The sequence below is a fragment of the Paracoccus sp. J55 genome, assembly GCF_000513975.1.
Taxonomy (GTDB): domain Bacteria; phylum Pseudomonadota; class Alphaproteobacteria; order Rhodobacterales; family Rhodobacteraceae; genus Paracoccus.
This window is the reverse complement of record NZ_AZVA01000032.1, coordinates 1-54,007: the sequence shown is the minus strand read 5'-3', so window position 1 is coordinate 54,007 and position 54,007 is coordinate 1. Positions and strand designations below refer to the sequence as shown.

The window sequence follows — 54,007 nt, the reverse complement described above, 5'->3', positions numbered from 1 at the left end:
CCGCCGCAGAAAGGGAATAGGTGGACGACTTTTACGCCGCCCGCAGCAGCACCAAGCCACCGCTACCGTGGACGAATTTCTCACCGCCGTTCTCACGCCTTCGATGCGCATATGGCGGGATTTCGCCAGAATGGCCGCATCAACCGCCTGCGCGCCGAGATCCTGATCCATGTCCGGCAGGCTGCGGCGATGGCGCCGGGGCTTTTCACGCTGACCGTGCCCACCGGCGGCGGCAAGACGCTGGCTTCACTGGGCTTTGCGTTGGACCACGCGGCACGTCATGGGCACCGCAGGATTATCTTCGCGATCCCCTACGCGGGGGCGGGGATCGAAACGTTGCCCTTGCGCGCCTGCTCGGCGTTAATGGTCCGTCGCCCCCCTTCGCGGGGCGGGGATCGAAACGACCTGGAAAAGCGCGTTGCCAGCCTGAATTCCGGTCGCCCCCTTCAGTCGAAAGGGGGCGCAAAGTGAACGAAACTGTAAACGCCGGAATGAGGGGAAAGACCGGAACGGCACAAGCTCTTGAAAAGACTTGGAGGCGGGTACCGGAATCGAACCGGTCTTCACGGATTTGCAATCCGCTGCGTAACCTCTCCGCCAACCCGCCGGAGCCTTGCGTTTGCTAGGGTTTTCGCGGCGCGGGGTCAAGAGGGTTGTTGCGGGCCCGGCGCTTTCCGGCAGACGGCCGGACCGCCGCCATCCCGGCCGTTGGCTCAGCGATAGATATGGTCCCGCCGGAACGGATAGGCGGATTGCGCGCCGGGCAGGTCCGGGGTTGCCAGGGTGGGATCGGGGCGGATCAGCAGGATCTGGTAAAGCGCCACCCAGCCCTGCTCGAAGGCCAGCGCGCAGCCCGCCAGATACAGCCGATAGGCCTGCAGCACCTCGGAGGCGCGGTTCGGCGGCATCGAGCGCGCCAGAACCCGCTCGGCCTCGGGCAGCTGCGCTTCCAGCGCGTCGGACCAGGCCCAAAGCGTGCGCGCGTAATGCGGCCGCAGGTTTTCGGTATCGACCATTTCCAGCCCGGCCTGGGACATGCTGCGGATGGCCTGGCTGACATGGATCAGCTCGCCGCCCGGGAAGATGTATTTCTCGATGAAATCGCCCAGGCCGCCGCCGACCATGGCATCGTCCAGCCCCGAGGCGGCGATGCCGTGGTTCAGCGCCAGCCCGCCGGGGCGCAGCAGGCGGCGCAGGGTCTCGCAATAGGTGCCCATCCTGGCGCGGCCCACATGCTCGAACATCCCCACCGAGGCGAGCTTGTCGAAAGGCCGCCCCGGCTCGAGATCGCGATAGTCGCACAGCAGGATGCGAACCCGGTCGCCCAAGCCCTCCTCGGCGATGATGCGGCTGACATGGTCGAACTGGTTCTGCGACAGGGTGATGCCGGTGGCATCGACGCCGTAATGGCGCGCGGCATGCAGCAAAAGCCCGCCCCAGCCGGCGCCGATATCGACGAAACGCTCGCCCGGGCGCAGGTCCAGCTTGCGGCAGATCAGGTCCAGCTTGGCCTCTTGCGCCTGCGCCAGCGTCATCTGCGGCTCGGCGAAATAGGCGCAGGAATAGACCCGGCGCGGATCGAGCCAGAGCGCGTAGAACTCGTCCGAGACGTCGTAATGCGCGCGGATCTGCCTTGCGTCGCGGCCGCGGCTGTGGCGCAGCACCGAAAGCAGGTGATTGGACAGCCGCTGCCAGGGCTTCGGTGTGACCGGCTGGCCGTCCTGGGGCACCAGCGCCGCGACGATCCGCATCAGGTCGCGCATCGAGCCCTCGATCCGGGCGTGGCCGCGGACGATCTCGTCGCCCAGCCGCCCCAGCCGGGCCGAGGCCAGCGGTGCCAGCGCGGCCATGTCCTTGAAGGTGATGGTGACCCGCGCGTCGGGCGGGCCCAGCCGCCGCCCCGAGGGCAGGCGCACCGCCAAGGGGACCGAGAGCTGTTGCAGTTTCCGTTCGATCAGAGCTTCCAGAGCCGGCATGATCACCTCACGCTTGACTGGCCGCGATTCGGGGGTTTGTGGTTGCGAGGCGCGGCAGCTTGTTCCTGACGGCTGTCCCGGATGTGGCAGCCGGGGCAACTCCGGTGCCATACTAGCGCCGATTCGCCGAAAATGGCCAGAGCCCGGGTGAGAGGTCTGCCGCAGGTTGATCCTGCTGCGCGGAAACGGGTGCCGGAAGAACAAAAAGCGGCCCGAAAGGCCGCCTCTTCGCCGATCCCGAAGGAAGAATTTGGAGCGGGCGATGAGATTCGAACTCACGACCCTTACCTTGGCAAGGTAATGCTCTACCCCTGAGCTACGCCCGCGCTCCGTTCCGATGGCGCTTCGCCTTCGGTGAGGCGTCATTTATGGGAGCGCGCCGGGGGGTGCAAGGGGAAAAATCGCGCGGCCGGGAAAATTTTCGCGCCATGCTCCGGGCCTGCGCGAAAGCCCCCCGCAACGGGCGCGGCGGGCTTGACCGGAGGCCCGGCTTGCCGAAACCTGCCGGCCAGAGGGGACGCCGATGAAACCATCCGACCAGCTTTCCGAATTCGTCCGCCGGGCCATGGCGCAAGGCGGCGACCGCGACGGCATCGCCCGGGCGCTGGCCCATGCCGGCTGGTCCGCGCCCGAGATCGACGAGGCGCTGGAGGGCTGGGAAACCGCCCCCGGCCTGCCGCCGGTGCCGCGCCCGCGCCCCTATGCCTCGGCGCAGGAGGCGCTGCTTTACGGGCTCCTGTTCCTGTCGCTGGGCATGATCGGCTGGCATGTCTGCGAGCTGGGCATGGCGCTGATCGACCGGCTGATTCCCGATCCGGCCGACCGGCCCTATTACGGCCCCGGCAGCTCGGTGCGCTGGTCCATCGCCTCGCTGATCGCCTTCGTGCCGCTGTTCCTGGCGCTCAACCGCCGGGTGGCGCGGATCAGCCGGGGCGATGCCGGGCGGCGGCGGTCGCTGGTGCGCAAATGGTTCGCCTCGCTGACGCTGCTGGTCGCCTCGCTGGTGTTCCTGGCGGACGGGATCTCGGTGATCTATGCCCTGCTGAACGGCGACCTGACCGCGCGTTTCGCCGCCAAGGCCGCGCTGGTGGCCGGAGTCGCGGGGCTGGTCTTCGCCTATTACCGGGACGAGCTGAATGATTAAGGGCTGGGCCGCCTTTGCCATCGCGCTGCTGGCCGCCGTCGCGGTCATCGCCGGGCTGGCGCTGACCGGCGGCCCCGGCCAGGCCCGCAAGGAGCGCCGCGACCGCGAGCGGGAAAGCGACCTTTCGGCGCTGGCCCGGCTGGTGGTCTGCCTGGCGCGCGAGAACGGCGACCGCCTGCCCGCGGCGCTGGCGATCACGCCGCAATGCGACTGGCAGGTGCGGCTGGCCGATCCCTTTACCGGCGACGCCTATCGCTACGAGGTGACGGGGCCGCGCAGCTATCGGCTTTGCGCCGGGTTCGAGCTGCCGCCGCGCCGCCCCTCCGGACCGGCGGCGCGCGACGCGGTGGGCTGCAGCGCCCGCAGCTTCATTCCCGCCGGGCCGCAGCGGCCGGGGGCGGCGGCGACGATTCCCTATCGCGACTAGGCCAGGGGCTTTTCCATATAGATGCGGTGCAGCCCAGCCTCGGTCACGCGGCGGGTTTCGGCATAGCCGAGCCGGGCATAGAGCGCCTGATTCTCGACCATGGCGACATGGGTATAAAGCCGCAGCCGGGGCAGGCCCGCCGCGCGGGCGCGCTTTTCCGCGAAATCCATCAGCCGCCGGCCAAGCCCCAGCCCCTGCGCCCGGGGTGAGACCGCCACGTTCTCGACCAGCAGCGCATCGGGCTGCGGGATCAGCACGATCAGGCCCAGCACCGCGCCGTCCCGTTCCAGCAGATGCGTCCGGCCGGCGGCGATGCGCGCGGCATGGTCGTCCAGCATCGGCCCCGGCTTGCGGCCGATGCGGGGCACGTAATGCGCATAGGCGCTGTTCACCAGCGCCTCGATTCCGGCCAGATCGCCGGCCGTGGCAAGGCGCATGTCGTCGTTGTCCATCCCGTGCCCTCCTGCCTGGGCAGTCTGCGCCGGGGCGGGCGGGCCGGCAAGGGCGCGTCAGCCGGGCAGTTCGTCCAGCGGCCGCGCCAGGTTTTCCGGCGCCAGCGCCGCGGAAAGGAAGCGCGGCAGGCCCCCGGCCAGCCGGGCGAAATCCCCGGGCGGGGTCAGGGTCGGATCGGCCTCGACCAGCAGCTCCAGCCCCCACGCCTCGCCATCGCCGCGGATGGTGATGTTGAAACCGTCGCCCGGCCCGTTCGACAGCACGTGCCGCGTGGTCTCGCAGCCGGCGAAGCGCGCCTCGTCAAAGGGCAGCACGTTGATCAGCGGCGAGAAGAAGAAGCGGCTGCGCGGTTCCATGCCGTAATCCTCGGCGATCTGCTCGATGCGATAGCGGCCATGGCGGCGCAGCTTGCGCAGCCGCGCGCCCAGCCGGGCCAGCGCCTCGGCCAGCGGTTCGCCCGGATGAAGCGTCACGTCCAGCGGCAGGATGTTCACCACCAGCGCCGGGACCGAGACGGCGACGCTGCCCATGCGGCTCATATAGGGCAGCCAGACCGGCATGGCGATGCGGCCCTGCGCATCGCGCTTGTGCGCGGCCGAGCCGTCGCGCAGGCGCAGCGCCGCCCAGGCCGAGCAGAGCACCGTCAAGAGGTCCGGCCAGCCCATGCGGACCGCCTGCGCCTGCCGCATCAGCGCCTCGCGCAGGGCCGAGAGGTCATGCGCGGCCGACAGCGCCTCGGCGGGATAGTCCTCGGAGCCCTTGCGCAGCACCCGCGGGCGCGGCTCGGCTTCCAGCACCGCGGCCCAGTGCCGGCCGTCGGCGGCGTGGCGCGGGCTGGCGCGATAGTCGGTTTCCTCGTTCAGATAGTCGGCCAGCGGGCGCAGCGGCTGGCCGGGATCGGCGCCCTGGACCAGCGCGGCGTAAAGCTGGGCGCAGCGGCGCTCGATCAGGCCCATGGCATAGCCGTCCAGCGCGATGTGATGGCCGCGGTTGAACCACAGGTAATGCCCGTCGGCCAGCCGGATCAGCCATTGCGCCGCGATGGGTTGCGCCAGCAGGTCCAGCGCCGCATCGACATCGGCCTGCATCAGCGCGAAGGCGTGGTCGCGCGCATCGGCGCGGTCCGACAGGTCGATGCGGCGCAGCGCGGGCCGCAGCGCCGGATCGACCCGCTGCACCGGCTGGCCGTCGGCGTTGGTGCGGAAGCGCAACGCCATGATGTCGGTCTCGGCGATGGTGGCCTCGATGGCGCGGGCCAGCGCCTCGGGCTCGGCGACCCCGCGCAGTTCCATGGCATGGGCGACGGTCGAGACCGCCTCGCCGGGGTGAAAGCGGAACTCTTCCCAGAAATCCAGCTGGGCCAGCGTCAGGGGCATCCACAACCCCGCGGCCTGATGATGCGTCATGAAATCCCGTCCCTGTCCCAAGGCTTGACAATGCGAAGCGAGAGAGGGCTGGCTGGGAAACGCCGGGAAGGCGCGGCTGGCTTGCTTCGAGAGAGAAAGCGAGATAAAAATACTCAACTATTAACGCCCGTCAAGGTGCCGCAGGTGCCCTGAGCGGGGCTTTGCCGTCGATAAGGTATTCGCATGATTGAATTCAGCCCCTGGCCGCAGGATCTCGCGCAACGCTATCGCGAGGCCGGCTATTGGATCGACCAGCCGCTGACCCATATCCTCGACGCCCAGCTTGCCGCCGCGCCCGCAGCCGAGGCACTGGTCTGCGGCGACCGGCGCTTCAGCTATGCCGACCTGGACCGGCTGTCGCGCAACCTGGCGGCGCGGCTGGCGCAGCAGGGGCTTGGCCATGGCGACACGGCGGTGGTGCAGCTGCCCAATGTGGGCGAGTTCTACATCGCCTTCTTCGCGCTTTTGCGCATCGGCGTGGCGCCGGTGAATGCGCTGTTCAGCCATCGCCGGCTGGAGCTGACCGAATATGTGCGCCAGATCGCGCCGCGCCTGGTCATCGCCTCGCGCCAGCACGAGCTGTTCCGCGACGACGCCCTTGCCGATGAGCTGCGCGTCGGCGGGGTGGGCCATGTCCTGCTGCTGGGCGAGGACGCGCCCGAACGCAGCCTGACCCATTGGCTGGCCGATGGCCCCGAGCTGCCGGCGGGGGCTGGGCCGACGCCCGCCGATCAGGTTGCCTTCTTCCAGCTGTCGGGCGGCAGCACCGGCACGCCCAAGCTGATTCCGCGCACCCATAACGATTACGACTACAGCATCCGCGCCAGCGTCGAGATCTGCGGCGTCACCTCGGCCACGCGCTTCCTCTGCGCGCTGCCGGCGGGGCACAACTTCACCATGAGCTCGCCCGGCGCGCTGGGGGTGTTCCATGCCGGCGGCACGGTGGTCATGGCCCCCAGCCCCGAGCCGCTGACCTGTTTCGACATCATCGCGCGCGAACGCGTCACCATGGTCCCGCTGGTCCCGCCCGCCGTGGCGCTGTGGCTGCGCGCGGTCGAGGAAGAGCCCGCGCGCCGGGCGCAGATCGGCAGCCTCGACCTGATGCTGGTCGGCGGCGCCAGCTTCGCCGAGGCCACGGCGCGGCGCGTGCCGGAACTGCTGGGCTGCCGCTTGCAGCAGGTCTTCGGCATGGCCGAAGGGCTGGTGAACTACACCCGCCTGACCGACCCCGAGGAGGTGATCTTCACCACCCAGGGCCGCCCGATCAGCCCCGACGACGAGGTCCGCATCCTGGACGAGGACGGCCAGCCGGTCCCCGACGGCACGCCGGGCGCGCTGGCCACCCGCGGCCCCTATACCTTCCGCGGCTATTACCGCAGCCCCGAGCACAATGCGAAGGCCTTCGATGCCGAGGGCTTCTATCACTCGGGCGACGTGGTGGTGCGGCAGGGCGGCAACCTGTGCGTCGTCGGCCGCATCAAGGACCAGATCAACCGCGGCGGCGAGAAGATCGCCGCCGAGGAGATCGAGAACCTGCTGGTCCGCCATCCCGACATCACCCATGCCGCGCTGGTCGCGGCCCCCGATGCGCATCTGGGCGAGAAAAGCTGCGCCTTCCTGGTGCTGCGCGACGGGGCGGGCAAGCTTTCCCCGCCGGCGCTGCGCCGGCACCTGCTGGAACTGGGCGTGGCCGAATACAAGCTGCCCGACCGTTTCCGCTTCCTGCCCGAACTGCCGCTGACGGCGGTGGGCAAGATCGACAAGCGCCGCCTGCGCGACAGCCTGGTGGCCGAAACCGCCTGAAAGGACGAATGATGGATATTGCCGAAAAGACCGATCTCAGCCCCGAATGGCTGGCCGCCCGCGTGGCCGCGATGATCGAGGACGATTGCGAGATCGAGCCGGGCGAGAACCTCGTCCTTTACGGGCTCGATTCGATCGCGGTGATGACCTTTTCGTCCGAGCTGAAGCAGATGGGCATCGAGGCCAGCTTCGAGGAGCTGGCCCGCGAGCCGTCGCTGGACAACTGGTGGGCGCTGATCGCGTCGCGGCTGTAACGGGCTTCAGGCGCGCAGCGTCGCGCCGCCGTCGACATACAGGTCGGCCATGGTGACATGGCCCGCCTGGTCGGACAGCATGAACATCACCGCGCCGGCGATGTCCTCGGGCGTCGCCAGCTTCTTCAGCGGGATGCCGGTGCGATAGGCTTCCAGGCTGCCCTCGATCACCGCGCGCTCGCCGGCGCCGCCGTCCTCGGTCCACATGCCGGTCTGCATCGGCGTCAGGGTCGAGCCCGGCGCGACGATGTTGCAGCGCACGCCCTGCGCCGCCAGTTCCAGCCCCAGGCAGCGGACCAGCATGGTCGCCGCCGCCTTCGAGGCGGCATAGGCGCCCATGTTCAGGCGCGGAATCCCCGCCGCGTTCGAGCTGACCGCGACAATGGCGCCGCCGCCGTTGCGCACCATGGCGCGGCCGAAGGCGCGGGTGACGTTGAAGGTGCCTCGGGCATTGACGCCCATCACCCGCTCCCATTCCTCGGGCGCGATATCCAGCAGCGGCCCGATGCCCAGCACGCCGGCCGCATGGACGCCCAGCCCCAGCGGGCCATGCGCGGCCTCGACCTCGGCCACCACCGTCTCGACGGCATCGCCGTCGCGCACGTCCAGCGCCCGGTTCTCGGCCCCCGCGACCGGGTTCGCGGCCAGCGCCGATTCGGTATCGCTGGCGACGACCGTCGCGCCGGCGTCCAGCAGCGCGGCGACCACGGCCCGGCCGATGCCGCCGGCCGCGCCGGTGACGATGGCGGTCCGGCCCTGAAATCCGGTCAGGCGCATGACTTCACCTCTTGCGCTTCCAGTGCGGCCAGCGCCTGCCGGGTGGACAGGGCCACGCCGCAGGTGGCGGCGATCCAGCCCATGGCCATGTCCTGTTTCTCGCGCGAGAAATCGGCCTGGGCATCGGCCACGGCAAAGACCTCGATGTCGCGCTGGAACGCCTCGACGGCGGTGGCGAGGCAGCCGATATGGGCATAGACGCCGCAGATCATCAGCTGGTCGCGGCCGCGCGCCCGCATCAGATGCTCCAGGTTGGAACGCTGGAAGGCACTGTAGCGATGCTTGACCAGCACGATGTCGCCCGCGGCCGGGGCCAGTTCGGGCAGGATCTCCTCGTGCTCGGGGACGGCGCTCATGCCCGGCCCCCACAGGTCGGCCTGCAGGCCGCGATCCGGGCGGAACTGGTCGCCCTTCTGCGCGGTGTAGAACACCGGCACGCCCGTCGCCCGCGCCGCATGGATCAGCCGCGCGATATTGCCGACCACCGGCGCCAGCGGCGCGCCCTCGGGATAGGGGCGGCAGAAATAGCGCTGCATGTCATGGACCAGCAGCGCCAGCCGGTCGCGGTCGGGCTGCCAGGGCCCGCGGGCCTTGGGCAGCTCGGCCTCGGTCGGGGGGGCATAGGGGGCGATGCCGGGCAGGGCCATCAGTTCTCTCCGTCCTTGCGCGCCACCCCGGCCAGGCCCGCATCCTGCGGCAGGCCCAAGGCGGCCAGGAAGGCGCCGAATTTCGCGCCGGTTTCGGCGGCCTCGGCCATCGGGTCCGAGCCGGGAACGATCCCCGCCCCGGCATAAAGCCGCGCCTGCCGGCCGCTGATCTCGGCGCAGCGGATGGCGACATACCAGGCGCCGTCGCCGCCCGCCTCGCACCAGCCGACCGCGCCGGCATAGAAATCCCGCGCCACGGGTTCAAGGGCCTTGATGAAGCCCGCCGCCCGCGCCATCGGCACGCCGCAGACCGCCGGCGTCGGATGCAGTGCCGAGGCCAGCACGACCGAGGGCGTGCCCTCGTCCTTCAGCCGCCCCTCGATCCGGGTGCCCAGGTGCCACATGCTGCGGGTCGAGGTGACGCGCGTGCCCTCGGGGCAGCCCAGCTCGCGGCACCAGGGCGCCAGCGTGTCGAGGATGGATTCCACCACCAGCGCATGTTCGCGGTGATCCTTGCCCGAGCCGGCCAGCGCCTCGGCGGCAGCGCGGTCGGCGACCGGATCGGCCAGCCGGCGCGCCGAACCTGCCAGCGGATGCGAGGCGATGCTGCGGCCCCGCTTCTCGACCAGCAACTCGGGCGTGGCGCCGCAAAGCGTCCGGCCCTGCGGATGGTCGGGCCCGGCGGGCAGCGCCACGCGGAAGGCCGTGACGCTGCGGTCGGCGCGCAGCCGGGCCATCAGCGCCTCGACTGGGATCGGGACGGCGGATTCGACCAGCAGCGTGCGGGCCAGCACGATCTTTTCCAGCGCGTGGCGGCTGCCGGCCTCTTCGGCCATGATGCCAAGCGCGCGGGCCACGGCGCCGGCATAGTCCCCTGCCGCAGGCTCGGCGGCCAAGTGCCAGTCCGGCAGCGGCAGGCCCTGCGGCGCGATGCCCGTCGGCGCGGGTGCCTCGCCGCGCCGGCATTGCCACAGACAGTCCGCCGCCTCGCGGTCGAAAGGCAGGGCGCCGCCGATCATCTCGCCCGGCGCGGCTGCGGCAAGGGCCGCCGCGACCCGCGCCTCCAGCGTCGCCGCATTGCCGGGGGCGACCCGCCGCGCCGCGCCCCGGCCAAGGATGCGCCCCGAAGGGCCGTCGAAACCGAAAAGGACTGGATCAGGCACAGGCGACGCCGCTTTCTCAGGCGCCTCGGACAGGCGGATGTTCATGATGCATCTCTTTTCAAAGGAATTTCGCCCCGGGCCCGGGTGCCGCCCGCTGCGGGGAAAATGGCGTGGGCTGCGCAGACATGGACGATGCTGCGATCAGATATCCGGGGCAGAACTCTCCTGCGCAGGGTTGGTGACTGACGTCTCGGGTGGCGAACCGCCGCAACCCCCAAGGGGCCGGGCCGGTCGGGTGGATGTCCCGCCCCTCAGCTTCCCGGGCGCAATCTGTCAAAGCACCTCCGGAAAGGCAAGTAAAAAGATCAGGATTATTCCCGGCAGGCGAAATGTCGCAGATTTACCCTGGGGCAGGGCCGGAACCCGGCGCCGGGCAAGGGGGTTGCGGGGCGTGGCAACGGGGAAAGACGACCAGATGACCAGCCAATGCGACCCTGCGGAAGGCCCCGGATTCGAACTGGGCAATGCACGGGTCTGTGCCATCGTGAACATGGGCTCGGGCCGCGAGGCGGGCGAGGACATCGCCGGCAAGTTGCGCGGCGCGCTGCACGGGCGGGTGGCCGCGTTCGAGGTCCGCGGCACCGGCAAGGGCGCCGACCTGCCCGCCATGGCCCGGGCCGCGGTGGCCGAGGGCTTCGACCTGATCGTCGCGGCGGGGGGCGACGGCACCCAGGCCGCCGTGGCCGGAGCGGTCGCGGGCACGCGGGCGGCGATGGCGGTGATCCCCGGCGGCACCTTCAACTATTTCGCCCGCGACCTCGGCTCGGGCGAGACGGTCGAGGCGGCTCTGGCGATCTTCGACGCCCCCCGCATCCGCCGGGTCCATGTCGGCGAAATGAACGGCATGATCTTCCTGAACAACGCCAGCTTCGGGGCCTATCCCGAGATCCTGCGGCGCCGCGAAAGCATCTATCGCCGCTGGGGCCGCTCGCGGCTTGCGGCCTATTGGTCGGCGGTGGTGGCACTGTGGACCCTGCGCCGGCCGCTGCACCTGACGGTGCGCGCGAATGGCGAAGAGCGGCATTTCACCACCGCGCTGGCCTTCGTGGCGAAAAGCGCCTACCAGCTGGACAGTTTCGGGCTGGAGGGGGCCGATTGCGTGCGCCGGGGCCAGCTGGCGCTTCTGGTGGCGCGGGCCAGGCGGCCGGGGCCGCTGGTGCGCTCGGCCCTGCGGCTGGCCATCGGCAAGACGGCGCGCTATGCCGATTTCGACCTGATCTGCGCCGATGAATTCGAGCTCGAGACCGTGCCGCGCCATGAATACGTCGCCCATGACGGCGAGAAGACCTGGATGGATTCACCCTTTCGCGTCCGCGTGCGGCACGGCGCGCTGAAGGTGCTGGTCCCGGCCGGAAGCGGCGGGCGGGATGCCGGATGACCCGCATCCTGCATCTCTCGGACCTGCATTTCGGGCTGGAGCGCAAGCCGCTGGTCGAGCCGCTGATCGAGCGGATCAACGCCGCCCGCGCCGATCTGGTGGTGGTGACGGGCGACTTGACCCATCGCGGTCGCTCGGCGCAGTTCGCCCAGGCCGCCGCCTTCCTGCGGCGGATCGAATCGCCGCTGCTGGCGGTGCCCGGCAATCACGACATCCCGCTTTATCGGCTGGCGGACCGGATGATGCGCCCCTATCGCCGCTGGCGCCGCGCCATCGCCGAGAATCTCGAGCCGGTCGGCCATGTCGGCCACCTGCGGGTGCAGGGCGTGAACAGCGTCGATCCGATGGCCTGGCAGCGCGGGATCATCACGCCGGCGCAGGTGGCGCGGGTGATCGCCGGGCTGGACCCCGACTGCATCAACATCGTCGCGCTGCACCACCCGATGCAGCAGCGCCCGCAGGTGGACAAGGCGCTGATGCAGGGCGCCCCCGCCGCCCTGGCCCGCTTCGAGGCCGAGGGCGTGCAACTGGTCCTGTCCGGCCATCTGCATCTGTGGTCGATCGGCGCCTTCCTCGGCGACGAGGGGCGGGCGATCCTGCAGGTCCAGGCCGGCACCGCGCTTTGCGACCGCCCCGGCGACCGGCAGAACGAATTCGCCGTGCTGGACTTCGCCGGCCCGGACCTGCTGGTCGAACGCCATGTCGCACCCATGACCGAACCCGGCTTCCGCCCGCCCGAACATCTGCGTTTCACGCGCCGCAGCGGGCTTTGGCGCCCGGCCTGAGATCTTTCTTGGACAAATATCCCGGGGGAGCGCCTTCCCGGCCCCGTCGAGGGGCCGGGAAGGCGCGGGGGCAGAGCCCCCGGCCTGCGTCACCGCCTGGGCTCGACGCGGATCCGGGTGCCCCAGGGATCGCGGAACTCGGTCGCCCCCAGCGCCTGCAGCCGGTCGGGATCGGCGGCCAGCACCACCTCGGCCAGCCCGGCCGCATCCGGGCTGCGCAAGCCCGCGCCGCGGCTGTTCCAGACATTGCCCGCCACATGGTGATGATACCCGCCGGTGGCGAAGAAGCTGGCGCCGAAGCGATGCGCCATGCGCGCCATGCCCAGACGGTTCATCCAGAAATCCTCGGCCGCGGCCAGATCGCCGACCTGCAGGTGCACATGCCCGACCACGCTGCCCCCGGGCGCGCCGCGCCAGGGCCCGTCCGCCGCCGCCAGCAGGGCGCGCAGGTCCAGCGCGCCGGTGTCCATCCGCACCTCGGCGCCGTCATGCTGCCAGGCCGAGCGCGGCCGGTCGGCATAGATCTCGATGCCGTTGCCCTCGGGGTCGCGCAGATAGACCGCCTCGCTGACCAGATGGTCCGAGGCGCCGTCAAGGCCGATCCCCCGGTCGGCGGCATGGCGCAGCCAACGCCCCAGCGCCCGACGGTCGGGCAGCAGGAAGGCGGTGTGGAACAGCCCCGCCTCTTGCGGGCGCGGCCGGGCGGCCTTGTCGCGATGCAGCTCCAGCAGCGGCAGGCTGCCGGCGCCCAGCACCAGCTCCTCGCCGCCGCCCGAAAGCCGTTCCAGCCCGATGGCGGACTGGTAGAAATCCGCGACCCTGTCGAGGTCGTTGACGATCAGCGCCACCCGGCCGATCTGGATCGGGGCATCGCTCGTGGCCATGTCGGTCTCCTTCATTCCCGTTATGCCCCAGATAGGCGCGGGCGGAATGGCAGGAAATGGCGCCAATCGGGAAAAACTGACGCCAATAAGGCGACAATCGGCGCGGATTGCCTTCCCTGACGCAGCGGCGCATGATGCGGGGCCCTTTCGCCTGCCGGAACCCGATGAAGCCCCGCGCCCCCAAGACCCGATCCGCCAAGACCCTGTCCCGCCATGCCGCGCCCAAGCCCCCGCCCGGACCGCAACCCGAGCCGGCGCCGCTGGCCGCCGATCCGGCGCGGATGGAGATCTTCCTGGTCGCCACCCCCGGGCTGGAGGAACCGCTGGCTGAGGAAGCCCGCGCGCTTGGCTGGGACGCGCAGGTCCAGCCCGGCGGCGTCAGCTTCATCGGCGGCTGGCCAGATGTCTGGCGGGCGAACCTGGACATCCGCGGCGCGACCCGCGTCCTCGCGCGCATCGGCGCCTTTCGCGCCATGCATCCGGCGCAGCTCGACAAGCGCGCCCGCCGTTTTCCCTGGGCGGACTGGCTGCGCCCGGACGTGCCCATCCGCATCGAGGCCAGCAGCCGCAAGTCCCGCATCTATCACGCCGGCGCCATCACCCAGCGCGTCGAGGCCGCCCTCCGCGACAGCCTCGGCGTTCCCGTTGCCGAGGATGCGCCGGTCACGCTGAAGATCCGCATCGAGGACGACCTTTGCACCCTCAGCCTGGACACATCGGGCGAATCGCTGCACCGGCGCGGCCACAAGCAGGCGGTGGGCAAGGCGCCGATGCGCGAGACCATGGCGGCGATGTTCCTGCGCCAATGCGGCTTCGACGGGCACGAGCCGGTGCTGGACCCGATGTGCGGCTCGGGCACCTTCGTCATCGAGGCGGCCGAGATCGCGGCGGGCCTGCGTCCCGGCCGGATGCGGCATTTCGCCTTCGAGCGGCTGCCCGGCTTCGACCCGCAGGCATGGCAGGCGATGCGCGCCGCCGCTGTCCCCTCTGCCCCCGCGCAGCCCCGCTGTCACGGCAGCGACCGCGACCCGGGCGCCATCCGCATGAGCCGCGAGAATGCCGAACGCGCCGGCGTCGCGGCCCTGACCCGGTTCGAAACCTGCGCCTTTGCCGACCTGCAACGGCCCGAAGGCCCGCCCGGCCTGGTCATCATCAACCCGCCCTATGGCGCCCGCATCGGCAACAAGGGGCCGCTCTTCGGCCTGCACGCGGCGTTGGGCGAGGTGCTGCGCGAGCGGTTCCGGGGCTGGCGCGTCGGGCTGGTGACCAGCGAGGCGCCGCTGGCCCGCGCCACCGGCCTGCCCTTCCGCGAGCCGGGGCCCTATGTCGCGCATGGCGGGTTGAAGGTCCGGCTGTGGCAGACGGGCCCGCTGTGAGGGGCCGCGCCGCAAGCCGGGGCATCGCCGCCCTGATCCTGGCGCTGGCCGCCGGCCCGACGCTGGCCGATTGCGCGCCGCCGGGCGAGTTGCTCTTTGCCTGCGAATTCCCCGAGCGCAAGGCGCGGGTCGAGATCTGCGGGCTGCCCGGCGGCGCGCTGGACTACGCCTATATCTCGCCCAAGGGCCGCGAGCTGAGCTTCCGGGCCGACAGCGGCATCGGCGGCGTCAAGGACCATGTGCAGGGCATCCATGGCCCGGCCTATGCCACCGCGCTGTCGAACGGCGGCACGGTCTATGCGGTCTTCGTGGACGGCGCGTTGATGAACCTGGACGGCGAGGGGCAAGAGCTGAGCTCGCCCAACCCGGCGGTATTGCAGGTCTATGGCTCGGAACAGGATTTCAACGATTACAAGCAGGACAAGCCGATCCAGCGCCGGGTCTGCTATCCTCCCTCGATCAGGATCGATCATGAAAATTTCGGGCCGGGCTAAGCGATGACGGGAAAAAGGCAGTTTCTTGCCGGATTGGGCCTGGCCGGGCAGGCGGTGGCGAATTGCGGGCCGGGCATGATGCCGGTGCTGACCTGCGACATCCTGACCGCCGACCAGCGGGTCGAGTTCTGCGCCGAACGGCCGGACGCCGAGGGGCAGTCGAACCGCTACAGCTACAATTTCGCCGAGGCCCTCGGCGCACCCGAACTCTATTTCGAGGACACGGGCTATTATTTCTCGACCAAATATTACCAGCCCAGCCAGGATGCCGAAAATACCCAGGGCTTCGGCCTGGCGCATGGCCAGCACGTCTATGCCTTCTTCGTGACCGGGGTGGACGGCGGCCATGTCCGCATGGCGCAGCTGCATGTCTACGACAGCGTCGACGCCTTCCAGAGCGACCGGGGCGAGACCGAGAGCCTGCGGCTTTATTGCGAACCGCGCTCGATCCGGGTGAACTGGGACTTCATTCGCCCCTAGCGGCCTAGTCCTTGCCGATCCTTGCCATGCGGCGGCGGGCCGGCCAGCGCGGCAGGTCCGGCACCTCCAGCAACTCGCCCGGCCGCACCACCGAGGCGAGCCAGGTCAGATCCCGCCGGGCCATGGCGATGCAGCCGGCGGTGGGAAAGCCCGGCCGGCGCCATTGATGCAGGAAGATCGCCGAGCCGGCGCCGGGCCGCGCCTGCGGAAAGTTCCAGTCGGTGACCAGCACGATGTCGTAAAGCGGATCGGCCCGCCGCATCGCCTCGTGGCTGGGGGCGAAGGGCGCGCGCACCGGCTGGTTATAGGCCGGATCGCCCGAGGCATCGCACCACAGGTCGCCGGGCAGGATCGGCCGCGCCCAGCCCGAGGGCCGCGCCACCCGGTCGGGACGATAGAGCAGCCCGACGATGCGGTGCCGGCCGACGGGGGTCGCGCCGTCGCCTTCGCGCTTGGCGCGCGTCAGCCCGCCGCGGCCGACCGAACAGGGCAGTAGCCGGCCGCGCGCCCACAGCCCCAGCGGCGTCAGCCGGATCACAGCAGGTGCCCCGATTTCGCGGCCTTCACGTCCAGATAGCCGGTATTGTGGCGGTTGCGGGGGGTGATCAGCGGCACGCGCTCGGCCACGCGGATGCCGTGGCCCTCCAGCATCGCCACCTTCCTGGGATTGTTGGTCATCAGCCGCACCGAACCGAAGCCCATCTTCTTCAGGATGCCGGCGCCGATGCGGAAATCGCGCTCGTCGTCCTCGAAGCCTAGGCGGTGGTTGGCCTCGACCGTGTCGAAGCCCTGGTTCTGCAGCGCATAGGCGCGCATCTTGTTGGCCAGGCCGATACCGCGCCCCTCCTGGTTCAGGTAAAGCAGCACGCCCTCGCCCGCCTGGCCCATGGCGGCCAGCGCGGCATGCAGCTGCGGGCCGCAATCGCATTTCAGGCTGCCCAGCACGTCGCCGGTGAAGCAGGCCGAATGCAGCCGCGCCAGCACCGGCGCCGCGCGCGAGGGGGCGCCGATCTCGACCGCGTAATGCTCGGCCTCGCCGGTGTCGGGGCGGAAGATGTGCAGCTTGGCGTTCTCGGCGGCCAGCAGCGGCAGGCGCGCGGCGGCGACGGGGGCCATCGCGGCCTCGGTCGCCATCTGCGCCAGCGCCGGGCCGGGGGAAAGCCGCGTCAGCCCCTCGGGCGGATCGGCCAGGGGCACCACCAGCACCGCGGGCAGCAGCTGCGCCGATTTCGCCAGGGCGATGCCGGCGCGATGCGGATCGACATCGCCGCCGCGCGGGCTGCGGAATGGCCCCTTCATCGGCGTCATCAGGTCGCCGGCCGGATCGGCCACGGCGCGCAGCCAGGCCAGATCGGCATCGTCCGGCACCGCGACCCGCGCCAGGTCGCGGTCATAGACCCGGACCTTCAGCGTCTCGGCCCGCGGCTCGGTGATCGCCAGCACGGCGGGGCCGAGGGCGCGCATCGTCTTCAGCCGGTCGGCCCGCAGCGTCTCGACCGCCGCGACCAGCTGGCCGCCGATCACCACGGGCAGGCCGATGCGCAGATCGGCGCGGGCGCGCGACAGGGTCTCGGTCAGGGTCGGGATCAGGGTCATCGGGCCAGCATGGTTGAAACAATCTGAAACATAGGGCGGATTTCCGACAACTCCATGTGAGAATTGCTGCAAACCGCTGGACGCCTGCCGCGCCGCGCCACAGTTTTCCGCCATAACGCCAAAGGAGGCAAGAATGGCCGGACTGAAAAAGATCCTGCTGGTCGACGACGAGGAAGACCTGCGCGAGGCCCTGGCCGAGCAATTGGTCGCCACCGAGGATTTCGAGGTGTTCGAGGCCGGCACGGGCCACGAGGCGGTGGAAAAGAGCAAGGGCGCCATCTTCGACCTGGTGGTGCTGGACGTGGGCCTGCCCGACACAGACGGGCGCGAGCTGTGCAAGCGGCTGCGCAAGCAGGGCGTCAAGTGCCCCATCGTCATGCTGACCGGCCACGATACCGATGCCGATACCATCCTGGGGCTGGATTCGGGCGCGAACGACTACATCACCAAGCCGTTCAAGTTCCCGGTGCTGCTGGCCCGGCTGCGCGCCCAGCTGCGCACGCATGAGCAGTCCGAGGACGCGATCTTCCAGCTTGGCCCCTATACGTTCAAGCCGGCGATGAAGATGCTGATCGACCAGAAGGACCGCAAGATCCGGCTGACGGAAAAGGAAACCAACATCCTGAAATTCCTGTATCGCGCCCAGGACGGGGTGGTGCCGCGCGACGTGCTTCTGCACGAGGTCTGGGGCTACAATGCCGGCGTGACCACGCATACGCTGGAGACCCATATCTATCGCCTGCGCCAGAAGATCGAGCCCGACCCCTCGAACGCGCGGCTGCTGGTCACCGAATCCGGCGGCTATCGCCTGGTCGCTTGATCTATGTTCATCGGCGGAACCCGCGCATGGCTGGCGGGTTCTGCCTGCGAAGCCCGGTGGTCGGAGGATGCGGCCACATGATGACCCGGCCCCGGCCCGTCCGGCGGCCGGGTTTTCCGTCGGCGCGGCCCTGCGGGGGCGCTTCGCCCCCCGCACCCCCCGAGGATATTTGAGCAAGAAAGAAGCCCGAAGGCTCGGCCCCCCGATGCGGGGGTGTCCTTCTTTCTTGTGCAAGTATCCTCGGGGGTCCGGGGGCAGACAGCCCCCGGCCGCAGCCGTGATGGACAAGCCGGCCATGGCCCCTTAGGGTCCGTCCCCGAAAAGGAGCTGCCATGTTCACCATCGCCACCTGGAACATCAATTCGGTCCGTCTGCGCGAGGCGCTGGTCGCCCGCTTCCTGACCGAGGAAGCGCCGGACATCCTGTGCCTGCAGGAGACCAAGAGCCCGGTCGAGAAGATCCCGCTGGAGGCGTTCCGGGCGCTGGGCTACCGGCATTTCGTGGCGCGCGGGCAGAAGGGCTATAACGGCGTCGCCATCCTGTCGAAGCTGCCGATCGAGGATGCGGGCGACCGCGACTATGCCGGGCTTGGCCATGCCCGCCATGTCGCCGCCCGGCTGGAGAACGGGGTCACTATCCACAACTTCTACGTGCCGGCGGGCGGCGACATTCCCGACCGCGAGCAGAATGTGAAGTTCGGCCAGAAGCTGGATTTCCTGACCGAGATGCGCGACGCCTTCCACGCCGACAGGCCGGCGCGCTCGATCATGGTGGGCGACCTGAACATCGCCCCGCGCGAGGACGACGTCTGGTCGCACAAGCAATTGCTGAAGATCGTCAGCCACACGCCGGTCGAGGTCGAGCATCTGGGCGCCGCGCAGGATGCCGGGAAATGGGTGGACATCACCCGCCAGGACATTCCGCAGGGCCTGCTTTACAGCTGGTGGAGCTATCGCGCCCGCGACTGGGACGCCGCCGACAAGGGCCGGCGCCTGGACCATATCTGGGCCACGCCGGACATCGCCAATGCGGGCCACGGCAGCCGCATCCTGCGGCCGCTGCGCGGCTGGCAGCAGCCCAGCGACCATGTGCCGGTGCTGGCCAGCTTCGATCTCTGACCCCGCCCGAAGGCCGCGCCGCCAGGCGAAACTTGCATCGCGCCGGCCGCTGCGCCATCTAGGGGGCAACCCTTTCGCATGAGGAATTCCGATGCTCGAGCTTGGCTCCGCCCCCAAAGATGCCGCCCCCGCCGATATCATCAAGGACGTGACCGAGGCGACCTTCATGGCCGATGTGGTCGATGCCTCGATGACGGTGCCGGTCATCGTCGATTTCTGGGCGCCCTGGTGCGGCCCCTGCAAGACGCTGGGCCCGCAGCTGGAGGCCGAGGTCGCCCGCCACAAGGGCCGCGTCCGCATGGCCAAGGTCAATGTAGACGAGAACCAGATGATCGCCGGCCAGTTGCGGGTGCAGTCGATCCCGACCGTCTATGCCTTCTTCCAGGGCCAGCCGGTCGACGCCTTCCAGGGCGCGATCCCGCAAAGCCAGATCAAGCAGTTCGTCGAGAAGCTGGCGGCCATGGCCGGCGATGACGGCGGCCTGGCCGAGGCGCTGGAGGCGGCCGAGGCGATGATCGCCGAGGGCGCGCCCGAGGATGCGGCCGAGACCTTTGCCGCGATCCTGGAGGAGGAGCCCGAGAACGCCGCCGCCTGGGGCGGTCTGGTCCGCGCCCATCTGGCCGCCGGCCATGCCGACCGCGCCCAGGAGGCTTTGGCGCAGGTGCCCGCTGCCATCGCCAATGCCGCGCCGGTCGAGGCGGCACGCGCCCAGCTGCAGCTGGCGCGGCAGGCCGCCGAGGCCGGGCCGCTGGACGAGCTGCGCCAGAAGGTCGAGGCCGACCCGGCCGACCAGCAGGCGCGTTTCGACTATGCCACCGCGCTGCATGCCGCGGGCGAGGTCGAGGAGGCCATCGACCAGCTTCTGGAAGCCTTCCGCCGCGACCGCGACTGGAACGAGGGCGCCGCCAAGGCGCAGCTTCTGACCATCTTCGACGCGATGAAGCCCACCGATCCGCTGGCGCAGAAGGGGCGCCGCCGGCTGTCCTCGCTGATCTTCGCCTGACATGTCGCGCGGCATCGACCTGCCCGAGACCGTCCCGCTGTTCCCGCTGCCGGGCGCGGTGCTGATGCCCCGCACCCGCCTGCCGCTGCAGATCTTCGAGCCGCGCTATCTGCAGATGGTCGAGGACGTGCTGAAGACCCCCTCGCGGCTGATCGGCATGATCCAGCCGGCCGAGGGCGGGCTGGACGCGCTGGCCCAGGTCGGCTGCGCGGGCCGGATCGTCGCCTTTTCCGAACTGGACGACGGGCGGCTGATGATCTCGCTCAAGGCGCGCTCGCGCTTCCGGCTGAACGAGGTGCGGCCCGGCTTCACCCCCTATCTGCGCGGCCAGGTGGACTGGTCTGGCTATGAGACGGACCTGGCCGTCCAGCCCGAGGAAGACCCGCGGTTCGAGCGCAAGGGCTTCATGGCGCGGCTGGGCCGCTATATGGAGCAGCGCGGCCTGTCCACCGACTGGGACGCCGCCGAGGCCTCCGAGGAGGAGACGCTGGTCAATTCCCTGTCCATGCTGCTGCCCTTCGCCCCCGAGGAAAAGCAGGCGCTGCTGGAGGCGCCGACGCTGTTCAAGCGCCGCATCCTGCTGGAGGGGCTGCTGGAATACGCCCTGCACGGCGGCGACAACGAGGAGACGATCCAGTGACCGATGCGACCGAACGCGGCTATGACCGCCACATGCTCGAGGCGCTGGTCTGCCCGGTGACCCATGCGACGCTGCGCTACGACGCCCGGGCGCAGGAGCTCGTCTCGGAGGCCGCGGGGCTGGCCTTTCCGATCCGCGACGGCATTCCGATCATGCTGCTGAACGAGGCGCGGCAGATCCGCGCCTGAGAAAGGGCGGGCGCACGGACGGCTTGGGGGGAGGTCGTGCGCCCGCGCCGCGGTCAGAGCCGGCAGATCTCGGACCGCACCAGGAAGCGCCGCTCGCGCCCGTTGTCCAGGCTGAACATGCCACCGCGGCCGGGCACCACGTCGATGACCAGGCGGGTATGCTTCCAGGCTTCGTATTGGCTGGCCGAGATATAGAAGGGCATGCCGCCGATCTCGCCCAGCTTCACGTCATGCGCGCCGATGCGGAATTCGCCCTGCGGGTAGCACATGGGCGAGGACCCGTCGCAGCAGCCCCCGGACTGGTGGAACAGCACCGGCCCGTGATCGGCGACGATCTCGGCCAGCAGCGCCAGCGCCGCCGGGGTGGCCTCGACCTGGTCCGGCCCATCGGGATTGGCGACGGGTTCCATGCTCAGCCCGCCATGTCCAGCACCATGCGGCCCTCGATCTGGCCCTGGTGCATCTTGCCGAAGATGTCGTTGATGTCCTCGAGCTTCGCCTTGTGCACGGTCGCCCTGACCTTGCCCTCGCCGGCGAAGTCCAGCGATTCCTGCAGGTCCAGCCGCGTGCCGACGATCGAGCCGCGCACGGTGATGCCGTTCAGCACCATGCCGAAGATGTCCAGCGGGAAGTCGCCCGGGGGCAGGCCGTTCAGCGCCACCGTGCCGCCGCGCGCGACCATGCCGATGGCCTGCTCGAAGGCCTTGCGGCCGACCGCCGTGACCAGCACGCCCTGCGCGCCGCCATCGGTCTGGCGCTTGATCGCCGCCGCCGGGTCGGGTTCGGTCGCGGCGTTTACCGTCACGCTGGCGCCCAGCTTGCGGGCCAGCGCCAGCTTGTCGTCGTCGATATCGACGGCGGCGACGTTCAGCCCCATGGCCTTGGCATATTGCACCGCCATGTGCCCCAGCCCGCCGATGCCCGAGATCACCACCCAGTCGCCGGGCTTGGTGTCGGTGACCTTCAACCCCTTGTAGACCGTGACGCCCGCGCAGAGCACCGGGGCGATGTCCAGGAAGTCGACGTTCTTCGGCAGGTGGCCGACATAGTTCGGATCGGCCACCACATATTCGGCAAAGCCGCCGTTCACGGAATAGCCGGTGTTGAGCTGGCTTTCGCACAAGGTCTCCCATCCGCCCAGGCAATGCCGGCAATGGCCGCAGGCGGTATAGAGCCAGGGCACGCCAACCCGGTCGCCTTCCTTGACATGCTTCACCCCGGCGCCCACGGCCGAGACGAAGCCCACGCCCTCGTGCCCCGGAATGAAGGGCGGGTTGGGCTTGACCGGCCAGTCGCCCTCGGCGGCGTGCAGGTCGGTATGGCAGACGCCGGACGCCTGGATCCTGACCTGGATCATGCCGGGACCGGGTTCGGGGACCGGCACCTCGTCGATGGTCAGCGGCTTGCCGAATGCGCGCACGACGGCGGCCTTCATGGTCTTGGCCATGAGAGGGGACTCCTTGCAGTTGTCATCGGGGGAGGGGAGGAACGGGCCGGGCGCAGGGTGACGCGCGCCCGGCCATTCCCTTAGAAGAAGCCCAGCTTCTTCGGGGAATAGCTGACCAGCATGTTTTTGGTCTGCTGATAGTGGTCCAGCATCATCTTGTGCGTCTCGCGCCCGATGCCGGACTGCTTGTAGCCGCCGAAGGCCGCATGGGCCGGATAGGCGTGATAGCAATTGGTCCAGACCCGGCCGGCCTTGATGCCGCGGCCCATGCGGTAGCAGGTATTGGCATCGCGCGACCACACACCGGCGCCAAGCCCGTAAAGCGTGTCATTGGCGATCTCCAGCGCCTCGGCCTGGTCCTTGAAGGTGGTGACCGAGACCACCGGGCCGAAGATTTCCTCCTGGAAGATCCGCATCTTGTTGTTGCCGCGGAAGATCGTCGGCTCGATGTAATAGCCGCCCGACAGCTCGCCGCCCAGATCGGCCGCCTTGCCGCCGGTCAGCACCTCGGCGCCCTCCTTCTTGCCGATGTCGAGATAGCTGAGGATCTTTTCCTTCTGCTCGCTCGACGCCTGCGCGCCGATCATGGTGTCGCTTTCGCGCGGGTCGCCCTGCTTGATCGCCTGCACGCGCTGGACCGCGCGCTCCATGAACTTGTCATAGATCGATTCCTGGATCAGCACGCGCGACGGGCAGGTGCAGACCTCGCCCTGGTTCAGCGCGAACATCGTGAAGCCTTCCAGCGCCTTGTCGAAGAAATCGTCGTCCTCGCGCGCCACGTCGGCAAAGAAGATGTTCGGGGACTTGCCGCCCAGTTCCAGCGTCACCGGGATCAGGTTCTCGGATGCGTATTGCATGATCAGCCGCCCGGTCGTCGTCTCGCCGGTAAAGGCGATCTTGGCGATCCGGTTGCTGGACGCCAGCGGCTTGCCGGCCTCTAGCCCGAAGCCGTTGACGATGTTCAGCACGCCCGGCGGCAGCAGGTCGCCGATCAGGTTGGCCCAGACCATGATGCCGGCGGGGGTCTGCTCGGCCGGTTTCAGCACCACGCAATTGCCGGCGGCAATCGCCGGGGCCAGCTTCCAGCAGGCCATCAGCAGCGGGAAGTTCCACGGGATGATCTGCCCCACCACGCCCAGCGGCTCGTGGAAGTGATAGGCGACGGTGTCGTCGTCGATCTGGCTGATCGAGCCTTCCTGCGCCCGCAGCACGCCGGCGAAATAGCGGAAATGGTCGATGGCCAGCGGCAGGTCGGCGGCCATGGTCTCGCGGATCGGCTTGCCGTTGTCCCAGGTCTCGGCGGTAGCGAGCAGCTCCAGGTTCTGCTCCATCCGGTCGGCGATCTTCAGCATGATGTTGGCGCGCTCGGCCGGGCTGGTCGCGCCCCATTTGTCCTTGGCGGCATGGGCGGCATCCAGCGCCAGCTCGATATCGCCGGCCTCGGAGCGCGCGATCTCGCCGATCTCGGCGCCGGTGATCGGGGTCGTGTTGGTGAAATACCGGCCCGAGACGGGCGCCACCCATTTGCCGCCGATGAAATTGTCGTAGCGCGCCTCGAAGGGCAGCGCGTTCACGCCCCGGAAAGGATGCGTCTGGTCGTTCGGCATGATCTTCCTCCTGTCAGCCCGGCTCCTCCAGCCGGTTGCACAAGAGCCTGTGCCCGGACGCCTTCCGGGTCAACGCGGGGCTTCGCGCCGCGGGGCGGATGTGTTTCAGGGGCGAGACAGTTTGCCGGGATTTTCGTCGATGCCCAGCCGCGCCATGCGGCGATAGAGCGTCGCCCGCCCCACGCCCAGGGCCCGGGCGGCGGCCGAGACATTGCCCTCGGCCCTGGCCAGCGCGCGAATCACGGCGGCGCGTTCGGCGCGCTCGAACCCGGTCGCCTCGTCCTGCCGGCCCAGCAGGTCCGAGGCCGGGCGCGGGCGCAATTGCCCCTCTTTCTCAAGGCCGAAGGCGCGGCGGGCGGCGCGGTTGGCGCCGATGGCCAGATCGTCCTTGTCCACCGCGATCAGCAGCGTGCCGTCCTCGACCCCCTCGGCAGGCGGCGCGACAATGCGCGCGCCGGGAAAGGAGACGCGGAAGAAGGCCGCCTCGATGGCGCGGGCGCTATGCGCGACCTGCGCCGCGATCAGCGCGTTCAGCCGTTCGGTATGGTCGGCGCGGGCCGAACTGACGTCCAGCGCCGCGATCAGCCGGCCGTCCGGTCCCCAGATCGGCGCGTCCATGCAGGACAGCCCGGTATTGCTGGCATAGAAATGCTCGTCGCGGTGGATCGTGACCTGCCGTCCCTCGGCCAGGCAGGTGCCGATGCCGTTGGTGCCCTGCACTTCCTCGGACCAATCCATGCCGCGCCACAGCCCCCAGCCGCGAAAGGTGGCGGCGTCGCCCTGGCTGACGCGGTGCTCCAGCACGATGCCCTGCGCGTCGGTCAGCAGCAGGTTGCAGCCGGTCGGGCAGACCAGCTGGAACAGCTGGTCCAGCTGCGGCCGGGCGACGGCGATGAAGCGGTCCATGCGCTCGACGCGCTCGGACAGCTCGCGCTCGGTCAGGCGGCGCGGCTCGGGCGGCCGGGTCGGGTCCAGCCCATGCTTGAGAATCGAGCGCCGCCAGCTTGCCGCCAGCCGGCTGACGGCGCCGGGCGATTGCGAGGCCTGGACCACGCGATCCTCGTGGCGGATTGTGCTGGGCGTTGCCGGGCGGGTCTCGGGCAAGGCGTCCTCCCCTTCCTTACGCGATGGCGGGATTATGGCCCGGCGGGATGCGATCGGGCAAGCAATGCTTTCGTGACCCGCCTGCGGCGAAACACCCCGGCCGTCTCGCGGCCGGGGTGCCTGCGGTTTTCAGGGCGTGACGGTGACGGTGCCGCTGTCCGACCAGGCGCGGAATTCGGGACGATACATGTCCTCGACGCTGGCGGCCGGGTGGCGGAATTCGCCCGGCGTCACGGCGCGGACGATATAGGCCAGCCGGAACCGCTCGGCCGAGGTCCAGGTCAGCGCCGCTGCGAAACGGTCGGCGCGGAACTCGGTCATCTCGGCCGAGGTCTCGCCTTCCAGCCAGTCCAGCGCCGAGACGTCGCCGGCGCGCAAGAGGTTCGGGTTGTCGATCTCCCACCCCGCCGGCAGCGGATCGGCGATGACCAGCCGCCCGCCGCCCTCGGCCTGCGGCGAGATCTCCAGCTCGACCACCATGCGCGTGCCTTGCGGCAGGCTGGCGGGGTCCAGCGCCTCGCCCTGCATGCTGTAATAGCGGCGCGCGATGGCATAGCCCTTGCCGCCGGCCGCGACCGGGCCCGCGGGCTTGCCGGTCGCGGTCAGCGTCACTTCCAGCGCGCTTTCGCCGGTATTGGCGATGCTCGCATCCGCCGGCAGGCTTGCGACCGGCTGGGTCAGCGCCACGCCGTTCAGCGTCGCGGGCGGGGTCGCGCCGAACAGCGACTGCGCCGCCAGCACGGTCCAGACCGATTCCTGGGTGGACAGGCTGCGCCCGTCCTCCTCGGCCCGGGCGATGCGCTCGGCGATCTGGCTGGTCAGGTCGGTGGCGTCGACCGCCTGCGTCCTTGCCTCGGCCGCCAGTGCCAGAAGCGCCGTGGCGTCGCGCAGCCGGGTGCCGTAATCGGCGCGGAAGGCATAGGGCTCGGGCGCGCCCAGGTTCAGCAGGTTCCGCGCTTGCGTGAACAGGCGATCCGCCCGCTGCTGGTCGCCGTAAGAGGCCAGCGCCGCCCCCAGGTTGGCAGCCGCCATCGGGGTCGAGAACGACCCGGCGGCGGTATCGGCGTAATAGCGCAGATCGCCCACCGTCGCCGCCCGTTCCCGCGCCAGCACCGCCAGCGCATAGGCCAGCGCCGCGTTCTCCTCGGCCGAGGCGGCGGCGGGTTCGGTGGCGTAATTGGCGCGGTTGCGCAGGTTGTCGATGGCCATGCGGAAGCCGGTCTCGGGCACCTGATGGCCCGCCGCCCGCGCCCGCGACAGGAAGTCGGTGACATAGGCCTCAAGCCACAGATCGCCCGAATCGGCATACCACAGGCCGAAGCCGCCATTGCTGCCCTGCCGGGTCAGGATCTGGGTGATCGCCTTCTGCACCTGCTCGGCCGTATCCTCGCCCCGGACTCCCTCGGCGGCGGCCAGGCCGGGCAGGTAGAGCAGCGGCATGGCGCCCGAGGTCAGCTGTTCGGTGCAGCCATAGGGATAGCGCGCCAGCCGCATCAGCGCGCCCGCCACGTCCAGCCGGGCATAGGGGCCGATGGCGGCGGTGATCTCGGCGCCCGGCAGCAGGCCCTGGATCAGCCCGGCGGGGATGGTGACGCTTTGCCCCGGCTCGACCACCAGCCGGTCGCGGCGCTGGATGTCGGATTCGTTCAGCGCGATGGGGATGGCGATGTCCTTGGTCAGCTCCTCGCCCTCGGGCGTGGTCAGCACCAGCCGCAGGTTGGCGGTGCCAAGCGCCTCGGTCGCGGTCACGGGGATCTGCAGCTGCGCCTCGGCCTGTTCGCCAAGCTGCACCTGCGGCTCCACCGAATAGGTCAGCCCGCCCTCGCCGCCGACCTGCGACAGCGCCAGCCGCATCTCTCCGGCGGGGCCCGAGGTATGGGTCAGCCGCAGGCCCAGCCGGGCGCTGTCGTTCGGCGCCAGGAAGGCCGGCGCGGTCACGGTCATCACCACCGGATCGCGCACCAGCACCGAGGCATCGGCCTCGCCCAGGCCCTTGGCGGACCAGACCACGGCCATCACCCGCACCTCGCCGTTGAAATCGCCCACCGGCACCTCGACGGTGGCGGTGCCGTCCGCGCCCACGGTCAGCGGACCCGAGAACCAGCTCATCAGCTTTTCGGTCGGCGGCGGCGCCTCGGCATTGCCGGCAAGGCTGGCGTCGCCCCCCTCGCGCAGCGCGCCGTCCGGGGCGCCGGTCGGCAGGATCAGCCGCCCGTAAAGATCGCGCAGCGCCACGCCCAGCCGGCGCTGGCCGAAATAATGCTGCGAGGGGTTCGGCGGCTGGAAGCGGGTCAGGTTCAGGATGCCCTGATCGACGGCGGCGATGGTGGCGTGCACCGTCTCGCCCGCCGCGCCCTCGACCTTCAGCGTGACGGGGATCGTGCCGCGCGGGCGGGTCTCGGCCGGGGCCTCGATGCTGGCGGCAAGCCTGCGGTCGCCGGGATCGACGGCGGCATGGGCCAGACCCAGCGCCCGCACCGGCTGGCGGTCGCCGGGCCGCGCCTCGCCCAGCGGGCGGATGGCGCTGACGGTGACATAGACCCCGGCGCCCCAGTCGTCGGTCACCGGCAGGTCGATCTGGTTCTCGCCCGCCTTGAGCGCCACGGTCTGCATGGACACCAGACGGTTCGACAGCACCGAGACGAGGCCCAGCCCCTCGCTGGCGGCCTCGACCCGGACGCGGGCGACATCGCCGCTGCGATAGGCGGGCTTGTCCAGCACCACCTGCAAGCGGTCGGGCGTCTCGGTCCCCGAATTGGCGACCGCACCCCAGCCGGCATAGAACCGCACCGAGCTTTGCCCGCCTTGGCCCGCAGCCGGCTCGGCCACCAGCTCATACTGGCCCCATTCGACGGAGGCGGCGATCTCGGCCGGGGCCTGGCCCGGCTCGGCCACGCCCTCGGTGATGCGGGTGCGGGTGGTGATCGCCTCCCAGTTCCATTGCCCGCCCAGCGAATACCATTGGTAGTCGGTGTCGATACGGTTCAGCACCCAGCGCAGCGGCTCGGCCGCCGGTTTCAGGTCCGGGCCGACCGCGACCAGCGCAAAGCGCGCGTCCGAGCCTTCGGACACGGTGTCGCCCTCGAACAGCGGGCGGATACCGGCAACCGGCGCCTCGGGCATGACCACGCGCGTTTCGCTGCGCTCGACCGGGCGGCCGGCGCCTTCGCGGATGTCCAGCACCACCTCGGCCGCGACCGGGCGGGGGCCGAGCCGGCCGGCCGGCGGCAGTTCGATCTGCGTCTGGTAATGGCCCTGCGCATCGGTGGTGCCCGGCGGCAGGCTGTCCGTCACGGGCGCGCTGTCGTCATCCTCGCGTCCGAAGACATAGCCGTCGAAGCCGGTCAGGCTGCGGGTCGGGGACAGGCGCAGCTGCCCCTCGACCGGCAGGTTCGCGGCCGGCGCGCCGAACAGCCAATGCGCCGAAAGCGACAGTTCCAGCGTGCCGCCGGCGCGGGCCGGGCCTTCGGGCAGGCGCGGGGTGAAGTCGATGCGCTCGGGCAGGAAATCCTCGACCAGCAGGCGCGCCGTGGCCAGCGCCGGGCCGTCCGCCTCGGTGCGCAGTTCCATCCGCCAGGTGCCGCGCGGGGCGTTGCCGGGGATCTGCCAGTTGACGACGCTGCCGCCGGCGCCGGCATCCTGCGCGGGCAGGCGCGTCGCCTCGACCCCGTCGGGGCGCAGGATCACCGCGGTCAGCGGCAGGTTCTCCAGCGCCCGGGCCTCGGCATTGCGGGCCAGCACCGTCGCGTTCACCGTCTCGCCGACGCGATAGGCGCCCCGGTCGGTGGTCAGGAACAGGTCGATGGGCGGGGCGGGCGGCTGGCCCTCGACCCCGCGGTCGGAAAGGTCGAATTCGGGGTCCGAGAGCGATAGAAAGGCCATGTCGCGCGGCGCGCGCTCGGCGCCCTCGCCCTGCCAGTCGGTCACCGTGACCAGCGCCGGCGCGGCGCCGTCCTTGCCCATGGCGAGGCCCGGCGCGAAATGCGCGATGCCCTCGGCATCGGTCGCGGCCTTGGCCAGCACCTCGTTCGAGCGGCTGACCAGCGCCACCTCGGCCCCCGCCTTGGCCGAGGTGTCGGCCAGGCTGCGCACCGCGACGGTCAGCCCGTCGGCGCCCGAGAAGGTGGAGATCCCGAAATCCGAGATAACGAACCATTGCGTCGCCAGCCCGGTGTCCTGGACGTTTTCGTTCTCGATCCCGGCTTCGGCGATATAGATGCCGGGCTCCAGCGGGCCGGCCTCGGCGGGAAGGGCGAGGCCGGTGGTCAGCTCCTGATTCAGGCTGTCCTGTCCCATCGGCTTGGCGACCTGCGCCGTGCCTTTCCAGATCTCGCGCGCCATGCGGTCGCTGAAATAATCGGCGCGCCAGCTGTCCAGCGGCGTCGCGAACATGTCCTCGGCCATGGCGCGGATCAGGTTGCGGTCGGAAATCCGCAAGAGGCGCAGGTTGATCGTATCGGCATTGACCGTGACCATGGACAGCCGCTGGTCGCCCGAGGCGGGCAGCACATAGGCGCGGCCGGGAAAGCGGACCGAGGGCGCGCGGTCGCGGACATAGCCCTTGACCGTCACGTCTCGGGCCAGCACCTCGCCGTCGGCGGCGGGCAGGCCGGCGCGCAGGGTCAGTTCCACCTCCTGGCCATGGGACAGGCCGGCGACGCAAAGCCGGTCGCCATCGGCCTCGACGGTCAGGTCGCGGCCGGGCAGGCGCAGGAATTGCGCGTAATCGGTGCCCGAGGACAGGTCGCGCGACATCACCGCGCAGAATCGCGGCAGCTTGCCTTCGGATTCGACCTGGGTGTCGGTGACCCGCAGCCCGTTGCGGGCCTGCGATTCCTCCAGCGCCTGGGCGATGGCATTGTCGCCGGGCGCCAGCCGCGCCGCCAGCCGCAAGGCCGCCAGCGCGTCGCGGCCGCGGTCCAGCCGCTCCCACGCCATGGCAAGCCAGGACAGCGCCCGGGCGGCCACTGCGTCCTCGGCCCCGCGCAGATAGCCGTTGATCGCCATCGACGCGATGGCGTTCGACGCCTCGCGGTCGCTCTGGTCGCTGGTATAGAGCGTCAGCCGGGCCAGATTGGTCCAGTCCTCGGCCCGGTCGTAGCGCGCGGCCTCGGCGGCGAGGATGCGGGCGGCCAGCACCAGCTCGCCCGTGTTCTCGGCATCCTGCGCGCTGCCCTGCGGGTAATCCGCGCCCAAGGGCGGGTGCAGGGCGGGGAAGCTGCGGGCCAGCGATTGCGCGGCGGCCAGGTCCTGCGCGGCAAGGAAGGGCGCGGCACCGGCGCGGGATTCGGCGCGCAGCCGCTCCTCGGCCGTCGAGGCGACGACATGGCCCGACAGCGCGCCGGCAAAGGGCGCCGCGGCCCCTGCGCCCTCGCCCTTGGGGAAGCAGGCGCGGGACCGCTGGTTGTAGGTCAGCGCGCGGCAGTCTTCATTGCCAAGGCAGGCCTGCACGCAGGCTTGCAGCGTGGTGTCGAAGACCGGCCCCAGGTCGCCGCCCGGCAGGTCGGTATCGGCCTGCAGCGACAGCCGCCGCTCGGGCAGGGGCGCGTCCTGCGCCAGCGCGCCGGTGCCGGCGATGAGAAGCCCGCCCAGGGCCGCCGCGATGAAACCGTGCCAGACGGGATGTGCCATGACCTTCCTCCTTCCGCGCTCGGCATAGTTGTGGCACCGGGGCGCGGGCGAGGCAATCTATTCCCATTCCAGCTGCGTATAGGCCGCCGCGGCGTTGCGGGCGGTGGTGGCCCGGAAATCCGCCCAGCCTTCCGAGACCGGCTGCATCGCCGCGACGATGGCCGGGATCGCCCGCGACAGCGGCAGGCCGGCGCCGATCGCCTCGCGCGTGGCGTCGCGCAGGGCGGTCAGGTAATGGCGCTGCGGAGTCACCGCCTCGTCCCAGCTTTCCACGACCGGGCCGTGGCCGGGCACGATCAGCGCCGGCTCGGGGTCGGGCTTCCGCCCGATCCAGTCGAGCCAGCCCGCCAGCGAACCGTCGAGCGACGGCGTCAGTCCCAGGAACACCAGATCGCCGGCGAACAGCGTGGCGGTTTCCTCGTCCAGCACGGTCATGTCGCTGCCGGTATGGGCCGAGGGCACCGGCGTCAGCCGCAACTGCCGGTCGCCCAGCGACAGCGTCTGCGTCGCCTCGACGGTCTGGTCCACGCTGGCGATGCGCGTGCCGGCGAAATTCGCCGCGCCGATCTGGCGCGGGACCGAGGCCATCCAGCTGTCGGCGCGCCGCGCCACCGCCTCGGGCAGGCGGGCATCGGCGACGACGGCGGCGCCGGCCTCGGAAAACACCTCGGCGCCCAGGATGTGGTCGGGATGCATATGGGTCAGGATCACATGGCTGACCGGCCTGTCGGTCACCTGCCGGATCGCCGCGTAAAGCGCCTCGCCCTCGGCCCGGCTGCCGCCGGCATCGATCACCGCCACCGTCTCGCCGATGACGAAGGAGAGATTCGCGATCCGCCCGCGGTTCTGCGGCGAGATCTGCGCCATCGCCCCCTGATGCACATGCACGCCCGGCGCCACCTCTTGCACGGTCAGGGCGGGCAGGGCGGCGGTTTCGACGCAGCGCGCGCCCTCGCTGCCGGTCAGTTCGGGGTGCCGGGCCAGCCAGTCGCGGGCGATGGGCGCGGCGCGCGCCTCGCATTCCTCGCGCGTGGGCGCGTCGCCGGCGGGCAGCAGGCGGGGCTGGCAGGTGCCGGGCTGGGCCGTCAGACAGGCGGCAAGGACCAGATGGAACATCCGCTCTCCTCTCGGCCCGACAGGCTAGCACAGCGATGCCCCTCGCGCCATCTACGACCTTTGGCGCGTTGACTGCCGGCCCGAGCGGCCTAGCATCGACCTGCCCGCACCCATGCGGCGGCCTTGAGGAGGAGACCATATGGCCTGGACCAAACCCGCGCCGAAGGAAATCGCCTGCGGCATGGAAATCAACATGTATGCCCCGGCCGAGGACGAGCCGGTCCTGTTCTAACCCGCCGGCGACAATCCGGGTCCGGTCCCCGTTTGCCGGGGGCCGGGCCTGCCGGAGCCTTTCCCATGCGTATCGTGATTCTCGGCAGCGGCGCAGGCGGTGGCGTGCCGCAGTGGAACTGCGGTTGCCGCAACTGTGACGCCGCGCGCGGAGGACGCATTCCCGCGATGAGCCAGAGCGGGATCGCCGTTTCCGCGAATGGCCGGGACTGGGCGCTGGTCAACGCCTCGCCCGACCTGCGCCAGCAGCTGGCCGCCACCCCGGCGCTGCGGCCCGAGGGGCTGCGCGGCTCTCCGATCCGGTCGGTGCTGGTGACGAATGGCGACATCGACCATGTCGCGGGGCTGTTGACCCTGCGCGAGGGGCAGGGCTTCGACCTGTTCGCGACGCCCGCCATCCATGCGGTGCTGGCCGGCAATCCGCTGCTGTCGGCGCTGGACCCGCGCCTGGTCGCCCGGCGCGAGGTGGCGCTGGACGCCGCCTTCGACCTTGCCCCCGGCCTCACCGCCACGCTGTTCGCGGTGCCCGGCAAGGTGCCGCTGTATCTGGAAGGCGAGCGGGTCGAGACCGGGCTGATGGGCGAGCAGACCGTGGGGGTCGAGCTGGCCGCCAACGGTCGGCGGGTGTTCTACATTCCCGGCTGCGCCTCGGTCCCGGACTGGCTTTGCGACCGCATCTCGGGCGCGGATGCGCTGCTGTTCGACGGCACGCTCTGGACCGATGACGAGATGGTTCGCGCCGGGCTGGGCGCCAAGACCGGGCGGCGCATGGGCCATGTGCCGGTCTCGGGTCCCGGCGGCAGCCTGGACGGGCTGCGCGCGGTGCCTCTGGGCGCCCGCATCTATGTGCATCTGAACAATTCGAACCCGCTGGTCGATCCCGCCAGCCCCGAGCGCGCAGAGGCGCAGGCGGCGGGCTGGCAGATCGGCCATGACGGCATGGAGATCGCGCCATGAAGCTTGCCGACCACCGCGCACAGACCCGCGCCGAGTTCCACGAACGCCTGAAGCGCATCGGCGCCGAACGCTATCACGACCGCCACCCGTTCCACAAACGCCTGCATGGCGGGCAATGCACGCCGGACGAGGTGCGGGCCTGGGTCATCAACCGCTGGCATTACCAGTCGCGCATCCCGATGAAGGACGCGGCCTTCCTGTCGCGCGTCGAGGACCCGCAGCTGCGCCGCATCTGGCGCCACCGCATCGAGGATCACGACGGCGGCGCCGAGGCGGGCGGCGGCATCCGGCGCTGGCTGGCCCTGGCCCGCGCCGTGGGCCTTGATCCCGATTACGTCGCCAGCGGCGCGGGGGTGATGCCGGCGACGCGCTTCGCCGTCGATGCCTATGTCCGCTTCGTGCGCGACATGCCGCTGCTCGATGCCGTGGCCGCCAGCCTGACCGAGATGTTCGCGCCCAAGATCCATGCCGAGCGCATCGAGGGGCTGCTGAAGCATTACGACTTCGCCGACGAGACCAGCCTCGCCTATTTCCGCAACCGGCTGAGCGAGGCGCCGAAGGATGTCGAATTCGGCCTGACCTATGTGCTGGACCATGCCGACACGCTGGAAAAGCAGGACGCGGCGGCGGCGGCGCTGGTGTTCAAGACCGATGTGCTCTGGGCGCAGCTCGACGCGCTCTGGCACGGCTATGTCGAGGGGCGGATTCCCCCCGGCGCCTGGCGGCCGGGCGAGGGGCTGCTGGATTCGGCGATCCCCGAGCCGGGTCCGGAAGCGACCCCCGCCCCCGCCCCCGATGCGGCGGCGGCCTCATGACCGGGCCGCGCATCAGCGGTGCCGCGGTGCCCTATCTGCCGCGCGGGGTGCGGCTGCAGGACGACCGCGTGCGCGGCCTGCGCGTGCTGCTGGCGCCCGAGCGGGTGATCCAGCTCGATCCGGTGGGCCATGCCATCCTGTCCGAGCTGGACGGCAAGCGCAGCCTGGCCGAGGTGATCCTGACGCTTTGCGCCCGCTACGACGCGCCGCCCGAGCAGATCGAGGGCGATGTGCAGGATTTCCTGCGCGACCTGATGGAGCGGCGCATGGTGTTTCTGGACGGGGATGCGGCATGAGAGACCATCCCGTTCCCCGCGACATCGACGGCAATCCGGTCCGCGTCGGCCTGCCCATGGCGATGCTGGCCGAGCTGACGCATCGCTGCCCGCTGGCCTGTCCCTATTGCTCGAACCCGGTCGAGCTGACCCGCGCCAGCGCCGAGCTGAAGGCGGCGGAATGGGCCGACGTGTTCCGGCAGGCCGCCGATCTGGGCGTCTTGCAGCTGCATCTGTCGGGCGGCGAGCCCGCCTCGCGCCGCGACCTGGCCGAGATCGCCGCCTCGGCCCGCGACGCCGGGCTTTACGTCAACCTCATCACCTCGGGCATCGGGCTGACCGAGGCGCGGCTGCGCGAACTGGACGGCGCGGTCGATCACATCCAGCTGTCGCTGCAGGGCATTGATGCCGAGATGGCCGACTGGATCAGCGGCTATGGCGGCAGCTTCGCCCGCAAGATGCAGGTCGCGGAATGGGTGCGGGCCATCGGCTTTCCGCTGACGCTGAACGCGGTGGTGCATCGCCAGAACCTCGACCGCCTGCCCGAGATGATCGACCTTGCCGAACAGCTCGGTTGCCGGCGCATCGAGGTCGCGACCGTGCAGTTCCACGGCTGGGCCGACCTGAACCGCCGGCCGCTGATGCCGACCCAGGCGCAGGCGAGCCGCGCGCGCGCGGTGGTGGACGGGGCCCGCCAGCGCCTGCGGGGCCGCATGGTCATCGACTACGTGCCCGCCGACCACCTGTCGGCCTTTCCGAAAAGCTGCATGGGCGGCTGGGGCTCGACCGGGCTGAACGTGGCCCCGGACGGCACCGTGCTGCCCTGCCATGCCGCCCAGACCATCAAGGGGCTGGCGTTCGAGAACGTGCGCGAGGTGCCGCTGGCCCGGATCTGGCATGACGGGGCGGCGTTCAACGCCTTTCGCGGCACCGGCTGGATGCCCGAGCCCTGCGCTTCCTGCGAGCGGCGCGAGATCGATTTCGGCGGCTGCCGCTGCCAGGCCATGGCGCTTGCCGGCGACGCGCGGGCGACCGATCCGGTCTGCTCGCGCTCGGACCTGCACGCCCGGCTGCGCGCCGCGGCCGAGGCCGAGGCGGCGAGCGATTCGACCGTGCTGGTCTATCGCCGCATGACACGGGAGAAACGACCATGAGACTGGCAGCCCTGCTTGCCGCCCTTGCCCTTGTCCTTGCGCCGGCGGCGATGGCGACCGAGGTGGCCAATCCCCTGCAGCCCTCGGCCCTGTGGGATGACATGCGGCTGGCGGTGATCGGCACCGAGGAGGAGCCGCCGGTCGATCCGGCGATCTTCGACCTGGACGCGCCGCCGCGTGCCGACAATCCGGCGCTGGTGCCGGTGCGCATCACCCAGCCGCCCGGCGCGCCAGCGATCCGCGCGCTGGCGCTGGTGGTGGACGGCAATCCCGCGCCGGTCGCGGCCGAGTTCACCTTCGGCGAGGCGCTGATGCCGCTGGATTTCGAGGTGCGGGTGCGGGTGGACAGCTATTCCGACCTGCGCGCCATCGCCACGCTGGCGGACGGGCGCAAGGTGATGGCCGGGCGCTTCGTGAAAGCCTCGGGCGGCTGCGCGGCGCCGGCCGGGAAAAGCATGGAGGAGGTGCGCGCCACCATGGGCGAGATGCGCTTTCGCGCGGCCGAGGAGGACGGGCGGCAGGTCGGCACGCTGATGATCCGGCACCCGAATTTCTCGGGCCTGCAGCGCGATCAGGTGACGCTGCTCACCATCCCGGCCGAGTTCATCCAGGTGCTGGAGGTGAAGCGGGGCGAGGAGCCGCTGTTCACCATGGAGGCCGGGATTTCGATCTCGGAGGACCCGGTGTTCCGCTTTGCCCATGCGCCGGGCGAGGGGCCGGTCACGGTCCATGCCGAGGATACCGAGGGCCGGGTCTGGGATCAGTCCTTCTGAAGCCGGGTCTGAAGTCGGGCCGGCTGGCCGGCCAGCAGCAGCGGCCGGGCGTGCAGCGCCTCGGCCTCGCGCGGGTCGTGGGTGACCAGCACCAGCCCGGCGCCGGTGCGGGTCAGCAGCGCATCGGTCAGCGCCAGCATCCGGCCCGCCGTCCCGGCATCCAGCGAGGCGAAGGGTTCGTCCATCAGCAGGATGTCGGGGGCCGCGGCGAAGGCGCGGGCCAGCGCCAGCCGCCGCTGCTGGCCCAGCGACAGCTGGCGGGGGAACTTCGCCTCGTGCCCGGCCAGTCCGACCTGCGCCAGCCAGTCCCGCGCGGTGGCCGCGTCGCAGCCGGTCGGGATGATGATGTTCGCCACTGCGTCGCGCCAGGGCAGCAGCACCGGCTCCTGGAACACCACGGCGAGGCGGTCGGCGCCGTCAAGCCGACCGCGATAGGCCCGGTCCAGCCCGGCCAGGATGCGCAGCAGCGTCGATTTCCCGATGCCCGAGGGGCCGAGGATCGCCACCCGCTCGCCGCGCGCGACCGAAAGCGTCAGCGCCCCCAGCACCTCGCGCGGGCCGAAGGACTTGCCGTCGAGTTCAAGCCGCATCCTGCCTCCAGCGATTGGCACGCCGTTCCCACGGGCGCAGCAGGAACAGGTCGATGGCCAGCATGACCGCGACGAAGGCCAGCGCCCAGGCCAGCACGCCGGTCACGTCGAAGCTGGAGAACAGCAGGTGAATCTTGAAGCCGACGCCGTTCGAGCGGCCGAGGAACTCGACCACCAGCACGATCTTCCAGATCAGCGAGATGCCGGCCCGGGCCGCGGCGGCGATATGCGGCGCCAGCTGCGGCAGCACGACATGGCGCAGCCGCGCCAGCGGCGCCATGCGGAAGGCGCGGGCCATGTCGTCGAGGTCGGGCCGCAGCGCCCGCGTGCCCTCGCGGATCATCACCGTGACCACCGGGATCTTGTTCAGCGCCACGGCAAGGATCGCCGCGGTCTCGTTGAGCCCGATCCAGATGTAGCACAGCACGATCACCACCAGCGCCGGCACGTTCAGAAGGATGATGACCCCGGGATTGAACCATTGGTCCGCCCCACGGCTGCGGCCCATCCTCAGGCCCAGCGCCATGCCCGCCGCCATGGCCAGGGCAAAGCTGGCGACGACGCGGAACAGCGTCATGCCGGCGTTGAACCACAGTTCGCCGCTGGCGCTCAGCCGGGCGATGCGGGCCGCGACATCCCAAGGCGCGGGCAGGGTCTGCGGCCGGTCGGTCAGCTGCGAGGCCAGCGTCCACAGCAGCAGCATGGCCAGGATCGACAGAACCCCAGGCACCAGGCCGGGGCGGGACGAGGGGGGCTTGGGCGTGCCGGTCAATGCGGGGCTACTCCGGCCACCAGAACAGTCCCTCGGGCAGGGTGGCGACGCCGCCGGTCAGTTCCTCGCCGCCAAGCTCGGCCATGGTGGCGAACATCTGCTGCGCGTTCTCGGCATCGACCGGGCCATGGGCGGGGATGCCGGCGCGCCAGCCGGCCTTCAGCGCCTCGAATTCGGCATCGTCGGCGGCCTCCATGATCGGGCGCAGCTCTTCCCAGGCGGCATCGTCCTTGGCCAGCAGGTCCTTGGCGGTGCGCGAGGCGCGCGCCAGCCCTTCGGCCAGCGCCGGATTGGCCGCGATCCAGTCGTCGCGCAGCACATAGCCCAGAAGCGGCGTCGAGGGGTCCAGCCCCAGATCGCTGGCCGCCGTCTCGACCGACATGATCTCGCGCATGCCCCGCGCCTGCATCTTGGCCTGGAAATGCCAGAAGTTGATCGCGGCATCGACCTCGCCGGTCTCGGCGGCGTTCAGGATCATCGGCGGTGCGCCGAAGACCTGCTGCGTCACGTCGGCGAGGTCCTCGCCCAGCCTCTCGCGCGACCAGGCGCGCAGGATCAGCCAGCTCTTGTCGACCGGCCCGCCGGCGATGCCGATCTTCTTGCCCTTCAGGTCGGCGAGCGACTGCGCCGGGCTGTCGCCGCGCACCATCACGCCGCCCACGGCGGTCGAATAGGGCAGGAAGCGGAAACCGGCGCCGCGCGCCCGCTGCTGCGCCACCCAGAGGAAGTCCGAGACGATGGTATCGACCTCGCCGCCCTGCATGGCGACCTGGGTGGCGGGATTGCCGGCCAGGATCAGCGGCTGCAGCGTGAAGCCGTTCTCCTGGTCGAGGCCGCGCTTGCGGATCGTCTCGATCTCCCAGTTGACGGTGCCGTTCTCCAGCGTGCCGATGCGGATCACCGGGGGCTCGTCGGCGCCCTGGGCATGGACGGGCAGCGCCAGCCCGACAAGCGCGGCGGCTGCGGCCAGCAGGGTGATTCTGCGGCTGAATGGCATGGTGATTTCCCCCCTTGGACCAGCTGAAAGTGACATGTGCCCGATTTGCGGCCAATACAACCGAAGTCGTAGCCGCGGCGCGGTTTTCCGGTCCAACGGGCTTGCGCCGGCGGGCGGCGGTCTTAAGATGGTTGCGCAAAGGCCGGCGCGCCGAAACCCCCGGCCCTGTCGTTTCTTTGGGAGGAGAACGATGGCCTCAGCCGAAATGCAGTCGCAAGACCGCGCCGCATCGCCAAGGCTTTCCGCAGATCGTGTCCGCGAAATCCTGATCGTGGACGACCATCCGCTGATGTGCGACGCGCTGGCCCTGACGCTGAAGATCAGCTTCGGGCTCAGGAACGTGCGCACCGCCCGCAGCCTTGCCGCCGCGCTGGAACAGATCCGCAGCCAGGGCGCCCCGGACGCGGTGATCCTGGACCTGAACCTGCCCGACGCCAAGGGGGCCGAGGGGCTGGTGACGCTGCGCCGGCAGATCCCGGACGTGCCGATCACCATGATCTCGGCCGATCTGGAAAACGCCATGATCTCGGCCGCGATGGCGGCGGGGGCGCAGGGCTATATCAGCAAGTCGCTGGGCCGCGAGGCGCTGGTCGACAGCCTGCGCCGCATGTGGGAGGGCGAGCGGGTGACGCCCGACAGCTACCAGCCCGAACATGCCGGCGAGGAGGACGCGGCCCGCGCCGAGCTGGCCCGCCGCTTCGCCACCCTGACGCCGCAGCAGATGAAGATCCTGCGGCTGATCTGCCAGGGCAAGGCCAACAAGGAGATCAGCTACGAGCTGTCCATCGCCGAGGCGACGGTCAAGACCCACATCACCGCGATCATGTCCAAGATCAACGCCCGCCGCCGCACCCAGGCGGTGCTGCTGGCCAATAGCGTGAGGCTGTTCGAACCGGCATGAGCCCCGCCTTGCCCGAAGCACGGCCCGAGCCCTGGCCCGGCGGCGTCCGGCCCCAGGCGCGACCGGTCCTGCCGCCGGCGCCCGTCGCCGTCTCGGTCCCGGCCGAGGGCGAGGACACCGCCCGGCGCATCGCCGAGGCCATGGCGCCGCTGGACCCGGCCCTGGTGCTGCTGTTCGGCATGCCGGCCGAGGGGCTGCCCGCCCTGGGCACCGCGCTGCGCGAGGCGCTGGGTCAGGGCTGTCGCGTCGTCGGCTGTTCCTCGGTGGGCGAGATCGGCCCCGGCGGCTATTGCGCCCGGACGGTGACGGCGCTGGGCTTTCCCTCGGCCAGCTTCCGGGTCGGCGTCTGTGTGCTGCGCGACCAGGCGCTGGTGCCGGTGTCGGAATGGATGGCCACGCTGCGCCGCTTTCACGCCGATTTCCGCCCCGACCTGCGGCGCTCCAGCTTCGGCGTGCTTCTGGCCGATGCGCTGGCCCGGCAGGAGGACGTGCTGACCGCGACGCTGGACGCGGCCATCCCCGGCCTGCCGATCGTCGGCGGCTCCAGCGCCGAGGGCATGCGCTTCGAGCCGACCTGCCAGATGGTGGACGGCGCCGCCCATCCCGGCGCGGCGCTGTTCCTGCTGGTCGAGACCGATCTGGCGGCGGCCGAGGTCTCGTTCTCGCATTTCAGCCCGACCGACCGGCGCGCCGTGGTGACGGCCGCCGACCGGCACAACCGCGTCATCCTGGAGCTGAACGGCGAGCCGGCGGCGCAGGAATACGCCCGGCTGGCCGGCATCCCGGTCGAGGCGCTGACGCCGACGGAATTCGCCCGCCACCCGCTGCTCTTGCGCACCGGCAAGCGCCACCATGTCCGCGCCATCCGCGCCATCACCCCCCAGGGCGGGCTGCAATTGCTGTCCGGGATCGAGGCCGGCAACATCCTGACGCTGGGCCGGGCGATGGACATGACCCGCGGCTTTGCCGAGGTGCTGGACGCCTTGCCGCGCCCGCCGCTGATGGTGCTGGGCTTCGACTGCGTGCTGCGGCGGCTGGCGCTGGAGCGCGCCGGCATGGACGGGCAGATGTCCGAATTGCTGGCGCGCTATCGCGTCGCCGGCTTCAACACCTATGGCGAGCAGCACAGCGGCATGCATGTGAACCAGACCTTCGTCGGCATGGCGCTGATGCCCCCCGAGCCCGGCTGAACCATGTTCCTGCGCGACGACGATCCCCCCGCCCGACGGGTCGAGAAGCTGACGCGCATCGCCGATGTGCTGGTCGAGCGCATCGACCGGCTGGAGGAAAGCCGCGGCTCGGCCTGGTCGATGTTCCAGGCCGCCGTGGCGCTGGAGCAGGAGGTGCAGGTCCGCACCCGCGAGCTGGAGCAGGCGCTGGCCGACCTGTCCGAGCGCAACCGCGAGCTGGCCGTGGCCCGCGCCTCGGCCGAGGAGGCGAACCGCTCCAAGACCCGCTTCCTGCGCGCCGCCAGCCACGACCTGCTGCAGCCGCTTTCGGCCGCCAAGCTGTTTTTGTCGGCGTTGAAGGACACGCCGCTCGACCCCTTGCAGCGCGAGCTGACCGACCGGCTGTCGGGGGCCTTCGAATCGGTCGAGGAGCTGATGCACGCGGTGCTGGACATCTCGCGCCTCGACAGCCAGCGCATCGAGTTCCAGCGCAAGCCCGTCGATCTGGGCGAGCTGTTCCGCCGCCTCGCCGTCGAATACGCGCCGATGGCCGAGGCCAAGGGGCTGCGGCTCAGCTTCGCGCCGACCACGGCCGCGGTGGAAAGCGACCCGACCTTCCTGCGGCGGATCGCGCAGAACCTGGTCTCGAACGCGATCAAGTATACCGACCGGGGCGGGGTGCTGGTGGGCGTGCGCAAGCGCGGCGAGCGCGCCTGGCTGGAGATCTACGACACCGGCATCGGCATCGCCGCGCCCGACCGCGCCCGCATCTTCGACGAGTTCCAGCGCATCGGCCGCGAGGGCGGCGGCGTGCCGGGCATGGGGCTGGGCCTGTCGATCGTGCGCCGCGCCTGCGCCAAGCTGGGCCATCCCATCGCCATGGACAGCGAGCCGGGGCGCGGCACCGTGTTCCGCGTCAGCCTGCCGCTGGTCGCGCCGGGGGTCGAGCCGGCGCGGCCCGAGGGCGCCGGTCATGGCCCGTATCTGCGCGGCCGGGTGGCTCTGGTGGTCGAGAACGACGACGCCATGCGCCGCGCCCTGCAACTGGTGCTGCAGGACAAGCTGGGCATGGTCGCCCGCGTCTCGGGCGGCATCGCCGAGGCGCTGGCGCAGATGGGCGACGAGCCGCCGGACGTGGTGATCGCCGATTACAATCTCGACAACGGCGATACCGGGCTGGAGGCCATCGCCGCCCTGCGCGAGGCTGCGGGACAGGCGGTGCCGGCCATCGTCGTCTCGGCCCGCCGCGCGCCGGAACTGGGCGCAAGCCAGCGGATGGGCGTGCCGGTGCTGGAAAAGCCGGTCCGTCCCGAGGATCTGCAGGCCATGCTGCAGCAGATGCTGGCCTAAGACCAAAGCACGAAAGTGCCGCCGGCGGGCTTTCGTCCCGACCCCGGCGGGGGCAGGGTCGCAAACAGGAAAGGGAGGATCGGGATGAGGATCTTGCGCGGCTTGGCGGTGATCGGATTGCTGGCTTCGCCGCTTGCGGCGGGCGAGGCGGGGGATCTGGTCTTTGCCGAACGCGGCCCCTGGGACCTGTCGCAGGGCCCGCTGGTCTGGGCGCTGCGCCAGACCGGGCCCGAGGTCGAGGGCTTCACCCCGCTGGGCGAGGGCACGATCTCGCTCAGCCAGGTTGCCGATCCCTCGGACGGCCAGCCGGTTCTGGAACTGGCCGAGGAAACCGAGCGCATCCAGCGCAGGATCGGGCCCTTCCCGGTCTCGGGCGGCGATCCGGCGCTGACCTTCTTTCTGGAAACCACGGCGCGGGACATGGTCGCGCTGACCGGCGGCAGCCCGTTCTATATCCGCAACCGGCTGAAGGATGCGCTGTTCCGGGGCGGCGAGGTCCGGCGCGAGGGCGAGGCGACCGTCGCCGTCTTCGCCCCCTTCCGCGAGGACGAGAACCGCGAGCGCATGTTCGGCTTCGACACGCTGGAGCTGCGCTTCACCCTGGGCGATCCGAAGCGGCCGATCCGGCGCATGCTGGCCGAAACCGGCCCGCTGGCGGGCGGCCGGCCGGCCTATCACAGCGAGATGGTGTTGAAATGATCCGGGCAACCCTGACGGCAGCCCTGACGCTTTCGGCCGGCATGGCCGGGGCGCAGGCGGTGAACGACTATCCGACCAATGCGCGCGCCGATTACGTCTTCGTCTGCATGGCGACGAACGGCCAGACCCGCGAGATGCTGGAGCGGTGCAGCTGCGCCATCGACCAGATCGCCGAGATCCTGCCCTATGACGATTACGTCAAGGCCGAGACGGTGCTGGCCATGCGCCAGACCGCCGGCGAGCGCGCCGGCATGTTCCGGCAGGGCGTCGCCGTCAACGAGATGATCGCCAATTTCCGCCGCGCCGAGGCCGAGGCCGAGATCCTCTGCTTCTGAACTGGACAATCCGGCCGCCCCGCGCTTCCTTGTCGGCAAGCTGAACAGGAGGGAAGCCATGGATCTGGGGATCAGGGGCAAGAAGGGCCTTGTCTGCGCCGCGTCGAAGGGCCTGGGCCGGGGCTGCGCCGAGGCGCTGGCCGAGGCCGGGGTCGATCTGGTCATCAACGCGCGCGGCGCCGAGGCGCTGCAGGCCACGGCCGAGGAGATCGCGGCGAAACACGGCGTTTCGGTCACGCCGGTCGCCGCCGACATCACCACCGAGGCAGGCCGCGCCGCCGTGCTCGACGCGCTGGGCGGGCAGGCCGACATCCTGGTCAACAATGCCGGCGGCCCGCCGCCCGGCAGCTGGACCGACTGGTCGCGCGAGGATTTCATCAAGGCCATCGACGCCAACATGCTGACCGCCATCGCGCTGATGCAGGCGCTGGTGCCGGGCATGATGGAGCGCGGCTGGGGCCGGGTGGTCAACATCACCTCGCAATCGGTGCGCACGCCCATCGCCATCCTGGGCCTGTCGAACACCGCCCGCGCCGGGCTGACCGGCTTTGTCGCCGGCATGTCGCGGCAGGTGGCGCCGCATGGCGTGGTGGTGAACAACCTGCTGCCCGGCATCCATGCCACCGACCGCGCGGACAGCCTGGATTCCGGCGTCGCCAAGGCCGAGGGCATCGGCGTCGACGAGGCCCGCCGCAGGCGCGAGGCGACCATCCCGACCCGCAGCTACGGCCTGCCCGAGGATTTCGGCGCCACCTGCGCCTTCCTGTGCAGCCAGCATGCCCGCTTCATCGTCGGGCAGAACATCCTGCTGGACGGCGGCGCCTCGAACATCTCGATCTGAGGGCGCGGCGGCGGGCCGGTCGGCCGGGCGGTCGGCGCGTCGGGCGCAGGAAGGCTCTTGCCAGAACCCCGCGGCCCGGCTACGACAAAAGTCGGAAATCGGGAGACATTGGCGCAAGCCAGGGCCGAAGGAGCAACCGCCCCGGGAATCTCTCAGGCAAAGGGACCGTTTTCCAATGTACGCTCTGGAGAGAGGCGGCAGATGCCGTCCGCCGAAGGGATAACGATCTCAGGCGCCCCCGTTTCGGGGTAGGGACAGAGGGGGCATCTAACCGGGCGGGATCGGTCCGTCCGCAAGACAGGGGATGCCCATGGCCGAGCTTCGGCGCACGATGCTATACGACCTGCACCTTTCGCGCGGCGCGAAGATGGTGCCCTTTGCCGGCTGGGAGATGCCGGTGCAATATCCGATGGGCGTGCTGAACGAGCACCTGCACACCCGCGCCCATGCCGGCCTGTTCGACGTCAGCCACATGGGCCAGGTGATCCTGCGCGGCCCCGGCGCTGCCGAGGCGCTGGAGAGGCTGGTGCCCGCCGATATCGTCGGGCTGGCCGAGGGCCGGCAGCGCTACGGCCTGTTCACCAATGACGCGGGCGGCATCCTCGACGACCTGATGATCGCCAACAAGGGCGACCACCTTCTGCTGGTGGTGAACGCCGCCTGCGCCGAACAGGACATCGCCCATCTGCGCCGGCTGGAAGCCGCCGGCATCTCGGTCGAGCCGGTGACGGATCGCGGGCTGCTGGCCCTGCAGGGTCCCGAGGCCGAGGCGGTGCTGGCGCGGCTGGTGCCCGGCGCCCAGGCGATGAAGTTCATGGACGTGGCCGAGTTCGACTGGCAGGGCGCGACGCTCTGGGTCAGCCGCTCGGGCTATACCGGCGAGGACGGGTTCGAGATTTCCGTGCCCGGGGACCGTGCGGTCGCGCTGGCCGAGGCGCTGCTGGCCGAACCCGAGGTCGCGCCCGTCGGGCTGGGCGCCCGCGACAGCCTGCGGCTGGAGGCGGGGATGCCGCTTTACGGCCATGACATGGATGCCTCGACCCTCCCGGGCGAGGCCGGGCTGGGCTGGTCGATCCCCAAGGTCCGCCGTGCGGGCGGCGCGCGCGCGGGCGGTTTCCCGGGCGCCGAGGCGATCCTGCAGGAACTGGCCGAAGGCCCCGCCCGCAGCCGCATGGGCCTGCGCCCCGAGGGCCGTGCGCCCATCCGCGAGGGGGTCGAGATCTTCGACGGGGCCGAGGGCGGCGCGGCGATCGGCACGGTCTGCTCGGGCGGCTTCGGCCCCTCGGTCGGCGGGCCGGTCGCCATGGCGGTCCTGCCCGCGGGGCTTGTCCCCGGCGCGACCCTTTGGGCCGAATTGCGCGGCAAGCGCATTCCGGTGACGATTACTCCGCTTCCCTTCCACAAACCGAGCTACAAGCGCTGAGAGGCCAGGCATGCTGAAATACACCGAAGACCACGAATGGCTGAAACAGGACGGCGACGAGATCGTCGTCGGCATCACCGCCCATGCCAGCGAGCAGCTGGGCGATGTCGTCTTCATCGAACTGCCCGAGGTCGGGCGCGAGGTCGAGGCGGGCGAGGAGATCGTGGTGATCGAATCGGTCAAGGCCGCCTCGGACATCGTGGCCCCGGTCGCCGGCGTCATCACCGCCGTCAACGAGGCGCTGCCCGACGCGCCCGGCGCGGTGAACGAGGACCCGATGGCGGCCTGGTTCTTCCGCATCAAGCCGGCCTCGGTCGACCTGTCCGGATTCATGGACGAGGCGGGCTATCAGGCGCTGATCGGCTGAAGCTGCCGGGCCTTGCGGCCCGGCGGAAGCCGGGGGCGCTTCGCCCCCCGGACCCCCCGAGGGTATTTGGAAAACGGAGAAAGGCGGGGCGTTCCCGGCCCGTGCGATCCCGAAGGCAATGCTTGTGAACATTCTGACGCATCGAGGCCAGTGATGGGTAAATGGACCCCGACCGACTATAATCCCGACGATTTCGCCAATCGCCGTCACATCGGGCCTTCTCCGGCCGAGATGGCGGCGATGCTGAAGGTCGTGGGCGCCAAGACGCTGGAGGAGCTGATCGGCCAGACCGTCCCGGCGAGCATCCGGCAGGCCGAGGCCCTGGACTGGCCGGCGCTGTCCGAGGCGGAGCTGCTGCAGCGCATGCGCGAGGTGGCGGCGAAGAACCAGGTCATGACCAGCCTGATCGGGCAGGGCTATTACGGCACTGTGACGCCGCCGGCGATCCAGCGCAATATTCTTGAGAACCCGGCCTGGTATACCGCCTATACCCCCTATCAGCCCGAGATCGCCCAGGGCCGGCTGGAGGCGCTGCTGAACTTCCAGACCATGGTCGCGGACCTGACCGGGCTGCCGGTGGCCAATGCCAGCCTGCTGGACGAGGCGACCGCCGCCGCCGAGGCCATGGCCATGGCGCAGCGCGCGGCGAAGTCCAAGGCCCGCGCCTTCTTCGTCAGCGAGAACCTGCACCCGCAGACCGTCGCCGTGATCGAGACCCGCGCCGCGCCCTTGGGCATCGAGATCGTCCGCGGCCGGCAATGCGACCCCTCGCAGGTCTTCGGCGCCATCTTCCAGTATCCCGGCACCTTCGGCGAGATCCGGGACTACACCGCCGAGATCGCGGCGCTGCATGCGGCGGGCGCGGTGGCGATCATGGCCACCGACCTTCTGGCGCTTTGCGTGCTGAAGGAGCCGGGCGCCATGGGCGCCGACATCGCCATCGGCTCGGCCCAGCGTTTCGGCGTGCCCATGGGCTATGGCGGGCCGCATGCCGGCTTCATGGCCTGCCGCGACGAGATGAAGCGCGCCATGCCGGGGCGGATCGTCGGGGTTTCCATCGACGCCAAGGGCAACCAGGCCTATCGCCTGTCGCTGCAGACCCGCGAGCAGCATATCCGGCGCGAGAAGGCGACCTCGAACGTCTGCACCGCCCAGGCGCTGCTGGCGGTGATGGCGAGCTTCTATGCCGTGTTCCATGGGCCGGTGGGCCTGCGCGCCATCGCCCAGCGGGTGCATCTGAACGCGGTGACGCTGGCCGATGCGCTGCGCGCCGCCGGGGCCGAGGTTCAGCCCGAGGCGTTTTTCGACACCATCACCGTGCGGGTGGGCGTGGGGCAGGCGGGCATCCTCGCCGCTGCCCGGCATCGCGGCATCAACCTGCGCAGGGTCGGGCGCGACCGGGTCGGCATCTCGGTCGACGAGACCACGGATGCGGATGTGATCGCCCGGGTGCTGGACGCTTTCGGCATCACCGATCCGGCCGCGCCGGCCAAGGTGCCGGCGATCCCCGAGGCGCTGATCCGCGAAAGCGACTACCTGACCCATCCGGTCTTTCACATGAACCGGGCGGAATCCGAGATGATGCGCTATATGCGCCGCCTGTCGGACCGCGACCTGGCGCTGGACCGGGCGATGATCCCGCTGGGCAGCTGCACGATGAAGCTGAACGCGGCGGCCGAGATGATGCCGATCACCTGGCCCGAATTCGGCGCGCTGCATCCCTTTGCGCCCGAGGACCAGGCCGCCGGCTATCACGAGGTCTTTGCCGACCTGACCGAGAAGCTGTGCGCCATCACCGGCTATGATGCGTTTTCGCTGCAGCCGAACAGCGGCGCGCAGGGGGAATATGCCGGGCTTCTGACCATTGCCGCCTATCACGAGTCGCGTGGCGAGGATCGCGATATCTGCCTGATCCCGGTTTCCGCGCATGGCACCAACCCGGCCAGCGCGCAGATGGCGGGGATGAAGGTCGTGGTGGTGAAATCGGCCCCGAACGGCGATATCGACCTGGAGGACTTCGCCGACAAGGCCGCGAAGGCCGGCGACAGGCTGGCGGCGGTGATGATCACCTATCCCTCGACCCATGGCGTCTTCGAGGACACCGTGCGCGAGGTCTGCCGCATCACCCATGAGCATGGCGGCCAGGTCTATATCGACGGCGCCAACATGAACGCCCTGGTCGGTCTGGTGAAGCCGGGCGAGATCGGCGGCGATGTCAGCCACCTGAACCTGCACAAGACCTTTGCCATTCCGCATGGCGGCGGCGGTCCCGGCATGGGGCCGATCGGGGTCAAGGCGCATCTGGCGCCCTTCCTGCCCGCCGACCCGCGCGAGGGTTCGGGGGCGGTCTCGGCGGCGCCCTGGGGCAGCGCCTCGATCCTGCTGATCTCTTGGGCCTATATCCTGATGATGGGCGGGGCGGGGCTGACCCAGGCGACGCGGGTCGCGATCCTGAACGCGAACTATGTCGCCAGCCGGCTGGCCGGGGCCTATCCGGTGCTGTTCATGGGCAATCGCGGCCGGGTGGCGCATGAATGCATCCTGGACACCCGGCCGTTTCAGGAGCATGGCGTGACCGTCGACGACATCGCCAAGCGGCTGATCGACAACGGCTTCCACGCCCCCACCATGAGCTGGCCGGTCGCCGGCACGCTGATGGTCGAGCCGACCGAATCGGAGACCAAGGCCGAGATCGACCGGCTGATCACCGCCTTCCTGGCGATCCGCGACGAGATCACCGAGATTGCCGAGGGCAGGATCAGCGCCGAGGCCTCGCCGCTGCGCCATGCCCCGCATACGGTCGAGGACCTGGTCGCCGACTGGGACCGGGCCTATTCGCGCGAGCAGGGCTGCTTCCCGCCGGGAGCGTTCCGGGTGGACAAGTACTGGCCTCCGGTCGGGCGGGTGGACAATGCCTATGGCGACCGCAATCTGGTCTGCACTTGCCCGCCGCTAGAGGATTACGCCGAGGCGGCCGAGTGACCCTGTGCCCCCGCCGCTGTGGCGGCGGGGCAAGCTGCCCGACGGGGCTGCAGAAAGCTGCGTGCGGGGTCTTTGCGGCTCTTGACAAGGCGCGGCGCTTCGGCGAGATAGCACGCCGATGGGGCCGTAGCTCAGTTGGTAGAGCGCATCGTTCGCAATGATGAGGTCAGGGGTTCGATTCCCCTCGGCTCCACCAGTTCACTCACACATTCAGATTGATTATCAGCCGGTTAGGCGAATGCCGCTGTGCATCACCTCACGCTAGCCCCACAGCTGAAAAAAGATGCTGCTGGATTTCACCGGACGTTCGGTGGCCGCGGAACATAGAAATCGCGCCGGATCGGCGCGCCAGATTCGGGGTGTATCCGGGAACCGTCCCGCCAGTTTCGACCGTTAGGGTGGCCGGCATCAGTTGGGGCCCGGATCGGGATGGTATCGCTGGCGGGGAGACCAGCTCGCTCGCCTCTGCCATTTGCCGATACGAGCGGGTCGCTTCGTGATATCCAATCTTCAACGCCCGGGAATACGCTCGCCACCGAAAGGAACATGGCTCTTGTAATGGCTTATCAGGCCACGCTCCTTCAGGCGGAGCAGCATTTCATGAACGCCGTCCGCACAGTCGTTCGCTACCGCAACGGTCCAATCATCGTCGATCAGGAACGTCGCTTGCTGCTTTTCTGGCCCGCCCGGTCAGTCGAGGGACCGATGGCTTGCCAATTGACCGATGCCCGCGCGATATGCGTATCGCCCCAGGTCGCGAACTCGATGATAAAACCGTACCGGGTCACCTCGACTGCCTCCAGCCTGAAGCGCAGGTTCTGGTCATGCGCGGCATCGAGGCCGGTCAACCCCAGGGTGATTGAGGGAATGGCTCCGAAAGGTGCAAGGAAGGTCGTCCTGACCCGCAAGCTCCGATCACCGTCGCCCGCCCACATCGGCAAGCCAGCGTCCACGTGATTGAAAAGCTCGCCAAACGCACTGATCATCTGCAATTCGCTGGTCCAGACCAGGTTTTGCAAAAAGGGCGAGCACGCTTCATCCAGCATATTGTTGATCTCTGAATCTGATCGTTCCCGACCGCCGCCGCGATTGGCGACATCTGACTTCACAACGCCAGATCGCTTTCCGAAGCGCCGCCGGGCCTTGGGGACCCGTTCTTCTCGCGCAGCCCTTCATTGAGACAGATCTGATCTGCGGTTTCGACGCTCATTGTGCTTGGGCGCTGGATGGCGCGGTCCCAGCGTACGATATTCTTGGTGTAAAGCTGGCAAACGACCGGGCCGGCTGCCGTTTCTACCGTCACCGGTTCGCTTTCGTAATCCTTTGGGTCGATGGAGCAGGCGGCCAAGAACACGAGCGCCGCTGCGGGGATAAACTTGATCATCCTGTCACCTTTTCGTTTCACATTTCAAAACGGCGAAGTCTTTCGGACTTATGGCTGTTCTATTTGGATGGCGCGTCCGCGACACGCCATGCCGATCAAGATCTGGCTCGCACCCCGACTCTCTCACTGGTGGGGCTCTCTTTCATCGGCGGAACTTTGCACAAGAGCCACCAGGAGGGCGGTCGAAAACAATCCGAACCCGGCCGAGACATATATCGCGAAAGCCCAGCCGATCCCCAGGCCGAGCAGCAGGGAAATCATGGCAATCACAAATGCCAATACGCCGCTGATGATCGCCAGCACGCTCGCGGTCACGGGCTTGGTCCCGGCGCGCTTCATGAGAGCCGCCCGATCGAGGTGCGGCCCTCATGGCCGTCCGATGCCATGAGCGCAGTAATCGACGCCAGGTTGGTCACGATTTGGCGCGTCTCATGGCTCGGAGTGGCGTTCGCCGTCGCGGAGAGAATTTGAGAGACCTCTTGCAACGCCTCACGCTGCCCATCCGCATAGCCGGCCTCATAACAAAGCTGCCGCCTGTCGAAATCCAGATGAAGATCGACGAGAACACGCCACTCAGCGTCCGAAACAAGAGGAGCGTCGCGATTCCTCATCGAATGATCTCCGGATTTACGAACGAAATTACTCATTAGCATGCCACCAGCTCACTCATTGACTTGTCCTAGGTCAGGTAGGAAGAAGCACATCATAGAACGGAGCAAGCCGAGTTCGGCTTGCCCAAGCGTCAGAAGCTGACATTCATACCAAGGCGAACATGATGATGTTCCGGGGTCGCCCGGGTCGAATATCCGGTCGCATCGGTCAGAGGGGTTTTCCCAAATTGACGGAATTCCCATTCACCGAACAGCGAGAAGCGATCATTGAGCTTCTTTTCCAACCCCAGGCCGACCGTCCAGGCATTGTCCTTGAAGTCGCCCTTGTAGGCCATCCCGGCCCCTTCGGTGGAATAGCCGAACTTGCCGCGCGCAAAGCCGACGCTGCCGTAGAACAGCGTATCTTTCGCATCGTTCAGGATCCCGGTTTTCCAGCGCAGGGATAGCAGCCGATCCAGCTCGCTGGACGCCACCACGCCGCCCTTATCGAAGCTGTCATCGGCACTTCCGCCTTCATAGGCCAGTTCTGGGCCCGTCACGATCTGCCGGTCGCGAAGCGCCCGCTGCCAGCGATAGCCGAGATGGACCGAATAGGTGACACCGTGGATATCCACCGAGCCGGGCGAATAGGTCGCGCCGCCGCCCGGTTTGGCGATGCCGACACGGTCATCGGCCCCCAGCGCGTAGCCTATCGCTCCTCCCAGATAGGGCCCTTGCCAATTCCTCGGGGCGGCAGGCGGTTCTTGCGGCACAACGGGGGCGGCGATCACCGGGGCGACGTAGCCCCCCCGCGAAGGCCGGGGCGAGGCTCGCGAGCAGCATGCCCGCGAAGATCGGGATATTCTTCAACATCTTGCCTATTCCGAGGTCAATTTTCTGCAACGAGGGGGCGGTTGTTCTGCAGATGCCGGATGCCCATCTTGCGGGCCTGCCTGCCCGAGGCCAGGTAGCGGGCCGGCTGCGAGACATGGGTCGGGTCCGCCAGGTCCGGGAAAAGCGCGAAGATTTCTTCCGCGGCGGCCTTGCCGACCGATTTCAACGCCTCGGGTCCGGTATACAGGGACTCCGTCTCGGCGCCGTTCGAGATCACCACCTCGTGGCGATCGAACAGAATGTGGAAATACTCCACTTCCACGAGATCGGTCGCGATATCGATCCCGTCCAGCAGGACAAGCTGCTTGGCGGCCACCAGGACCTCGGCCGTACCGAACATCTTCTGCGCGATTCTCGAGCGCACCAGAACCCGGTGCTGCGGGGAAACCAGAAGATCGCGATCCGGAACTCCCGTCCCCAGCGCCCCTGCCGCGATCCGGATAGGACGAAGATGCGGCATCGCCTCAAGCTCGCCCGCACCCAGCTTTCGCGATCCCAGCCAGCGAACGGGCTGAAAACCGTGGTCAAGAGTCTCGACCAAATCACCGACTGAAATGCTGTCTATGCGTTTATCGCCATCCATCGTCTTGATATACGTGCCGCCGGCAAAGCAAATAAAATCAATACGATCCCAGTATCCGATATGCATATTGTTGTACGAGAACGGATTTCCGCCGCTCAATACATCATTCTCGCTATCATAAGACCAGCCATTATTCTGCGCAACGGCAATGAAGCCAGGCCTTTGTTCGTGCAGAAGATTCACCTGCAGAATATCTCCATCCATCTGCAGATCGAGATCTCCCCAATGCATCTGGAGGTTGTTTGAATCAACGGGCTTGATCAACTTGACAACGTTAACCCCTCCGCTTCCATAATTGTAGGTGAAGGGAGTGTAGCCTTCCGACGTCAACTGGTCCGCGCCGCTATAGGAATAGATGTATCCCGACACCGTAGAATCGGTCCCAATAGAAATGACATCCTTCCCGAGCCCTCCTTGTACATAGCCACTGATGCTGCTATTCGGCCCAATCGAGATAAGCGTCTCTGCGCCCGGATTTGCAACAAAAGTAGACACAACGGATACATTGGCTCCGGAGCCAATTATAATCGAACCGCCCCGAGCATCGGGATCTACGCTTCCAGGGTCGACGGGTTCAGTTGCAGGCGGGGGAGGAGTTACGCTATCATAATCATAAGCCAGGACCCAGGTGGCGGTAAGGTTATCGCCAATTACATAGTTGTTTTCACCAAGGCCACCTGCAATGAACCCTGGGATAGTCGCATCGTTTCCAATATTTATCGTGGAACTTTCCGATGATGCGAGATGAATGTTTGAAGTTACAGTCAGGCCGTCACTTGCGGTAAGGCTATCATTTTCACCCGATGTAAGAATCCATAGGGCTTTCGCATCGTTTCCAAGAACGATATCCGCTGAATTCCCCGCGCCTGGCGCAATACTGAGTGCTCCAGTGATGTTAAGGCTATCGCCGGCGGTAAAGCTGGTGTCCCCTGACAGAGCAACAACTGACCCGGATATGCTGGCCTGATCTCCAAGTTGAATATCGTTAATTTCTGTCCCTTGTAGCGTAATTCCACCACCAACCGACAGACCGTCTCCGGCTGTCAGGCTGGCATTCTTGCCGCCAGCAACGATATTTGTAGTAACAGAGACGTTCTCACCAAAGGTGATGTTCTCGTCTCCGCCACCAGCGCCCTGGATTCCTCGAATTTTCGAGCCATTGCCGATATCAATATTATTCACCGCCCCATCATTGCCGTTCCCGGTATGGATGGTGCCTAGTTCTGTATTTTCCCCGGTGCTCAGATCAAGGCCTGACGCACTTGTAGCGTTGATTATCAAAGCGGAGGCATCCACGCCATCTGCAACGTTCACGGTTGGTGAAGAGTTGCCTCCAAATGAAAACTGATACAGATCTTCATTCTGCCCGTAGGGCAGGTCCTGGTTGATGTTGATATCAAAGTTTACCGGGTGATTTCCCGTACCTGCATTAATGATCGTAGGGAGAAGCGCCGATGGGTTAATGCTGCTGGACTCCACATTCAGCACGTCGCCCTCATTCAACGAGAACGTCGTTCCTTGCATTTCTGTGCCGGGCGGCCAGGCTGCCGGGTTATTCGCAATGAGCGGATCATATGCAATCAGTGTGTATGTAGCCATGAGTCAAACCTCGAAGAAGCTGCAGGTCGGCGACGCCGTATGCATCGCCGATTGGAAAGCAGAAGATGGTTAAGGCCTGTGCGAATATGTATCTTCTGCTTGATCCATGAAAAACGACATCGCTTGGATGCCGGAAAAGCCTCGCGTCAGCCTTCTGGACGTAGCTTGTTGGATTCAATCATCCATATCCGAGGCTCATAAAGGCAACTTACGATATATAGCAGCCGCATCTGGTCGACTTCCTTTCATTCGCCGCTGTGCGAGCCCCTTTCAAAGACGCGGAAGGGGCAATCTCAGCCAGTTAACGCAACTGCTCTAAAATAGATAAAAGGCGGCTGAGAACGGCGGTGAGAAATTCGTCCACGGTAGCGGTGGCTTGGTGCTGCTGCGGGCGGCGTAAAAGTCGTCCACCTATTCCCTTTCTGCGGCGGCAGGGAGGGCGTGAGGATTTACAGCGTGGACCTATATCTGAGAGTTCGCCAGGCTTGCGCGGAAGGCATGAGCCAGCGGGAAGCGGCGCGGGTGTTCAACATCTCGCGTGACACGGTTGCGAAGATGATGACCTTCTCGGTGCCACCGGGCTACCGACGGACGGCCGAGGTCAGGCGG

At 69.0% G+C, this 54,007-nt stretch carries 54 protein-coding genes, 3 tRNA genes, 1 pseudogene and 1 riboswitch; of the genes and pseudogenes, 32 read left to right on the top strand and 26 right to left on the bottom strand.

Annotated elements, in window-relative coordinates:
• Positions 1-471, top strand: a pseudogene (locus PARJ55_RS24625) (hypothetical protein); the annotation flags it as partial.
• Positions 472-533: 62 nt separating this feature from the next.
• Here PARJ55_RS24625 and PARJ55_RS0117315 read toward each other — a convergent pair.
• From PARJ55_RS0117315 to PARJ55_RS0117305, 3 genes are all read right to left on the bottom strand, one after another.
• Positions 534-607 (bottom strand) — tRNA-Cys (locus PARJ55_RS0117315).
• Between the two features lie 106 nt (positions 608-713).
• On the bottom strand, positions 714-1,976 hold the full coding sequence (locus PARJ55_RS0117310; protein WP_028714167.1) for a class I SAM-dependent methyltransferase: 1,263 nt from the start codon (positions 1,974-1,976) through the stop codon (positions 714-716).
• Positions 1,977-2,227: 251 nt separating this feature from the next.
• Positions 2,228-2,302: transfer RNA gene (locus PARJ55_RS0117305), tRNA-Gly, on the bottom strand.
• Between the two features lie 197 nt (positions 2,303-2,499).
• Here PARJ55_RS0117305 and PARJ55_RS0117300 point away from each other — a divergent pair.
• Both PARJ55_RS0117300 and PARJ55_RS0117295 read left to right on the top strand, forming a co-directional pair.
• Complete coding sequence (locus PARJ55_RS0117300; RefSeq protein ID WP_028714166.1) at positions 2,500-3,120, top strand: DUF5671 domain-containing protein; 621 nt, start codon at positions 2,500-2,502, stop codon at positions 3,118-3,120.
• Positions 3,113-3,547 (top strand): hypothetical protein, encoded by a 435-nt coding sequence (locus tag PARJ55_RS0117295; protein ID WP_028714165.1) that lies wholly within the window; start codon positions 3,113-3,115, stop codon positions 3,545-3,547. The genes PARJ55_RS0117300 and PARJ55_RS0117295 overlap by 8 nt, the downstream gene beginning before the upstream one ends.
• Here the strand turns inward: PARJ55_RS0117295 and PARJ55_RS0117290 are convergent.
• Positions 3,544-3,999: a GNAT family N-acetyltransferase gene (locus PARJ55_RS0117290; protein ID WP_028714164.1), complete on the bottom strand. Its 456-nt coding sequence runs from the start codon at positions 3,997-3,999 to the stop codon at positions 3,544-3,546. The two genes, PARJ55_RS0117295 and PARJ55_RS0117290, sit on opposite strands and share 4 nt — an antisense overlap.
• A 57-nt stretch (positions 4,000-4,056) precedes the next feature.
• Positions 4,057-5,406: a condensation domain-containing protein gene (locus PARJ55_RS0117285; protein ID WP_028714163.1), complete on the bottom strand. Its 1,350-nt coding sequence runs from the start codon at positions 5,404-5,406 to the stop codon at positions 4,057-4,059.
• 183 nt (positions 5,407-5,589) lie between these two features.
• Here PARJ55_RS0117285 and PARJ55_RS0117280 point away from each other — a divergent pair, with 183 nt between their 5' ends.
• A complete protein-coding gene (locus tag PARJ55_RS0117280) occupies positions 5,590-7,209 on the top strand; it encodes a (2,3-dihydroxybenzoyl)adenylate synthase (RefSeq protein WP_028714162.1) in 1,620 nt (539 codons plus the stop codon).
• An 11-nt stretch (positions 7,210-7,220) separates the two neighbouring features.
• Positions 7,221-7,463, top strand: a complete 243-nt coding sequence (locus PARJ55_RS0117275) for a phosphopantetheine-binding protein (RefSeq protein ID WP_230377962.1) — start codon at positions 7,221-7,223, stop codon at positions 7,461-7,463.
• A gap of 6 nt (positions 7,464-7,469) precedes the next feature.
• Here PARJ55_RS0117275 and PARJ55_RS0117270 read toward each other — a convergent pair whose 3' ends face one another.
• Genes PARJ55_RS0117270 through PARJ55_RS0117260 form a run of 3 tightly spaced genes read right to left on the bottom strand, consistent with a single transcriptional unit; the run spans position 7,470 to position 10,050 of the window.
• A complete protein-coding gene (locus tag PARJ55_RS0117270) occupies positions 7,470-8,240 on the bottom strand; it encodes a 2,3-dihydro-2,3-dihydroxybenzoate dehydrogenase (protein ID WP_028714160.1) in 771 nt (256 codons plus the stop codon).
• Positions 8,231-8,887, bottom strand: a complete 657-nt coding sequence (locus PARJ55_RS0117265) for an isochorismatase family protein (protein WP_028714159.1) — start codon at positions 8,885-8,887, stop codon at positions 8,231-8,233. Before PARJ55_RS0117265 ends, PARJ55_RS0117270 begins: the two co-directional genes overlap by 10 nt.
• Positions 8,887-10,050 (bottom strand): isochorismate synthase MenF, encoded by a 1,164-nt coding sequence (locus PARJ55_RS0117260; protein WP_232215733.1) that lies wholly within the window; start codon positions 10,048-10,050, stop codon positions 8,887-8,889. Before PARJ55_RS0117260 ends, PARJ55_RS0117265 begins: the two co-directional genes overlap by 1 nt.
• Positions 10,051-10,465: 415 nt before the next feature.
• On the opposite strand from PARJ55_RS0117260, the gene PARJ55_RS0117255 reads away from it, so the two are divergent.
• Both PARJ55_RS0117255 and PARJ55_RS0117250 read left to right on the top strand, forming a co-directional pair.
• Positions 10,466-11,428: a diacylglycerol kinase family protein gene (locus PARJ55_RS0117255; RefSeq protein ID WP_028714157.1), complete on the top strand. Its 963-nt coding sequence runs from the start codon at positions 10,466-10,468 to the stop codon at positions 11,426-11,428.
• Positions 11,425-12,213, top strand: a complete 789-nt coding sequence (locus PARJ55_RS0117250; RefSeq protein ID WP_028714156.1) for a metallophosphoesterase — start codon at positions 11,425-11,427, stop codon at positions 12,211-12,213. The genes PARJ55_RS0117255 and PARJ55_RS0117250 overlap by 4 nt, the downstream gene beginning before the upstream one ends.
• A gap of 89 nt (positions 12,214-12,302) precedes the next feature.
• Here the strand turns inward: PARJ55_RS0117250 and PARJ55_RS0117245 are convergent, their stop codons facing one another.
• Positions 12,303-13,097, bottom strand: a complete 795-nt coding sequence (locus PARJ55_RS0117245; protein ID WP_036698561.1) for a VOC family protein — start codon at positions 13,095-13,097, stop codon at positions 12,303-12,305.
• Between the two features lie 164 nt (positions 13,098-13,261).
• On the opposite strand from PARJ55_RS0117245, the gene PARJ55_RS0117240 reads away from it, so the two are divergent.
• The 3 genes from PARJ55_RS0117240 to PARJ55_RS0117230 are packed head-to-tail and all read left to right on the top strand — an operon-like array spanning position 13,262 to position 15,447.
• On the top strand, positions 13,262-14,473 hold the full coding sequence (locus tag PARJ55_RS0117240) for a class I SAM-dependent RNA methyltransferase (protein WP_084637896.1): 1,212 nt from the start codon (positions 13,262-13,264) through the stop codon (positions 14,471-14,473).
• Positions 14,452-14,967 (top strand): hypothetical protein, encoded by a 516-nt coding sequence (locus PARJ55_RS0117235; RefSeq protein ID WP_028717114.1) that lies wholly within the window; start codon positions 14,452-14,454, stop codon positions 14,965-14,967. Before PARJ55_RS0117240 ends, PARJ55_RS0117235 begins: the two co-directional genes overlap by 22 nt.
• Before the next feature lie 3 nt (positions 14,968-14,970).
• Positions 14,971-15,447, top strand: coding sequence for a hypothetical protein (locus PARJ55_RS0117230; RefSeq protein WP_028714152.1), 477 nt, complete (start codon positions 14,971-14,973; stop codon positions 15,445-15,447).
• Between the two features lie 4 nt (positions 15,448-15,451).
• On the opposite strand, the gene PARJ55_RS22415 is transcribed toward PARJ55_RS0117230, so the two are convergent.
• Together PARJ55_RS22415 and ribA are read right to left on the bottom strand one after the other, a co-directional pair.
• Complete coding sequence (locus PARJ55_RS22415; protein ID WP_232215732.1) at positions 15,452-15,985, bottom strand: L,D-transpeptidase; 534 nt, start codon at positions 15,983-15,985, stop codon at positions 15,452-15,454.
• Positions 15,982-17,043, bottom strand: a complete 1,062-nt coding sequence (gene ribA, locus PARJ55_RS0117220; protein ID WP_028714151.1) for a GTP cyclohydrolase II — start codon at positions 17,041-17,043, stop codon at positions 15,982-15,984. The genes PARJ55_RS22415 and ribA overlap by 4 nt, the downstream gene beginning before the upstream one ends.
• Positions 17,044-17,176: 133 nt before the next feature.
• Here ribA and PARJ55_RS0117215 point away from each other — a divergent pair, with 133 nt between their 5' ends.
• The 5 genes from PARJ55_RS0117215 (at position 17,177) to PARJ55_RS0117195 (ending at position 20,812) form a co-directional block, all read left to right on the top strand.
• Complete coding sequence (locus PARJ55_RS0117215) at positions 17,177-17,863, top strand: response regulator transcription factor (RefSeq protein ID WP_028714150.1); 687 nt, start codon at positions 17,177-17,179, stop codon at positions 17,861-17,863.
• 332 nt (positions 17,864-18,195) lie between these two features.
• Complete coding sequence (locus tag PARJ55_RS0117210; protein WP_028714149.1) at positions 18,196-18,981, top strand: exodeoxyribonuclease III; 786 nt, start codon at positions 18,196-18,198, stop codon at positions 18,979-18,981.
• Positions 18,982-19,072: 91 nt separating this feature from the next.
• Complete coding sequence (locus tag PARJ55_RS0117205) at positions 19,073-19,984, top strand: co-chaperone YbbN (RefSeq protein ID WP_028714148.1); 912 nt, start codon at positions 19,073-19,075, stop codon at positions 19,982-19,984.
• 1 nt (position 19,985) lies between these two features.
• Entirely contained in the window at positions 19,986-20,624 is a 639-nt protein-coding gene (locus PARJ55_RS0117200; RefSeq protein ID WP_028714147.1) for an LON peptidase substrate-binding domain-containing protein, read from the top strand.
• Positions 20,621-20,812 carry a Trm112 family protein gene (locus tag PARJ55_RS0117195; protein WP_028714146.1) on the top strand — a complete coding sequence of 64 codons (192 nt, stop codon included), beginning with the start codon at positions 20,621-20,623 and terminating at the stop codon, positions 20,810-20,812. Before PARJ55_RS0117200 ends, PARJ55_RS0117195 begins: the two co-directional genes overlap by 4 nt.
• Before the next feature lie 53 nt (positions 20,813-20,865).
• On the opposite strand, the gene PARJ55_RS0117190 is transcribed toward PARJ55_RS0117195, so the two are convergent.
• From PARJ55_RS0117190 to PARJ55_RS0117165, 6 genes are all read right to left on the bottom strand, one after another.
• Positions 20,866-21,222, bottom strand: a complete 357-nt coding sequence (locus PARJ55_RS0117190) for a DUF779 domain-containing protein (protein ID WP_028714145.1) — start codon at positions 21,220-21,222, stop codon at positions 20,866-20,868.
• Positions 21,223-21,224: 2 nt separating this feature from the next.
• Complete coding sequence (gene adhP, locus PARJ55_RS0117185; protein WP_028714144.1) at positions 21,225-22,259, bottom strand: alcohol dehydrogenase AdhP; 1,035 nt, start codon at positions 22,257-22,259, stop codon at positions 21,225-21,227.
• A gap of 80 nt (positions 22,260-22,339) precedes the next feature.
• Entirely contained in the window at positions 22,340-23,866 is a 1,527-nt protein-coding gene (gene adh / locus PARJ55_RS0117180) for an aldehyde dehydrogenase (protein WP_036698515.1), read from the bottom strand.
• A gap of 105 nt (positions 23,867-23,971) precedes the next feature.
• Entirely contained in the window at positions 23,972-24,970 is a 999-nt protein-coding gene (locus PARJ55_RS0117175) for a GAF domain-containing protein (RefSeq protein WP_051416329.1), read from the bottom strand.
• Between the two features lie 129 nt (positions 24,971-25,099).
• Positions 25,100-30,601: an alpha-2-macroglobulin family protein gene (locus PARJ55_RS0117170; protein WP_051416328.1), complete on the bottom strand. Its 5,502-nt coding sequence runs from the start codon at positions 30,599-30,601 to the stop codon at positions 25,100-25,102.
• A gap of 57 nt (positions 30,602-30,658) precedes the next feature.
• Positions 30,659-31,717 (bottom strand): quinoprotein relay system zinc metallohydrolase 2, encoded by a 1,059-nt coding sequence (locus PARJ55_RS0117165; protein ID WP_028714140.1) that lies wholly within the window; start codon positions 31,715-31,717, stop codon positions 30,659-30,661.
• Positions 31,718-31,856: 139 nt separating this feature from the next.
• Between PARJ55_RS0117165 and pqqA the strand changes: the two genes are divergently transcribed.
• The 6 genes from pqqA (at position 31,857) to PARJ55_RS0117135 (ending at position 35,922) form a co-directional block, all read left to right on the top strand.
• A complete protein-coding gene (pqqA, locus tag PARJ55_RS0117160; RefSeq protein ID WP_024843519.1) occupies positions 31,857-31,949 on the top strand; it encodes a pyrroloquinoline quinone precursor peptide PqqA in 93 nt (30 codons plus the stop codon).
• Positions 31,950-32,014: 65 nt separating this feature from the next.
• On the top strand, positions 32,015-32,905 hold the full coding sequence (gene pqqB / locus PARJ55_RS0117155; protein WP_028714139.1) for a pyrroloquinoline quinone biosynthesis protein PqqB: 891 nt from the start codon (positions 32,015-32,017) through the stop codon (positions 32,903-32,905).
• On the top strand, positions 32,902-33,720 hold the full coding sequence (gene pqqC / locus PARJ55_RS22410; protein WP_051416327.1) for a pyrroloquinoline-quinone synthase PqqC: 819 nt from the start codon (positions 32,902-32,904) through the stop codon (positions 33,718-33,720). Before pqqB ends, pqqC begins: the two co-directional genes overlap by 4 nt.
• The gene (pqqD, locus tag PARJ55_RS0117145; protein ID WP_028714138.1) at positions 33,717-34,016 is read left to right on the top strand and encodes a pyrroloquinoline quinone biosynthesis peptide chaperone PqqD; all 300 of its coding nucleotides are present in this window, start codon (positions 33,717-33,719) and stop codon (positions 34,014-34,016) included. The genes pqqC and pqqD overlap by 4 nt, the downstream gene beginning before the upstream one ends.
• Entirely contained in the window at positions 34,013-35,149 is a 1,137-nt protein-coding gene (pqqE, locus tag PARJ55_RS0117140; protein ID WP_051416326.1) for a pyrroloquinoline quinone biosynthesis protein PqqE, read from the top strand. The genes pqqD and pqqE overlap by 4 nt, the downstream gene beginning before the upstream one ends.
• A complete protein-coding gene (locus tag PARJ55_RS0117135) occupies positions 35,146-35,922 on the top strand; it encodes a quinoprotein dehydrogenase-associated SoxYZ-like carrier (RefSeq protein WP_028714136.1) in 777 nt (258 codons plus the stop codon). The genes pqqE and PARJ55_RS0117135 overlap by 4 nt, the downstream gene beginning before the upstream one ends.
• Here PARJ55_RS0117135 and PARJ55_RS0117130 read toward each other — a convergent pair.
• The 3 genes from PARJ55_RS0117130 to PARJ55_RS0117120 are packed head-to-tail and all read right to left on the bottom strand — an operon-like array spanning position 35,910 to position 38,281.
• Positions 35,910-36,512, bottom strand: a complete 603-nt coding sequence (locus PARJ55_RS0117130) for an ATP-binding cassette domain-containing protein (protein WP_036698510.1) — start codon at positions 36,510-36,512, stop codon at positions 35,910-35,912. The two genes, PARJ55_RS0117135 and PARJ55_RS0117130, sit on opposite strands and share 13 nt — an antisense overlap.
• A complete protein-coding gene (locus PARJ55_RS0117125) occupies positions 36,502-37,284 on the bottom strand; it encodes an ABC transporter permease (protein ID WP_028714134.1) in 783 nt (260 codons plus the stop codon). The genes PARJ55_RS0117130 and PARJ55_RS0117125 overlap by 11 nt, the downstream gene beginning before the upstream one ends.
• Before the next feature lie 7 nt (positions 37,285-37,291).
• Entirely contained in the window at positions 37,292-38,281 is a 990-nt protein-coding gene (locus PARJ55_RS0117120) for an ABC transporter substrate-binding protein (RefSeq protein ID WP_028714133.1), read from the bottom strand.
• 190 nt (positions 38,282-38,471) lie between these two features.
• Between PARJ55_RS0117120 and PARJ55_RS0117115 the strand changes: the two genes are divergently transcribed.
• The 10 genes from PARJ55_RS0117115 (at position 38,472) to PARJ55_RS0117070 (ending at position 48,544) form a co-directional block, all read left to right on the top strand.
• The gene (locus PARJ55_RS0117115) at positions 38,472-39,182 is read left to right on the top strand and encodes a response regulator transcription factor (RefSeq protein ID WP_028714132.1); all 711 of its coding nucleotides are present in this window, start codon (positions 38,472-38,474) and stop codon (positions 39,180-39,182) included.
• Positions 39,183-39,190: 8 nt separating this feature from the next.
• Positions 39,191-40,372, top strand: a complete 1,182-nt coding sequence (locus PARJ55_RS0117110) for an FIST N-terminal domain-containing protein (RefSeq protein ID WP_156929524.1) — start codon at positions 39,191-39,193, stop codon at positions 40,370-40,372.
• 3 nt (positions 40,373-40,375) lie between these two features.
• Complete coding sequence (locus PARJ55_RS0117105; RefSeq protein ID WP_028714130.1) at positions 40,376-41,701, top strand: hybrid sensor histidine kinase/response regulator; 1,326 nt, start codon at positions 40,376-40,378, stop codon at positions 41,699-41,701.
• Positions 41,702-41,785: 84 nt separating this feature from the next.
• Positions 41,786-42,400, top strand: a complete 615-nt coding sequence (locus PARJ55_RS0117100; RefSeq protein ID WP_028714129.1) for a hypothetical protein — start codon at positions 41,786-41,788, stop codon at positions 42,398-42,400.
• Entirely contained in the window at positions 42,397-42,735 is a 339-nt protein-coding gene (locus tag PARJ55_RS0117095; protein ID WP_028714128.1) for a hypothetical protein, read from the top strand. The genes PARJ55_RS0117100 and PARJ55_RS0117095 overlap by 4 nt, the downstream gene beginning before the upstream one ends.
• 58 nt (positions 42,736-42,793) lie before the next feature.
• Positions 42,794-43,576 (top strand): SDR family oxidoreductase, encoded by a 783-nt coding sequence (locus PARJ55_RS0117090; RefSeq protein WP_028714127.1) that lies wholly within the window; start codon positions 42,794-42,796, stop codon positions 43,574-43,576.
• Between the two features lie 89 nt (positions 43,577-43,665).
• A riboswitch (glycine riboswitch) is annotated at positions 43,666-43,754 on the top strand.
• Between the two features lie 132 nt (positions 43,755-43,886).
• Positions 43,887-44,999: a glycine cleavage system aminomethyltransferase GcvT gene (gcvT, locus tag PARJ55_RS0117085; protein ID WP_028714126.1), complete on the top strand. Its 1,113-nt coding sequence runs from the start codon at positions 43,887-43,889 to the stop codon at positions 44,997-44,999.
• A gap of 10 nt (positions 45,000-45,009) precedes the next feature.
• The gene (gene gcvH / locus PARJ55_RS0117080) at positions 45,010-45,366 is read left to right on the top strand and encodes a glycine cleavage system protein GcvH (RefSeq protein ID WP_084637895.1); all 357 of its coding nucleotides are present in this window, start codon (positions 45,010-45,012) and stop codon (positions 45,364-45,366) included.
• 153 nt (positions 45,367-45,519) lie between these two features.
• A complete protein-coding gene (gene gcvP / locus PARJ55_RS0117075; RefSeq protein ID WP_028714124.1) occupies positions 45,520-48,348 on the top strand; it encodes an aminomethyl-transferring glycine dehydrogenase in 2,829 nt (942 codons plus the stop codon).
• Positions 48,349-48,468: 120 nt separating this feature from the next.
• Positions 48,469-48,544: transfer RNA gene (locus tag PARJ55_RS0117070), tRNA-Ala, on the top strand.
• A 457-nt stretch (positions 48,545-49,001) separates the two neighbouring features.
• On the opposite strand, the gene PARJ55_RS22405 is transcribed toward PARJ55_RS0117070, so the two are convergent.
• From PARJ55_RS22405 to PARJ55_RS24620, 6 genes are all read right to left on the bottom strand, one after another.
• The gene (locus PARJ55_RS22405) at positions 49,002-49,394 is read right to left on the bottom strand and encodes an H-type lectin domain-containing protein (RefSeq protein ID WP_051416325.1); all 393 of its coding nucleotides are present in this window, start codon (positions 49,392-49,394) and stop codon (positions 49,002-49,004) included.
• Between the two features lie 59 nt (positions 49,395-49,453).
• Positions 49,454-49,732 (bottom strand): hypothetical protein, encoded by a 279-nt coding sequence (locus tag PARJ55_RS22400; protein WP_036698507.1) that lies wholly within the window; start codon positions 49,730-49,732, stop codon positions 49,454-49,456.
• 123 nt (positions 49,733-49,855) lie between these two features.
• Entirely contained in the window at positions 49,856-50,071 is a 216-nt protein-coding gene (locus tag PARJ55_RS0117055) for a hypothetical protein (RefSeq protein ID WP_028714123.1), read from the bottom strand.
• Positions 50,068-50,343, bottom strand: coding sequence for a hypothetical protein (locus PARJ55_RS0117050; protein ID WP_028714122.1), 276 nt, complete (start codon positions 50,341-50,343; stop codon positions 50,068-50,070). Before PARJ55_RS0117050 ends, PARJ55_RS0117055 begins: the two co-directional genes overlap by 4 nt.
• A 131-nt stretch (positions 50,344-50,474) precedes the next feature.
• Entirely contained in the window at positions 50,475-51,113 is a 639-nt protein-coding gene (locus PARJ55_RS22395) for an outer membrane protein (RefSeq protein ID WP_051416324.1), read from the bottom strand.
• 98 nt (positions 51,114-51,211) lie between these two features.
• Entirely contained in the window at positions 51,212-53,398 is a 2,187-nt protein-coding gene (locus PARJ55_RS24620) for a Hint domain-containing protein (protein ID WP_232215731.1), read from the bottom strand.
• A 456-nt stretch (positions 53,399-53,854) separates the two neighbouring features.
• Between PARJ55_RS24620 and PARJ55_RS24095 the strand changes: the two genes are divergently transcribed.
• Positions 53,855-54,007, top strand: a 153-nt coding sequence (locus PARJ55_RS24095; protein ID WP_156929446.1) for a helix-turn-helix domain-containing protein, incomplete at its 3' end; no start/stop codon positions are given.

Coding starts and splice junctions, on each gene's coding strand:
- PARJ55_RS0117310 (WP_028714167.1), bottom strand. CDS start 1,976: ATGCCGGCTCTGGAAGCTCTGATCGAACGGAAACTGCAACAGCTCTCG.
- PARJ55_RS0117300 (WP_028714166.1), top strand. CDS start 2,500: ATGAAACCATCCGACCAGCTTTCCGAATTCGTCCGCCGGGCCATGGCG.
- PARJ55_RS0117295 (WP_028714165.1), top strand. CDS start 3,113: ATGATTAAGGGCTGGGCCGCCTTTGCCATCGCGCTGCTGGCCGCCGTC.
- PARJ55_RS0117290 (WP_028714164.1), bottom strand. CDS start 3,999: ATGGACAACGACGACATGCGCCTTGCCACGGCCGGCGATCTGGCCGGA.
- PARJ55_RS0117285 (WP_028714163.1), bottom strand. CDS start 5,406: ATGACGCATCATCAGGCCGCGGGGTTGTGGATGCCCCTGACGCTGGCC.
- PARJ55_RS0117280 (WP_028714162.1), top strand. CDS start 5,590: ATGATTGAATTCAGCCCCTGGCCGCAGGATCTCGCGCAACGCTATCGC.
- PARJ55_RS0117275 (WP_230377962.1), top strand. CDS start 7,221: ATGGATATTGCCGAAAAGACCGATCTCAGCCCCGAATGGCTGGCCGCC.
- PARJ55_RS0117270 (WP_028714160.1), bottom strand. CDS start 8,240: ATGCGCCTGACCGGATTTCAGGGCCGGACCGCCATCGTCACCGGCGCG.
- PARJ55_RS0117265 (WP_028714159.1), bottom strand. CDS start 8,887: ATGGCCCTGCCCGGCATCGCCCCCTATGCCCCCCCGACCGAGGCCGAG.
- PARJ55_RS0117255 (WP_028714157.1), top strand. CDS start 10,466: ATGACCAGCCAATGCGACCCTGCGGAAGGCCCCGGATTCGAACTGGGC.
- PARJ55_RS0117250 (WP_028714156.1), top strand. CDS start 11,425: ATGACCCGCATCCTGCATCTCTCGGACCTGCATTTCGGGCTGGAGCGC.
- PARJ55_RS0117245 (WP_036698561.1), bottom strand. CDS start 13,097: ATGGCCACGAGCGATGCCCCGATCCAGATCGGCCGGGTGGCGCTGATC.
- PARJ55_RS0117240 (WP_084637896.1), top strand. CDS start 13,262: ATGAAGCCCCGCGCCCCCAAGACCCGATCCGCCAAGACCCTGTCCCGC.
- PARJ55_RS0117230 (WP_028714152.1), top strand. CDS start 14,971: ATGACGGGAAAAAGGCAGTTTCTTGCCGGATTGGGCCTGGCCGGGCAG.
- ribA (WP_028714151.1), bottom strand. CDS start 17,043: ATGACCCTGATCCCGACCCTGACCGAGACCCTGTCGCGCGCCCGCGCC.
- PARJ55_RS0117215 (WP_028714150.1), top strand. CDS start 17,177: ATGGCCGGACTGAAAAAGATCCTGCTGGTCGACGACGAGGAAGACCTG.
- PARJ55_RS0117210 (WP_028714149.1), top strand. CDS start 18,196: ATGTTCACCATCGCCACCTGGAACATCAATTCGGTCCGTCTGCGCGAG.
- PARJ55_RS0117205 (WP_028714148.1), top strand. CDS start 19,073: ATGCTCGAGCTTGGCTCCGCCCCCAAAGATGCCGCCCCCGCCGATATC.
- PARJ55_RS0117200 (WP_028714147.1), top strand. CDS start 19,986: ATGTCGCGCGGCATCGACCTGCCCGAGACCGTCCCGCTGTTCCCGCTG.
- PARJ55_RS0117190 (WP_028714145.1), bottom strand. CDS start 21,222: ATGGAACCCGTCGCCAATCCCGATGGGCCGGACCAGGTCGAGGCCACC.
- adhP (WP_028714144.1), bottom strand. CDS start 22,259: ATGGCCAAGACCATGAAGGCCGCCGTCGTGCGCGCATTCGGCAAGCCG.
- adh (WP_036698515.1), bottom strand. CDS start 23,866: ATGCCGAACGACCAGACGCATCCTTTCCGGGGCGTGAACGCGCTGCCC.
- PARJ55_RS0117170 (WP_051416328.1), bottom strand. CDS start 30,601: ATGGCACATCCCGTCTGGCACGGTTTCATCGCGGCGGCCCTGGGCGGG.
- PARJ55_RS0117165 (WP_028714140.1), bottom strand. CDS start 31,717: ATGTTCCATCTGGTCCTTGCCGCCTGTCTGACGGCCCAGCCCGGCACC.
- pqqA (WP_024843519.1), top strand. CDS start 31,857: ATGGCCTGGACCAAACCCGCGCCGAAGGAAATCGCCTGCGGCATGGAA.
- pqqB (WP_028714139.1), top strand. CDS start 32,015: ATGCGTATCGTGATTCTCGGCAGCGGCGCAGGCGGTGGCGTGCCGCAG.
- pqqC (WP_051416327.1), top strand. CDS start 32,902: ATGAAGCTTGCCGACCACCGCGCACAGACCCGCGCCGAGTTCCACGAA.
- pqqD (WP_028714138.1), top strand. CDS start 33,717: ATGACCGGGCCGCGCATCAGCGGTGCCGCGGTGCCCTATCTGCCGCGC.
- pqqE (WP_051416326.1), top strand. CDS start 34,013: ATGAGAGACCATCCCGTTCCCCGCGACATCGACGGCAATCCGGTCCGC.
- PARJ55_RS0117135 (WP_028714136.1), top strand. CDS start 35,146: ATGAGACTGGCAGCCCTGCTTGCCGCCCTTGCCCTTGTCCTTGCGCCG.
- PARJ55_RS0117130 (WP_036698510.1), bottom strand. CDS start 36,512: ATGCGGCTTGAACTCGACGGCAAGTCCTTCGGCCCGCGCGAGGTGCTG.
- PARJ55_RS0117120 (WP_028714133.1), bottom strand. CDS start 38,281: ATGCCATTCAGCCGCAGAATCACCCTGCTGGCCGCAGCCGCCGCGCTT.
- PARJ55_RS0117115 (WP_028714132.1), top strand. CDS start 38,472: ATGGCCTCAGCCGAAATGCAGTCGCAAGACCGCGCCGCATCGCCAAGG.
- PARJ55_RS0117105 (WP_028714130.1), top strand. CDS start 40,376: ATGTTCCTGCGCGACGACGATCCCCCCGCCCGACGGGTCGAGAAGCTG.
- PARJ55_RS0117100 (WP_028714129.1), top strand. CDS start 41,786: ATGAGGATCTTGCGCGGCTTGGCGGTGATCGGATTGCTGGCTTCGCCG.
- PARJ55_RS0117095 (WP_028714128.1), top strand. CDS start 42,397: ATGATCCGGGCAACCCTGACGGCAGCCCTGACGCTTTCGGCCGGCATG.
- PARJ55_RS0117090 (WP_028714127.1), top strand. CDS start 42,794: ATGGATCTGGGGATCAGGGGCAAGAAGGGCCTTGTCTGCGCCGCGTCG.
- gcvT (WP_028714126.1), top strand. CDS start 43,887: ATGGCCGAGCTTCGGCGCACGATGCTATACGACCTGCACCTTTCGCGC.
- gcvH (WP_084637895.1), top strand. CDS start 45,010: ATGCTGAAATACACCGAAGACCACGAATGGCTGAAACAGGACGGCGAC.
- gcvP (WP_028714124.1), top strand. CDS start 45,520: ATGGGTAAATGGACCCCGACCGACTATAATCCCGACGATTTCGCCAAT.
- PARJ55_RS22405 (WP_051416325.1), bottom strand. CDS start 49,394: ATGCTGGATGAAGCGTGCTCGCCCTTTTTGCAAAACCTGGTCTGGACC.
- PARJ55_RS22400 (WP_036698507.1), bottom strand. CDS start 49,732: ATGATCAAGTTTATCCCCGCAGCGGCGCTCGTGTTCTTGGCCGCCTGC.
- PARJ55_RS0117055 (WP_028714123.1), bottom strand. CDS start 50,071: ATGAAGCGCGCCGGGACCAAGCCCGTGACCGCGAGCGTGCTGGCGATC.
- PARJ55_RS0117050 (WP_028714122.1), bottom strand. CDS start 50,343: ATGAGGAATCGCGACGCTCCTCTTGTTTCGGACGCTGAGTGGCGTGTT.
- PARJ55_RS24620 (WP_232215731.1), bottom strand. CDS start 53,398: ATGGCTACATACACACTGATTGCATATGATCCGCTCATTGCGAATAAC.